The sequence below is a fragment of the Stutzerimonas stutzeri genome, assembly GCF_024448715.1.
GTDB lineage: Bacteria > Pseudomonadota > Gammaproteobacteria > Pseudomonadales > Pseudomonadaceae > Stutzerimonas > Stutzerimonas stutzeri_AR.
On record NZ_JAMOHZ010000005.1, the window covers coordinates 1 to 56372 of the forward strand.

Sequence of the window (56372 nt, forward strand, 5' to 3'; positions counted from 1 at the left end):
ACTTTTACGAGCCACTTCTATTCCTCACTTGCATGTTAGCTTCGACCATCCCCTTCACAACGTCAGGCATAGTATATCTAGCCTTCCAACCCAGCTGCCGTTCTGCTTTTGACGGATTAGCATTGCTTACAACTAAATCGGTAGGTCTGAAAATACTCTCATCTATACGAACATGCTCCTTCCAGTCTAGACCGAGATACCTAAAGGCCTCGGCGACAAATTGCTCCAAAGTCGCCGACGTCCCGGTTGCAACAACAAAATCTTCTGGACTATCTTGCTGAAGCATCAACCACATAGCCTCAACATATTCAGGCGCCCACCCCCAATCACGGCGAATGTCGACTCGCCCTAAGTGCAGTAAGTCCTCAGCCCCAGAAACTATCCCACAAGCGGCAGCAACAATCTTCTGGGTTACAAACCTAGCCGGTCTGAGTGGCGATTCATGGTTAAATAAAATTCCGGTACAGGCGAAAACACCGTAAGTCTCTCGATAGCTTTTAACCAACCAATAAGCTGAGGCTTTTGCTACCGCATAAGGGCTTGAAGGACGCAAGGCCGTAGTCTCAACAGCAGGCGCCCCACAAGTACTACCGAAAGTTTCACTTGAACCAGCAGCATACAACCGCACCGGCCGATCAAACATACGACAGGCCTCAAGAACATTGAGGACTCCTATCGTGACCCCCTTAACAGTCTCTGCAGGTAATTCAAAAGACAAACCTACCGAGGACTGTCCAGCTAAGTAATATATTTCATCCGGGCAACTCGATCTTAGCGCCATAAATACGCTTCTAAAGTCCTCTGGATCCATAGAAATCTTATTTACGATTGATGAATCAATTCCAATTTTATTCCAATTAGAGAACGACGCAGCTTGAGCATCCCGCGAGGTAGCCCAAACCGTATAATTTTTACGGAGCAACAAATCTACCAAATATGTTCCATCTTGGCCCGCGGCTCCGCAGACTAAAGCAACCTTGCTCATCTTAACCTCGGACCTTCTCGTAAACTGAAAGCGTATCAGCTGCGCAGCCCTGCCACGTGAAACGCTTCAATCGCTCTTTACCACAAGCGATCAGCGACGACCTTCGCTCATCGTCAAATAGAACCCCTTCGAGGCTAGCCAATAGGTGTTCTGGGCAATCAGGCGTAAAGTACTCGCCTGCATCCCCAACAACCTCCGGCATGGAACTGGAGTGACTTACAACCACAGGACATCCGTAAGCCATAGCCTCTAACGGGGGCAAACCGAACCCCTCATATTTGGACGGATATACAAACGCACTAGCATTTGCGTAAACCGATGCCAAATCCGAATCACTCCCACCAACATGAACCACACCCGCCGAAATACCGAGATCGTAAAGAGTCCCTTGTTCGGCAGAAGTAAACACTCCGCCACCAAAGCAAACTAAATTGTAATCCGCCTTCAACCGTTCGGACATTGAAAACGCTCTAACCAAACAATGAAAATTTTTATATCCAGCTCTCTGCCCTACAAAAAGAATATAAGGTTTTTGGCCGGTCGATACCTGCCCAGAACCATAGGCCTTAGCCGGATCCACCCCCAAATAAACCACAGAAACCTTTTGGGGATCCACGTCAAAAAAATAAATTAAATCCTGGCGGGTGTTTTCGGATATACAAATTATATGATCCGCCCGTTGAATGGCCCTTCTTTTGTGTCTTGCAGCACCAAAGCGAGAAAATTCGGAAGGGAATAGCTCATGAACCATATCATAAACTGTCAGCACGACAGGCAGGTTATGCCCCCCCATACCGTCTGAGGAAAAATACGTTTCATGCAATAGGTCGGGCTTATATTTCCGTAAAGATAGCGAGGCGGCCAAGCGGTTGATCGGATGGGAGAATCTCAAAAGCTTCGAAAGACCACCATCAACCTTCCTTCCATTAACCACACCTGCAGGCAACTGTGACATGTATTCGTTGCAATGTAGAGGGGCAAATATCCCAACGTCATTTCCAGCTATAGCCAGAGCATCAGCAAGTCGAACATAGTATCTTGATATCCCCCCGTACGCTTGTAAACTAAATATTTGGTAGTCAAATGCGATACGCAACGGAGCCTCCAAAAGGCTTAAACCTTCTAAAACTTAAAAGAGACACAATAAAAATGTATAGCGATGGAGAAAAATAGCCATAACCTCGAAAGAAAAATTCGACAAAATAACCCAACACCAACCCACCCAAAAGCACTGCCTTTTTTGAAAAAATACTCAAACTAAGCTCGGAGCTAAGCTCGGAGCTAATCGCGCCACACATAAATACAAACCTAACTACCCAGATAACATAACCGATAGAAAAAATTAAACCCAGCACACCTAGCTCGCCGATCATCTTAGCCGCGAGAAACCCGCCACTAGATATATTCATGTATTTTCCAGCTAGCACGAGGATTCGGTTAGAAAATTCGCCCAACTCAGCATGCGAACCGAGCATTTGAATGCCAACCCCGACTCCCGAGCTGCCAATAAAATTGTTGTAAGCCAACTCCCAGCCCTGCAGCCATACTAAAGTCGTAATATTTCTTGCCTCTGAAAAATCTAAGCGGCTAGAAAAATAATCGGAAACCCCCATCAAGTAGATAACGAGCGCACTAACGAATATGGATAAAAAAACCAAAGCCGCTAGCAATCGAGCGGGAGGTAAAATCAACACCCGACAAAACAGGGCCAACACAGTAAACAAAACACAAGTCAGGCTCGGAAAGAAAAGACTAAATACCAACAAATTAAATAGCATATAAGCAAAAAAATAGCGGGAGCAGACTAGCGAAGCAGCAACCACAAACTGTCCGTAAGTTAAAGCAAAAATGCTAGGCTCAGAAAACGGAAGCGGGAAAAGTATTTTTCTTGAGTCCATCCCAAGAATAGATACAGCAATTATGTTGCAGTAAGCAAGAAGCCCCATACAGTGAATTACTTTCCGAAGTGCCGCCTCTAGCACCTCATATCGCACGTCAGCAACAAAACGAACAGTCACAGGGAGAGTTAAAGAAATCATAGACAAAACGAGGCCACTAAGTGCCATTCCGTCTTCTCTATCAAAAAAACTAAAAACCGAAAGGCAAACTAGAGCGAACCCAAACAGCAAAGCAAGGACAACATCAGATACAAAAACCACTCTTAAGCGTATTAGGCATACCGCACTAACCAATGGCACTGCTACTACCAGCCCGGCCGCAAGAGAACTAGTCCCTATAAAAACGTATACCAGCGAGGGGATAACACAGAGCGCGAGAACACAGCATCCCAAGAACAGTTCGTCGTTTACCCGTGCACCACTCATCACTAGCGCATTCTTAAAATGCTGAGAAATGCGTCGGAAACGATTTGGATGTTTCCACTCTCCATACACTTTAAATTTGAGGCCGGATCACTAATAATACCAGGAAAAATTTTGTTAGAAAGCCAAGCACTGAAATCTCCTTCACCCTCACAATCCATTGCCTCGATGAGTTCACTGACGTTATATCTTTGCATATCAGCAAGCGTAATTTGTCGACAAAGATTTAGACGGTTAAAAAAACATGGAGCAAAAGTAAATGAAGGCCGACCAAGCAAAGCGGCCTCATATGCGGCAGTGCCAGAGACAGTAAAGACGGCCCGGCAACCATTTATTATAGCGTAAGAATCCTCCTGCTCATGAACCAAGTACACTCCTTCAAGGCGTGAGATTTTCCTATAAAAGCTATATCCCCTATCGCCGACTGCATTACTATGCTCTTTTACCAATAGGCTCCATCCATCAGGTAGTCCTCTCCAAATATTTAGTACATTCAGATACTGATCATCGTAATATCTACCAATAACATCTATCGAAGCCTCTGGCTGTTTATGCAAAGGATAAATTACGTAATTCGCTTTCACTTCTTCAGGCAAGTCTCCATAACGAAACCTTCTCTGAAATAAATATGACACTCGATTTATCTCAATTATCAAATTATTTTTCAACTTCAATAGTTTTGATTGAAATTTAGTTCCATTCTCCTTTTCATCATTCAAACCAAATATAAAGCTGCCGACTTTTTTCAGCCTAGCCGATAACGTAAATGATTTTTTTAGTACTTCATTATTTAATACCAAATACTCAGGTTTTTTTGCTTCCACGACAAAATGTCTAGCCTCACTGCCGAGCACTTCAAATAGCACTGACTGGGTTTCATTATTAAAGAAACCGAAATAGTTATCAGGGATCCGGACAGTATGAGGGTTCAAATAAGTGCATTTCAGTCTAGGCACTTGCAATGTAAGCCTTAGGGCTATTAATTCATGAGCCCAAGTCACCTCACCAAAAACAAACCTAATATTATGGTTGCTGATGAACTTGTAGAGCAGGGCTTGGACCCCCCGCAAATACTGCTTAGCCCATCCCTGCTGTACGCGAAGCGACCTATCGCTTTGGATTATCTCATTTAGCTTAAGATCTGGCATATTGATTTCATCAGCCTCTAACAAAGAGACTGTTCGATCTAGAAATAAAACCCGATTTTCTCCAAACCTCTGCGACAAGTGATCACTTATTGCTGGGCTAACCGTAACCCAATAAACGGAATAACCTTGTGCAATTAGCGTTTCCGCAATCAGCTCAAAAAAACTGGTCTTAACTTGGTTTGCCACAAAAGCTATATTTTTCATCCCACACCGCTAGGTTTCTAGGTTAAGCTAACCCAAGTACATTATCGCACTATCCTTACAACTTTAAACGCCTCAGCAAAAAGGACGCCGACACACATGCCGCGAAAGCCAGCGAGCGCCCTTACATTTTCTCGGCTTCGAGAATGCGGCGCCGCTCTCATCTCCATATGATAACAATCTATAGATTTCATTTTCTCACTAAAATAATCACTGATATCCATATAGCAGTCCGGCTGAAACGTTGTATGGCTTGGCATCCATTCCGTGCTTGATAAAACCTCGAAGGCGTAAATTTCCTTCACAGATGAGCCGGGGACCGGTCGGCATGCTGTCAATGTAGCTTCATGTGCAATTCGGTGATCTACGTTGAGATCGTTATGATTATGCGTATAGATAATCTCTGGACAAGTTTTCTCAACTATTACTTCTAATGCTTTCACCACATCAAGTAGCGGCACACTATCCATGCGGTTATCGGGGAAGCCTAAAAAAAACACAGTCGATATACCGAGAACCTTGTGAGAAGCACTTGCAGCGGCCTCCCGCGCAGCATGTTCTTCTGGGCTGGCCCCTATCCGCGAGGTAACACCGTCGGCTAGGAATACGGCGTGAACCACATCCCCTTCAGCTACATGCCGGGCGATAGTTCCACCACAACCAAGCGCTTCATCGTCGGAATGGGCTGCAACAACCAGAACAGTTTTATTCATCGATCAAGTCCCAGCTGGTCGCGGTTCCGCGAGCGATATCCTTGCTAACACGACTGCCGATTAGCTGATCGTAGTGCTTGGGCGGCAGCCCGAAGCCAGGCCTGATACGGCGGATATGCGAGGAAGTGATGATTTCACCCGCTCTAATGTCTTGAACAAAGTACACAGAGCGACGGAAATGCTTGTTACCCTCTTCCGCCTTCTGCCGTTCGAACCCTGGTTCTCCCAAAGCGGACCATGCATCGAATGCATCTTGGCATAACCGTTTGAGTTCATTCGCTTCAATAGAGAATTCGCTATCCGGCCCCTTGTCGTTACGGCTGAGCGTGAAGTGTTTTTCTATCACGCAAGCACCGAGGGCAACTGCGGCAACGGAAGCTGTCGTGCCCAAGGTATGGTCGGAAAGCCCTGGAATCGTTTCAAAGCGCTCAGCCAAACGGGGCATCTGTAGCAGGTTCGCCTGGTCCATTGGGGCGGGATAGCTGCTGATGCAATGGAGGAGAATCAGATTCTTGCATCCCGCTTGCCGAGCAGTGGCAACCGCTTCCGAAATTTCCGCTTCGGTACACATGCCGGTAGACATGATCATAGGTTTGCCTTTACTAGCCACGTAACGGATGAGAGGCAAGTCGGTTGCCTCGAAGGAAGCTATTTTGTAGGCTGGCGCCTTCAACGATTCGAGCAGATCCACCGCCGATTCATCGAAGGGGGTAGAGAAAAGCGTGATCCCAAGGCGCTCTGCATAGTCGAAAATAGCCTTGTGCCACTCGAATGGTGTTTCGGCCCACTTATACAAGTCATACAGCTTGTAGCCGTCCCATAGTCCACCGTGAATCTGAAAATCCTCGCGGTCACAGTCGATGGTCATGGTGTCGGCGGTGTAGGTTTGGATCTTGATCGCATCAGCGCCACTTTCATGAGCGGCCTTGATAGTCTTAAACGCACGTTCGATAGATCCATTATGGTTGGCCGAGAGTTCCGCGATTATGTAAGGCGCGTAGCCCTTCCCAATTCTGCGACCATTAATTTCAGCAATCATTGTTTCTGCCTCGATTCGTTCTCTGGATTGTCACCTGAGCTGTGATTCGTCCGTCTTCGCGGTTCGCCGCGCGAAACTGCAGCCGAAAATCGCCATATTCGATAAAAGCATGGGGATAGCCATCAGCATCCAGCATACGGATCAGGTCATAGAGCTGATCCAGATCCGCATTCTGGGGTAATCGGCTCTGCTCTGGCACACGGCGGCGAAACAGCACGACCTCGCCGTCCTGCGGCATCGGCTCTGGCTCCACCGCAACCATCCAACGGATGATATCGGCGCTGAGCGCGCCGGCTCGGAGATAAATCTCTTGGGCCGAGCCGCTCAGCGGCATGTCGTGCTTGGCGTAGATAGGGCCAGCGTCCATGACTTCAACCATGCGTAGCGCAGTGAGTTTGGTAACGCTGTGGCCTGCGGCAATCAAGTTCTGCAACGGACTGCCGCCGCGGCCGTACGGCACGTCGGTCATGTGGAAGCAAACGCATTCGTATCGCTGCCATATGGTTTGCGGCACCAGCCAATTCCAATGCAAAAAAAATATGTAGCGGGGGTTTGCTTGCCTTACCGCAGCTAGCAGTTCATCGGGATGAGACACCCAAATCCACCGCGCGGGTATATCGTGCTCAAGCTGCTCAAAACAAGGACGGTGCCATTGCTTGCAACTGGCAAAAATATATTCGGGGCTGTTCATTTCACTACTCATTGCCGGTAGGGCCGGCTTTGTGAATGTGCACGGCGTAGCGCTGCTCGTCGATTTCAAAATACGCTGGGTAGCGCTCGTTGTCCGCCACCCTCAATTGGGCAAATTGCTCACGCAGGCTCTTGTCTGGGTCAAGACGGCTGTCGGCAGGCCGCCGCCGCGGATAGTAACTTGGCGCGCCCTCTTGTCTGACCGGGGATAGAGCTTCGTACTCGCGAACGAAACGCAGGCACATCTCCAAGGTTTTCTCGCCTTGTAGCGCTCGCCACTCGTTACACAGCTCGCTGCCGTCAAGCTCAACGCTATCACGAAGCCAGATGTCGCCTGCGTCTGCCTCGGTAGCGGCTTCTAACAGACAGATCGGAATGCTCCGCTTGCCTTCTAAGATTTGCCACGTCATCGGAGCAAAGCCCCGTCCTTGAGGCAAGTCGCTTTCGTGCACGACCAGGTTATGTCTATTACGGCGTAACACATGTTCACCGACGATACGGGTACAGCCAAGCATAAAAACGATCCAACCAGAACCGACTGCTTCGGCACAGCGAATCAATTCCGTGTCATGCCCTTGTTCTGTTAGCACGTGAACCAAACGTTGTGCATAAGGGACAATCCATGAATCATTATCCACGAGGACCGTAATACATTTATCAACCATATAAGTGGTTACCTACGCGTTGAACACCCAAACCGTCACAAACAGCCGCGGCTGTCGCTGACTTCTGCGCAATCTCTCCAGGCACGCAGTAGCGAGCAATTAGTTTCCGCATCTGGCACTTAAAGTTACCTGCCGATAGATTCACCGCATCCGCTGCACCAGCACGGTCAAGCTGGGATGAGATAAAACGTTGATTCTCAGCCAATATTAAAACAATGGTAGGAAGGCCCAGGCAGCAACGTTCCCATGAGGTACTACCCGCAGCACCGATCGCCAAGTCGCAATCAGCCATCAGTCCGGCCATATCAGACACACCTACAAAAACTTGGGCTCGCTTGTGCATCGTGGAGGCAACTGCCCGAACTTGACTCAGCCAAGGTGAGGTCGGCCCCATTACGACCGTAATTTCGCAGTCTTTAGGCAATAGCGCGGTTTGCAGCGCCTGCAGTACTTCGCAGGTCGCGTTGGGTATATCCACTCCTCCCATAGTGATCAAAATTCTGCGTAGCCGGGCTGAGGGGCGGCGCTTTAGGCTGATTTCCCGCGTCGCCGCAAATTCCGGGCGTAGCAGCGCGTAGTCTGGCCCTGTTATGACATTACAATGGCTAGGTACTAAGTTCTGATAATCGGCTGAGGACCTTCCTAAGTTCTGATCGAGCAGAAGGTCACATTGGTGCGCACGATCAGCCAGATCATCAATCACCATCAGCCTGCCGAAGCTGCCTTTGAGCCGTCTATGCCATTCATGATCTAGCGCGTAATGATCAACCACGAGCCAATTTGGTTGAAGACTATGCAGAATGGGCTGGCAGCACTTCACATCCTCAATCTGGGCAACGCCCAGCCAGCTCCCGTGGGCGGTCGCCATACTATCGACAACGTCGTCCGAACCGCGCGGTAGAAGGTTCAGCATGTGACCTCTGGCGGCGATGAGCTCAGCCAGATGCCCATGGTGCTCACGACATATGAAGTGGCACTCAGCTCCCCGATTCGCAAGCTCGTCCGCCAGAGTGAGGCAGCGCATGACGTGGCCGGTACCCATTTGTAACGAAGCATCTGCGCGAAAGGCGATTTTCACCGCGCTAGTACTCAACCTGAGCACGCATAGCTTTGAAAAGCCACTCGGCGCGTTCCCAATCCTCAGTGGTATCGATATCCTGCACACGGTGTCGTGGCAGAAACACCGGAACGGCATGGGGGCCAAACAGCATCTTGCCAGCTAGCCAGGCATCAGCGCGGCCCCAGTAGAATTGGCCGGCATCGTGATACGCCTCTTCAAGATCTTGTGAACGGGTATTGAATTGCTCCGGCTGGTACATTTCTACGCGGCCTCCTGCGGTAATCCGGATCGCGCGCTGGATGGGGAATGCATAGCTGGCGACCGAGAAGGCGTAATCGCAGTTGTTCTCGATAAGCGAGCCCAGTCCTCTGCAGATGTCATCTCTTGTTACGAACGGTGCGGTGGCATAAATGCAGCACACCTGGTCGGGACATTCGCCACGGGCGATGCACCATTCAATAGCATGGCGGATGACCGGTACAGTACCTGTGTAGTCATCCGATAGTTCCGCTGGCCGCATGAAAGGAACGTCTGCACCGTATTGAAGGGCAGCCCCGGCAATTTCCGCATCGTCTGTGGAGACTATCACCCGATCGAAGCAGCCGCTTTGCATCGCCGCCTCGATAGACCAGGCAATCATTGGCTTGCCGCAGAACAGCTTGATGTTTTTGCGCGGAATGCGCTTGCTACCGCCGCGCGCGGGGATAATCGCCAGCCTCATGTCTGTAGCGCCTCATGCAATGCCTCGACTACCGAATCCTGCTGCTGCTCGTTCATAGCTTGGAACATCGGAAGGCTGATAGCGTCAGCGTAGTACTGCTCCGCCCTGGGGAAATCTCCGACCTGGAAGCCCATGCGCTGGTAGTAAGGCTGTGTATGCACCGGGATATAATGGAGGTTAACGCCGATACTGCGCTCACGCAGCGATTCGAAGACCTCCCGGTGGGTTTTGGCTAGCTTGCTACGCTCCAGGCGAATGACATAAAGGTGCAGCCCGGAGTAGCTGTCTGGATGCTGCCAAGGCGTAGTGACCGGCAGGCAGGCCAGCAAATCATCGTAGCGCTGCGCCAACTGATGGCGGCGAGCCACATAACGATCCAGGCGCTCCATCTGAGTGACACCCAACGCAGCCTGTAACTCTGTCATGCGATAGTTGAAGCCGAGGTCAATCTGCTGGTAGTACCAAGGGCCATCGGCCTCGCAGGTCATCTGCGCAGGGTCTCGCGTGATGCCATGGCTACGCAGCAAGGCCATCTTGCTGGCCAGCTCCGGATCATTGGTCACCGCCATGCCGCCTTCAGCAGTGGTGATGATTTTCACCGGATGGAAGCTGAACACCGTGATTTCGCTGTAACGGCAACCGCCGATGAACTCGTCCTGATATTTGCCACCAATGGCGTGCGAGGCGTCCTCGATGATTTTGAAACCGTAGCGTTGAGCCAACGCATAGATGGCCCGCATATCGCATGGCTGACCACAAAGATGGACCGGCACCACGACCTTGGGCAGCTTGCCCTCGCGCTCGGCCTGCACTAGCTTACGTTCCAACGCCTGCGGACACAGGTTGTAGGTACGCGGGTCGATGTCGACGAAATCGATCTGGGCTCCACAGTACAGGCCGCAGTTGGCCGACGCGACGAATGTGATTGGTGTTGTCCATAGCCAATCCCCTTGGCCGAGGCCCAGCGCCAGGCACGCGATGTGCAACGCTGAAGTCGCGCTGTTTACTGCCAGCGCATGGGCAGCGCCGACATGCTGCGCCACGGATTGCTCGAAGCGGGGCACCATCGGTCCTTGAGTGAGGAAATCCGAATGCAGCACCCCTACGATCGCATCGATATCGGCTTGGGTGATGTCCTGACGGCCGTACGGGATCATCGCTTAGATACTTCCGATCTTTTCGCGGTTAGCGGCGATCCACGCCTGCAGCTCGGCGTCGCTCATCCACTCACTGTTGTTGTCGCTTGCGTAGACGAATCCCTCAGGAACCTTACTGCCGTCCTTGATGCGTTTCTCGCAAGTCGCCCAGTTGTTGATGGTTGGCAGGATCTTAAAGTGCTCGGGATATTCGTAGGTATAGTAGGCGTCTTCCGCGCTAATCATCTGTTCATGCAGCTTCTCGCCGGGCCGAATACCAATCACCTCCTGACGGGCTTCCGGGGCGACGACCCGAGCCAGGTCGGTTACCTTCATCGAGGGGATCTTTTTGACGTATATCTCACCGCCTTCCATGTCTTCAAAGGCGTGCCAGACCAACTCTACGCCCTCCTCCAAAGAAATCATGAAGCGGGTCATTCGCTCGTCGGTGATTGGCAGCATACCCTTATCCTTGATTGACATGAAGAATGGAATGACCGAACCGCGTGAGCCCATGACGTTGCCATAGCGCACCACCGAGAACCGGGTGCCATGCTCACCGGAGTATGAATTGCTGGCGACAAACAACTTGTCGGAGGCCAACTTGGTGGCGCCGTAGAGATTGATAGGGCTGCTGGCCTTGTCGGTGGATAGGGCAACCACTCCTTGGACGCCCTTATCGATGCAGGCGTCGATAAGATTCATCGCACCGTCAACATTGGTCTTGACGCATTCGAACGGGTTGTATTCGGCGGTCGGCACGATTTTGGTGGCGGCGGCATGCACCACATAGTCGACGCCATCCAGGGCACGGTACAGACGGTCCTTGTCTCGCACATCGCCGATGAAGAAGCGCACGCGCTTGTCACCCTCAAATTTCTTAGCCATGTCCCACTGCTTCATCTCATCGCGGGAAAAAATGATGATCTTCTTCGGGTTGTACTTAGCCAGAGTCATCGGCACGAAGGTGTTTCCAAAAGACCCGGTACCGCCGGTAACGAGGATGGTTTTGTTATTGAGCATCAATGTATTCCTTGTTTCAGACCTTGGGCCTGATTGACACGAGTGGATCGATAGTACGAAGGCGTAAGCTGGAAAAAGAACCAGGATTTCCAAAGCAGTATCAGAGCGAAGGCTGCGGATAAGCCAAGCGGCACTGCCAGCAATGGTGAATATAGGGATAACAGCCAGGTAGCGGCGATGAAGACTAAGAAGCTGGCAATGTGGCTCTGAATGATCGGGCGATCATGACCCTGAGCATACAAAGCGTAATGTGGAACCATGCCGACGGCGTAAAGCACGGTAGCCAGGAGAAGCCAGGGGAACAGGCCTTGCTGATCGATATAGAGGGGCCGGTCGAGCCATTGGAGCAAGGGGCCGATTAGCAACAGCGCTATCACAGCAAAAATGGTCGATAGCAGCAACGTTTGCACAAGTAATTTGCGCAGGCCGTGGCGGAACGCCGCGGCATCCTGTCGGCTATGCGCGGTGATAAGCCCCGGATAGCTAAAGGCGAACACGCCGGCATCCAGGAAAGACATCAGCGCGCTGCTTACGCCTATGAACAATACATAAGCGCCCAGTACTTCTACGCCGGCCAGCGCTTCAAACCAGTAACGGTCGAAAGTGAAAACGCCGCGAATTGCCAAGGTGGCAATGAGCAGGGGAAAAGCGATCTTCATGCCTTTGATTATCCATTGCCAATCGACTGCCTTGTGCCAGCCACCAACTTTCAGCCGACCAACTCTCCGAGCGCCGAGTAGCAGGGCCAAAACACCGCCAAGCGTCCAAGCCGCAAGAACGTAATTCAGAGTGCGGGCATCTGCCTCGAAATACATCAGCCCAGTTACCGCGACGGCCCAGATCCCGGTTCGCAGGAATAGCACAAGGCTAGCCAGGAGTTGTTCGGAAATAGCAATCAGTAGCCGCCCTAGTTCTTGCGTCAGGTGTTCAAGCACCAGCAGTGTGTAAAACCAGCCAGCCAGCTTCCAGGGCAGTAGTCCCTTAAGAAAGACCAAGCACAACAGCGGCAAGAAGACTGCATATAGCATCGCGGCAAGCGCACCCTGACTCTTCAATAGCCCACCCCACTCGCTACGCTCACGCTGGAGTAATTCGCGGGTGGTAAAGGCGTAGAAGTCGAAGCCCAGTAGGTAAAGCGCATAGCCAATGGTTGCAGTGAGCAGGCCATAGAGCCCCAGCTCCGCCGGCTCAAGAAAACGTGCAAGGAAAAAGATCAACAGAAACTTGCTAGCCAGGGACATACCACGCAGCGCCACATTGATCAGGCGCTGAGAGCTAACTAACAACATCAGCGTGCGCACCTTGAATCCACAACGAAGTAGAAACAATACGTGTGGCTACTGAAGCCGCTGAGTGCAAGCATTAAATACGGTCTCCGTACTAGAGTAAGCATGCTGTTCAGGAACGCACGGTCAATTGCCTGCCGGTAACGGCATATTCCTGCCGTAGAGCAGAAGCCAAAACCCTCTTCGCTCCCGCCTCCCCATGCACTACCCGTATCTCTGTCGGCCACTCCTGCATTCCAGTCACAAACTCTACCAACCCTTTCTGATCCGCATGCGCCGAATAGCCGCCGATACTGGTGATGCCGGCGCGGATGTCGATGCGTTCGCCATCCAAATCTACATAGCCGCCCTTCGGGCCATAGGTTTGGATGGCATGCCCTGGAGTGCCCTTGGCCTGGTAACCGACAAACAAGACGTTGTGCCTTTTATCGCCCAGCATAGCTTTGAGGTAATTGACGATGCGACCACCACTACACATGCCGCCACCGGCTATAACGATAGTTGGGCGTGCGGTCTGGGCCAGATGGTTGACGATGCGTTGATGGTCGCTGTGGCTGTCTATCGTGATCAGTTGTTTGAAGGCCAGCGGGCGGCGCCCGGATTGGATGCGGTCGCGGGCCTCTTGGTTCCAGAACGGCTTGAGGCTTCGGTAGGCCTCGGTGAAGCGGCTGGCCAAAGGTGAGTCGAGAATGATGGGGAGTTCGGGCCAGTTTGTTTCGGGGTCTGGTTCCGCATTGATGTTGTCTGCCTTGCCCCTCACCCCGGCCTTCTTCCCAGAGGGGAGAGGGAGATGATCGGAGGTAGCCCTCTCCCCGAAAAAGAGAGGGGGTTGTACGGTGTTGGGGCGGGCCGATTGGATGATCTCTTCAAGTTCGTAGAGCAGCTCTTGGGTGCGGCCGATGCTGAATACGGGGATAAGGACCGTGCCTTGGTCTTCGAGTGCTTGCTCAATGACGGCTTCGAGTCGCTTTCGGCGGTTTTGCCGATCTTCATGGAGGCGATCGCCGTAGGTGCTTTCCAGCACCAGAATGTCGGCGCGCTCCGGTGATTCGGGCGGCATCAGGAACGGCGCGTGCGGCGCACCGAGGTCCCCGGAGAAGACTACACGCTTGCTCTCGATCTTTGTCTCGTCACGGCTGAAACCAAGTTTGAAGGCATCTTCCAGCACGATCGGCAGAAGTTTCGCGGATGGCTCGCTGCACAGGATGGGGCCATCGAAGCCTGCCGCAAGCAGGTAGGAAATGCGCCCAACGTGATCGATATGCACATGGGTGGCGACCAGCGCTTTTATCGTATCCAGCGGGAATTCAATGGCGAGGCGATCCGCGCCCAGCTCACCTGGGATCGATGCGTCGTTGCCCTGGAACAGGCCGCAGTCGATCAGCAGACTATTAGCCGCGTTCATGCGCAGTTGGTGGCAGGAGCCGGTTACGCCGTCCTTGGCGCCGTGATGTTCTATTTGCGGATAGTTCATGGTTATTCCTTTAACTAATAGCACTTAGTAAACGCTCCACCCTGGAGCACTCGACGCCCCCCGCTCAGCAACACCGCAACGGAATGCGACGAGCTTGCTTACGCCTGACTTGCGTTTCGGCCAACCATGAGTCGTATCAACGCGACAAATACGCCAAGCATCCCGCCTAGTACCAATCCAAGCGCAACAATCATCATCTTCTTGGGCTTGATCGGGGTTTGTGGTTGCTGGGCAGCACTGTCTAGCGTGAACACGGCGACGGCGCTGGGGTCGATCTCGATGGTATTCAGGAAGGACAACTCTTCCTGCAGGCTGCGTAGCTCTGGAATGAACGGATCATCAGATTTGCGCGCTTCCAAAACTTCAAGTTCAGCTTCGATGGCCTTGGCACCGCGCATATAGGTCAAGCTCCCATCGATAAACGCTGCCAGCTCATCGCTCGAAGACGTATGGCCCGCAGTCACTTGAGGCGTGATCATTCCGACTGCCTTGGCAACCACTAGCGCCTCTTGAAGCACAGCTATACGATCTTGGCGGCGTTGGGATGCGGTGCTGCGCAAGGACGCAATGCGGCGTTCGGTTGAGCGGATCCGGGTGTCTATCTCGCTCATGACGTTGCGTTGCATATCGCTCTTCGCCGCAGCCGAAGCGCGGCTGACAAGGTCGTTGACCCACGCAGCCGCTTGTTCTGGATCGTGATGCTCGACTTTCACTTCAAACATATTCGGCTGCTGCTTATCTGGCGCTTTGATAGAAAGCAGATCGTTGAACTTCGCCCAAAGGCGATCATCTGCCGCAGATTGGTCATCCGGCGGCAGGGATGGGAGATATACATCTCTGAAAAAAGCGCGACGCAACGACACTGAAGTCAAATTGCGTTTAAAAACGGCGTAGACATCGTCAGTCGAGAAGGTCTTCAGCAACCCCTCAGTTGAGTCATCTCGATCTGTTCTGTAGGCCGGCACGTTTCGCCCAGCGTTATAGGCGGTAATATTCGAAAGAAGTGGCGGCAAAACAGTCGCATGGGCTTCATATACGGGTCTCGCTAAATATGCATACGCAGCCGCGCATGCAGTTACGGCGATGGTTACCCCTATTATGATTAGCTTCTGTTTCCAGAGTCCCTTGAACAGTTCCACCAGATCGATTTCATCGTCCCGGCATGAATTTGGATGGGTGTCCTTGTCCTGCATGAATCTCTCCAGGGGATGCGCCTAAAAAAGGCGGAATCCTGCCATGGACGGGACTCAAAGCCAAATACAAATCTCATGCCTATCCGACAAAAGGAGAATTCAGGCTCAAGCTGCCTGAACGTCGAACTGTGAACCGTAGAGTGTCTTATTCGTCCTCGTTCACCCGATCACGCAGCTCTTTTCCCGGCTTGAAATGCGGAACGAATTTGCCATCGAGCGGGACGGATTGGCCGGTCTTGGGATTACGGCCGACGCGGGGCGCGCGGTAGTGAAGGGAGAAGCTGCCGAAGCCGCGGATCTCTATGCGGTCTCCGGTCGCTAATGCCTGGGCCATTTGCTCGAGCATGGTTTTGATTGCCAGCTCCACATCCTTGGACGAAAGCAGCCCCTGTTGGGTGACGATACGCTCGATCAACTCCGACTTGGTCATTGTTTTCCCTTCGTTTTCAAGCGGCTAGATCATTTGGGTTGCGGTCGTTTGTAGCATGTTGTTCAGAGTTTGAACAGCCTGAACGTTTGGGTCAGGTTTTTGGATTAGTGCAGGTCCGGACCTTTTGCTTTGGGCTGGTGGATCGGTGAAGAGCGATTCCCCTACCGTTCCGTCAGCGGTGCGTACGGCTCCGAGGACGATGGGTTTCATTTGCGTGGCCCAACCAACCGCATAAGCAGGCAACTACCGTAGGGTGGATGACGCTTTTTTCATCCACCATAAGCCGCAGCGGCGGCGTCGACTTGCTTGGTGGATCGGTGAAGCGTGATCCACCCTACCGTTCTGGCAGATAGCAGATACAAAAAGGGTGGACCGAAGTCCACCCGTTCTATAGCTGACGAGGCTTTGCCTCATCGCACCACTGCGGTTAAAGCATCAATCCTCGCGATAACGACGCAGCTTGAGCTGCTTGCCGCCGACGCGGGTGTCCTTGAGCTTGCCGAGCAGATGATCGAGGCCATCTTCCGGCAATTCGACCAGGCTGAAGCTATCGCGTACCTGGATGCGACCGATGGCTTCGCGGACCAGGCCGCCTTCGTTGAGGATGGCACCGAGCAGGTTACGCGCGGCGATGCCATCGCGAGCGCCCAACGGAGTGCGGCAGCGGGCGCGGCCTTCTGCCAACGGGATTGGAGCACGACGCTCGCGGTCACCGCTGCGCTCGGGACGATCGGAGCGCTCACGCGGACCACTGCTCGGGACCAATGGCTGCTCTTTTTCCACTTCTGCCAGAGTCAACGACTGGCCATTGGTAGCTTTGCGTAGCAGCGCAGCGGCCAAAGCACGCGGGCTGCAGCCGATATCGGCAATCAACTTGTCGAGCAGCTCGCCATGGCTGGCTTCGGCGTCAGCCACCAGCGGCGACAGGCTGTTGGTAAGCTTCTTGATGCGTGCGTCCAGTACCTGTTGGGCGTTGGGCAGACGAGCTTCGGCAACCTTTTGGTTAGTGACGCGCTCGATGACCTGCAGCATACGGCGCTCACGCGGAGTAACCAGCAGCAGTGCGCGACCTTCCCGGCCAGCACGACCGGTACGACCGATGCGGTGCACGTAGGATTCCGGATCGTAGGGCATGTCCACGTTGAACACGTGGGTGATGCGCGCTACGTCGAGACCGCGGGCGGCGACGTCGGTGGCGACGACGATGTCCAGACGACCATCCTTGAGCGACTCGATGACGCGCTCGCGCTGGTTCTGGGCGATATCGCCGTTCAGCGCAGCGGCTTTGTAGCCCTTGGCTTCCAGCGCAGCAGCCAGATCCAGTGTGGCCTGCTTGGTACGCACGAAGGCGATCAGTGCGTCGAAGTCTTCGACTTCCAGCAGGCGTAACACGGCACCGATCTTCTGGTCGGCATGGACCATCAGGTGCGCCTGCTCGATGCGGGCAACCGTCTGGGTCTTGGTGGCGACCTTGATGTGTTGCGGCTCGCGCAGGTGTTTCTCGGCGATGGCACGGATGGAATGCGGCAAGGTCGCGGAGAACAGCACGCTCTGGCGGCTTTCCGGCATGGCTTCGAAGATGACTTCGAGGTCGTCCATAAAGCCCAGTTTGAGCATTTCGTCGGCTTCGTCGAGCACAAGGAACTGAATGGTCGACAGCAGCGTGCCGTTGCGGCTCAGGTGGTCGACCAGACGGCCGGGGGTCGCGACGATGATCTGAGCGCCCTGGCGGATGGCCTTGAGCTGCGGACCCATCGGGGCACCACCGTAGACGGCGACAACGCCGACGCCGGGCATCTGCTTGGAATAGGTTTCGAATGCGGTGGCGACCTGGAGAGCCAGCTCGCGAGTCGGCGCAAGGATCAGTGCCTGCGGCTCACGCTTGGCTGGGTCGATCTTGGACAGAATGGGCAGCGCGAAAGCTGCGGTCTTGCCGGTGCCGGTCTGGGCCTGGCCGATCATGTCGTGGCCGCCGAGAATTACCGGGATAGCCTGGCTCTGGATCGCCGACGGCTCTTCGTAGCCCACTGCGATGACAGCAGCGAGTACGGATGGATGAATACCGAGTGCGGCAAAGCCGCCGATTTCCTGGGTCATGGGTCTTTTCCTGATGCTCCGCAAAGACCCATGTTCCGAAGCTGCGCATGCCATGCAAAACCCGAAGGTCACCCTGGCAGCCTGGTCGGCGGGGTTTGCGAAAACGTAATGAATGATGAATCGTCAAGGACAGCCGCGAAAGCGGACAGCAGCCGAAGCAGCGCTTCGTGTATTGCAGTACCTGAACGCAAGCTGAGTTTCAGCCGGCGCGTACTATACCGGAATTCTGTGAAGCTGTGCGCGCATTTTGTCTTGCGGGTTAAGTTTGTGGCGACTCGGCGGGAGACTGCGTTTTGCTTTGCTATGGCTGCGTTAAGTGTTGGGGTTGGTGCAAAGGCCGTAGGGTGAGCCGGGCGGCGTGAGGCTGCAATACCCTATCTTTAACTGGCTGGTCGTAGCGCATCGATTAGTGAATCCAGTGAATAACCAAGACGCGGTGCCAGGGTCGCGGCGCGCTCGCGCAAGGCGGCTATATCGAGCATCTGTTCCAGATCGGCGGGAACGAACAGGACGACATTGCCCTCCTTCACCGGGCACTCCCAATAATGACGGTGGAACAAGCCGCGCAGCAGGGCGGCACCGAGCGGTTTGTCTTCGTCAGTGCCCCACTGATTGATGATCAGCCAACCGTCTGGGTTCAGCTTCTGCTGACAGCGCTCGAGAAAGCGCCATGCCAGATGCGCCGCGGCCGGGCCCACATCGGTGTAGAGATCGACGAATATCAGATCGGCGGTTTCGGCCGAGTCGAGCAGTTCCACCGCGTCGCCAACACGAATGTAGAGCCGCGGATCGTTCTGCAGGCCCAAATAACGCATCGCCAACTCCGGCACATCTGGGCGCAACTCAATGGCCTCGACGTCTTCCAGCGGCAGAAATTCGAGGCACGCCTGGGTCAGCGTGCCGGCGCCCAGGCCGAGAAAGAGCGCGGTCTCCGGCGCCGGATTAAGCAGCCCGCCCATCAGCATGGCGCGGGTGTAGTCATACTCCAGCCAGCTTGGATCGCGCGTGAATACGCAGCTTTGCTCGACCGCCGCGCCGAATTCGAGAAACCGGTAATCACCCACTTCCAGCACACGGATCAGGCCAAAGGCATCGTTTACTTCGGCCAGCAACACTTCCTGCTTGTCCATTGCGCGCACTCCAAACCGGTCGGCGCATCTTAACAGCCCGATTAATGACGACTATCAGCGGCGACGCAGTGCATCAGGTAAAATCTGCGCACTTTTTCGTAGACGGAAGCAACTTCGATGAGCCAGGCCTGGAGTCCTACTAGCTGGAGAAACAAATCCATTCAGCAGCAGCCCGAGTACCCTGACGTCGAGCATCTCAAGCGCGTCGAAAGCACTCTCGCGAGCTTGCCTCCGCTGGTGTTTGCCGGCGAGGCACGGGAGTTGCGCCGACAGTTCGCAGAAGTGACCCAGGGGCGCGCCTTCCTTTTGCAGGGCGGGGACTGCGCGGAAAGCTTCGCCGAGTTTTCCGCACCGAAGATCCGCGACACCTTCAAGGTGTTGCTACAGATGGCTGTAGTCATGACCTTCGCCGCGGGCTGCCCGGTGATCAAGGTCGGGCGCATGGCCGGGCAATTCGCCAAGCCGCGCTCATCCGGCAACGAGACCATCGATGGCGTCACCCTGCCCGCCTACCGCGGTGATATCGTCAACGGCATCGATTTCGACGAGAAAAGCCGCGTACCGGACCCGGACCGTCTGCTCCAGGCTTATCACCAATCCACGTCCAGCCTGAACCTGTTGCGCGCCTTCGCCCAGGGCGGTTTCGCCGATCTGCATCAGGTGCACCAGTGGAACCTGGATTTCATCGCCAATTCGCAGATGGCCGAGAAGTATCACCAACTGAGTGAACGGATTGACCAAGCGCTGAGGTTTATGCGCGCCTGCGGGATGGACAACGCGCCGCAATTGCGCGAGACCAACTTCTTTACCGCTCACGAAGCCCTGTTGCTCAATTACGAGCAGGCGTTCGTGCGTCAGGACAGCCTCAGCGGCGGCTGGTACGACTGCTCCGCGCACATGCTGTGGATCGGTGACCGCACGCGGCAGTTGGACGGCGCGCATGTTGAATTCCTGCGAGGCGTGGGCAATCCGATTGGCGTCAAGGTCGGACCGAGCATGGACAGCGACGAGTTGATCCGCCTGATCGACATCCTCAACCCGGACAATGACCCGGGCCGTTTGAACCTGATCGTGCGCATGGGTGCGGACAAGGTCGAAGCAGGCTTGCCGCGACTGATCCAGACCGTGCAGGCCGAAGGCCGTCAGGTGCTGTGGAGCTCCGACCCGATGCACGGCAACACCATGAAGGCCTTTAGCGGATACAAAACACGCGATTTCGCAAGGGTATTGGCGGAGGTGCGCCAGTTCTTCGATGTGCATCGTGCCGAAGGCAGCTATCCAGGTGGCATTCATATCGAAATGACTGGGCAGAACGTCACCGAATGCATCGGCGGTTCGCGCCCGATCACTGAGGACGGGCTCTCCGACCGCTACCACACGCATTGCGACCCGCGGCTAAACGCCGATCAGTCACTGGAAATGGCGTTCATGATCGCCGAGACCCTGAAGCAGGTGCGGCCGAGCTAACAAGACAGCTCTAACCGGCATCGCTAGCCTCCCCTGCGCCCGGCCGCAGAGCTGCGACTTCGTAGGGTAGGCTTCAGCCCACCGGGGTTTAGAAAAGGTGGGCTGAAGCGGAACGCCGCCCGGCCCACCGGCCGGGATTAGAAAAAGGTGGGCTGAAGCCCACCCTACGCATCTGAAGCGGCGCCCGGCCCTCCCTACTCGTCGGTCGATAGGATCCGACACAGACGCAGAACCGCAACAAACCTCACTCTGCAAATAGGTATAGCCAGCGTGGTCTGTACGCCCCGCGCCCGGCCAGACAGCTTCGATTTTGTAGGGTGGGCTTCAGCCCACCGGGGTCCGCCCCGCGCGCCTGCCTGCGCGGCACGACGAGAGGCCGGCACTGCAACACGCAGTTCTGTCTAACACCTTATGCCGCATCGATATCGCTGCGATCGTCGCCAAGCGGCCAACCGAACATGCATAGCCAGCTATTAATTTGCCAGCTAATTAATCTGTTAGAATTCGCGCCGCATTTGACCCGGATCTCCTACGCCCTCTCGCAGCCGGGTCATCGAACAGAGGAAATCTTTCATGACCGATTCATCAGAGAATAAAGGAGCGGCCCTGGCGGCCTCCGTCGGCCTTTTTCTCGGCCCACTGCTCTTGTTGCTGTGCATCCTCACCGACCCGCCGGCTGAGCTCTCGGAGACCGCTTGGCTGACCGTCGGCATGGCGGCGCTGATGGCTGTCTGGTGGTCCACCGAAGCCATCCCGATTCCGGCAACCTCACTACTGCCGATCCTGCTGGTTCCCGTACTGGGTATCGATACTCTGGAAGCAGCTACAGCGCCTTATGCCAACGCGACGATCTTCCTATTCCTTGGCGGTTTTCTGCTCGGGCTGGCCATGCAGCGCTGGAACCTGCACAAGCGCATCGCCCTGGCTACGTTGCTGGCAGTCGGCAATGCGCCGAGCCGTCAGATCGCTGGGTTCATGATCGCCACCGCGTTCATCAGCATGTGGGTAAGCAACACCGCCACCAGCATTATGATGTTGCCCATCGGACTCTCGGTGATCGGTCTGCTGGTCGAAGGCAGCAGCGCACATGAACGTGAACGCTTCGCCACTGCCCTGCTGCTCGGTATTGCTTATGCCGCCAGCATCGGCGGTATCGCCACACTAATCGGCACGCCACCCAACGCATTGCTGGCCGCTTTCTTGCGCGAGAGCTACGACGTGCACATCGGCTTCGGCCAATGGATGTTGCTGGGCGTTCCGGTGAGTCTCGGCATGCTCATCTTTACCTGGTGGTGGCTAACGCGCGGCGGCTTCAATCTGTCAGGCCGTGACAGTCGGACAATGCTGGAGAAGGAGTTGGCCGATCTCGGCCCCATGTCGCATCCGGAAAAACTGGTCGCCACGGTGTTCCTGCTTGCTGCGCTGGCATGGATTTTCCAGCCACTGCTAGCCAACTACGTCGATGGCGTGAACGACACCAGCATCGCCATCGCCGCCGCGCTGGCCCTGTTTCTGATTCCTGCCAATCTGCGCGAGCGGACCTTCCTCATGGACTGGGAAACAGCCAACAAGCTGCCCTGGGGCGTGCTCTTGCTGTTTGGCGGTGGTCTGTCGCTGGCTGGCGTTATTGGCGCCTCCGGACTTGCGCAATGGATTGCACAGAGCCTCGGTGTTTTCGGCATGTTGCCGCTGATTCTGATGATTGGCCTGGTGGCGCTGGTGATCACCTTCTTGACCGAAATCACATCCAATACCGCGACCGCAGCCGCTTTCTTGCCATTGCTGGGCGCGCTTGCCGTGGCACAGGGCCTACCGCCGGAAATGCTGGCGATTCCCGCCGCCCTTGCCGCGAGCTGCGCATTCATGATGCCAGTGGCCACGCCGCCGAATGCCATCGTTTTCGGTACCGGCGAGATGCGAATCCAATCGATGATCAAGGCAGGGTTTGCCCTGAATATCTTCGGTGTCGTGCTGATTACGCTGCTCTGCTACGTAATGATCGGCTGGCTCTGGGCAAGCTGATCCAATTCATTTGGCATTCTTCGGGTGGCTTATCGTGAGGCGATATCCTTTCGATGCTGAAACGAAGAAGCCCGGCGCAAGGCCGGGCTTCTCATGCATCCGCGAGGACTGCGATCAGAAGTGAGAAACAGCCAATGCGCTCCGAGCCTGCCAGTAAGCGGAATTCAGAAAAAAACCCGGCATTTAGCCGGGTTTTTCGATCTCTGCGAGCGGCAATCAACCCTTGACGCGGGACTTGTACTCGCCGGTGCGGGTGTCGATCTCGATCGAGTCACCGATTTCGCAAAAGGCAGAAACCTGCAGTTCTGCACCGTTCTTCAGGCGAGCGGTCTTCATGACCTTGCCGGAGGTGTCGCCACGTACGGACGGCTCGGTGTAAACGATTTCGCGAACGATGGAAGTCGGCAATTCAACCGAGATGACCTTGTCGTTGTAGAACACGGCTTCGCAAACGTCGGTCATGCCGTCTTCGATGAAGGTCATCACACCTTCGAGGTCGTCTTTCTCGATTTCGTATTGATTGAACTCTTCGTCCATGAAGACGTACAGCGGGTCAGCGAAGTAGGAATAGGTCACTTCCTTGCGCTCGAGAATGACCGGCTCCAGCTTGTCGTCAGCCTTGTAGACAGTCTCGGTAGCCGAACCATTGAGCAGGTTCTTCAGTTTCATCTTGACTACGGCACTGTTGCGGCCGGACTTGTTGAATTCGGCTTTCTGGATAATCCAGGGTGCGCCGTTGATAACGGCCACTTGGCCAGCACGGAACTCTTGTGCGGTTTTCATACGAATATCCGAATGGAATTAGAGACAAAAAACAGGCCGCGTATCATAGCCAATCTGTGTAAAAAAACACCAGCTTTCCGGCCAGATCGCCGTTAGCGACCTGCCTGTGTGTCCAGCGCTCAGCATGGGCGTTCAGCTCGGCCTCGTATTGGAGCATCGCGGACCAGGCATCACCGCTGCCCTCGCCATCGTTCCAGGAGCGCCAGAAGTCACGCAGCGCGGCAGTGGGTGCTGGCGCCAGGTCGCGTACATAAAGTTCGAGGAAGGCGTTGAGCTTGTCCCAATGCGCGTCTTCTTCCTGCGGGTAGATGTGCCAGACCAGCGGACGCCCGGCCCATTGCGCGCGAATGAAGGATTCCTCTCCTCGCACCGCATTAAAATCGCAGCACCACAGGAGCATGTCGTACTGGTTTTGCGTCATGAACGGCAACACCGCGATTTGCAGCGCGCCACGGGCATGACGGTCGCCGGCGCGCAATTGGTCCAGCCCCAGCCAGTGAGCCACGTCACCCAGCACTCGCCCCTCCGGCACCAGCAACTGCGACGGGCGCGCATCGGCGGCCAATGCACCGAGCCATTCTGCGACGGCGGGATTTTCGTAGGCGAACAGCGAGATCAATCGAGCGCCGGACTGCACTGTCAGGTCGAAACTTTGCAGAAATGCTGCGCGAAGCACTGGATCGCTCTGGAATGCCTCCCGGCGAGCCAGCAAATCGCCCTCACGAATCAGCCCTCCGGTACCTTGTTCAAATCCTGGAAAGAAAAAGTACTTTTGCAAGCCATGCGGCTGCATCGAAGGCAGCGCATGGCAGCCCACGACCCAATCTTCGGCGCTCAGATACTCCAGGTTCAGCCAGAGGATACGACGCTCGCTTTCGGCCATCGCTTCTATATAGGCAGCGGGCAGTTGGCAGGCGAAAGCCTCGATCACCACGTCAGCTGGCTCGGCACCCGGCCACTCGGATGCCCAGTGCCGCACGTCGACGCCTTCATGCCATTGTTGACTGGCCGTGGCGCTGGTACCTGGGCAGAGCCGCGCAAAGGTATTCAGATCATCGACCCAAAGACGCACACGCTGACCATGCTCGGCGACCAGTTGCCGCGCCAGGCGCCAAGTCACACCGATGTCGCCATAATTGTCGACAACGACGCAGAAAATGTCCCAGCTCGCTTTGACAGACAAACCAACACTCCTTGAATGAAGACTTCAGGCTGTTGCGTGCCTGCAGGAAATCCTCGCAAAGAATACAGATTACGCATGTCTCTGGCCTGCAATCGCCGCGGGGGACGCCTCCTACAGTTTTTCGGCCACGTGCGCGCTGCTCTTGTAGGAGGCCCGACCTCGGGGCAAGCTTTATGCTTTTCGTGCACTGCAGATTTGCGATCGCCGTCGGCTATGCGGATCAAAAAGGCGTGCGGATTCGCTCGAGCTCGCAGAGGAGTCGCTGCACATCGAAGGATGAAGAAAGAGGAAGGAGATCGTCGTTATGGAGGTGAACCCTACCAGCCACACCCCGGCACACAATGTCACCGCTTCGGCTGCTCCCTTCCGGGCCTGACCGGGTTCACGGCTGATCGTTGCGGGGGGACCGGCAGGGCCCACCATAACAAAACCCGCCTGGCGGCGAGCGGCGCCATTGTACCGGCTTATTCCCAACTTACAACCAATCCATGCAAGCGCTAACGCATTGACTCGTCAGGCATAAGGACTGCACCGAAACACGTCCGCCAGATCGAATCAGTCGCATCCCACCGCCTGTCAGCCCGCACGTAAAAAAACACTATATGTGCCTTCCATCGGCCCGAACCCCTAGGCAAAAGTAACAGTCTGCTTGAGGATAGGAGCGCGTCAGCTGATGCCGTTTGCTCTCGAAACGGCAACAGGACCGAACGAACCAGCGCAGTTGTCACACAGCAGAAACTGGTGGCGCTATCGAAAGAGGTAAGCATGAGCAACGCTTCCATTGCCATTGTCGGCACCGGCATTGCAGGGCTCTCAGCCGCGCAGGCACTGCATGCGGCCGGACAGCCTGTCCAACTTTTCGACAAGAGTCGCGGCCTTGGCGGACGCCTGGCCAGCAAGCGTAGCGACGCGGGACATCTCGATCTCGGGACCCAGTATTTCACCGCTCGAGACCGGCGCTTCACCGAGACCGTGCACCAATGGCAGACTCAAGGCTGGGTTGCAGAATGGTCACCCAATCTTTACCAGTCCCGCAGCGGGCAGTTGTCACCCTCCACAGACGAGCAGCTTCGTTGGGTCGGCGTGCCGCGCATGAGCTCGATCGCCGTCGGCCTGCTTGGCGAGTTGCCGGCCACATTCGCCTGCCGCATCACTGACGTGTTCCGCGGCGAGGAGTACTGGACGCTGGTTGACGCCGAAGGCACCAACCACGGCCCGTTCAGCCAGGTCATCATCGCCATTCCCGCGCCACAGGCCAGCACGCTGCTCGCCTCTGCACCGAAGCTGGCCGCTGTCGCCGCCAGCGTCGCGATGGAGCCGACCTGGTCCGTCGCCCTAGGCTTCGCCAAACCGCTGGACACCAAGCTCGATGCCTGTTTCGTTCAGGACGACGCCCTGGATTGGCTAGCCCGCCACCACAGCAAACCCGGACGCGACGACCATCTCGATACCTGGGTATTGCATGCGACCAGCGCTTGGAGCCGTCAGCATCTCGATATGTCCAAGGAATCAGTGATCGAACAGTTGCACGGCGCATTTGCCGAACTGATCGACTGCGTTGTACCTGCCCCTGAATTTACCCTCGCCCATCGCTGGCTCTATGCGCGCCCGAGCCAGTCCCACGAATGGGGCGCCTTGGCCGATGCTCATCTCGGCTTGTACGCCTGCGGCGACTGGTGCTTGTCCGGCCGTGTCGAAGGTGCCTGGCTCAGCGGCCAGGAGGCGGCACGGCGATTACTGGAGCAGTTCTAGCCAGTCGCCCAAAACCACCTGCATTGGCAACACTGCGTTGCCGCGACTCGGTTAGCCCAGCGCCGTATCAAGGAACATCATCACCGCAAAACCGCCCATCAAACCGACCGTAGCGGGCGTCTGATGGCCATTACGGTGGGTTTCGGGGATCACCTCATGCGAGACCACGAAGATCATGGCGCCAGCGGCCAATCCGAGGCTGACCGGATAGGCGATGGCCAAACCGCTGGATATGCCCAAACCTACCAGAGCCCCGAGTGGCTCCATTAAGCCCGATGCGGCGGCGACCAGAATCGCACGCCAGGCGGAGAGACCGGTGGTCCGCAACGCCAACGCAACGGCCAACCCCTCGGGAATATCCTGAATGGCAATTGCCGTTGTAAGCGGCAGGCCAACTTCCATATCGCCCTTGGAGAAGCTCACGCCGATCGCCATGCCCTCCGGAACGTTATGCAGGATGATCGCAAAGACGAACAACCAGACCCGACTCATGCGCTGATGATCCGGGCCAAAGGCACCCGCGCTTTCATGCTCATGCGGCGTGAAATAGTCCAGCCCGAGCATCAGCAGTACGCCAAACCCGAGCCCTACCACTACAGTCAATGCTGCAGCAGGGCCGCTGCCAAAAAGATCCCTGGCAGCGGCAAGACCTGGAAGGATCAGCGAAAACGAACTGGCCGCGAGCATCATCCCGGCCGCGAAGCCAAGCATGCTGTCCTGGGTGCGAGTAGAAATATTACCCAGCGCAATCGCCATCAGCGCTCCCAGCGCTGTCGCAGCAAAGCCTGCCGTACCGCCGAGTAACCCGTAGCGAATGTTGCTTTCGTCGCCATTCTGGAGCGCGTTGTAGCCACTCGCCCCAAGCAGCAGCAACACAACCAGGACAGTGCCGACGAGCCCCACCGCAATAATGGGATTTGCCTGTGCGTGGGCGATCCATGCCGAGCGCAACGTCGCTGCAGCGCTTTGAGTACTTGCCATGATGACGGCCCCGATGTGTAAGTTTGTCGCCGTCCGTAGCGGACCCAGGACCTGCCGAGCGGTAGATCAACCTGCCTGCAGTACACCTAGCCCATACGACGCGAACATCTAATCCATATGACCGTAACCGGCTCGCTGAGTTTTGAAGAATGAGACAACGCAGACCCTGGCAAGGCGCCAGCAGCTTCGCGAATATTGAAATGGGAAATGAAGTTCCGCGCGGTGTCGTGTCGCGACAGCGATTCCGGAATTACAGGCACAAAAAAAGCGACTCTAGGTCGCTTTCTTTATGCTTTCGATTGGCTTAACGGCCTTTCGCAAGCGAATTTGGAGCGGGAAACGAGACTCGAACTCGCGACCCCGACCTTGGCAAGGTCGTGCTCTACCAACTGAGCTATTCCCGCGCTATCTACAACAAAAAGTGGCGTCCCCTAGGGGACTCGAACCCCTGTTACCGCCGTGAAAGGGCGGTGTCCTAGGCCACTAGACGAAGGGGACGCAGCCCGGAAACTACAGCTTTCTTCCGGCTTCCAGCGCCTGCGATGTGCTTCACGCTGCAAGTGGCGCGCATTCTATGGAGGACATGAATAACCGTCAAGCGCCATCTGAAATTTTTTTAAACGAAGAATTCCGAAGCCGCGTCGAGCTATCAGCTTGCTATCTAACGCTCTACACTCGACAAAAAACCGCCCGATAGAGAGGTGCGTCCCGTGTCCCCGGTTCTGATTGCAGGATTGGTCATTGCTGGCCTGTTCATATTGATAGCGATTGGCTTCATCAACCAGATCGTCGAAAAGAACAATCTGGAAAAGGCTCGCATGCGAGCCGAGCTCAACGACCGAATACGTCGCTGCGCCAATCTTTCCGACAGCATTCCAGGGCAGATGATGAGCCCTGCACTCAAGCTGATGCTGGCGAGGCTCGAGCTGCACCTGGGCGAACGGCTATTGCCATTGGACAAGAAGAACTCCGCCATTACGGCCCGCGTCGAACTGCTGCGCAACGCCGTTGCCAAGGGCGATGAGATTCCGGTGCAGAACAGCCCGGTGAAAATTCTCACCGAGGCCCAGGCCAAAGAGGTTCGCCTGCTGCTGGAAGACCTACACGCACAAGTCATCTGGGCCAACAAGCAGGGTCAGCTCGATACGAACGCGGCCAAACGCTGGTTGCACCAGATCCAGCGGATGATGGTGATGTTACACATAGAGTATTTCACCAACATCGGACAGCAGGCCCTGCGGCAGGGAAGCGCGCACAAGGCACGCCTCGCCTTCGAGCGCGGCATTCAATACATCCGCAAGCAATCCAACCAGACGGATTACCAGACCCAGCTGCAACAGCTAGAAGCGAGCTACACCCACGCGAATCAACTCGAGCAGACGCAACACCAACCGAAGCTTGACGAACCCAATGAGCTGGCAGAAGGTCTGAAGAACTTCGAAAATGAAGACGACTGGAAGAAGAACAATATCTACTAGCAGGTCGTTGAAAATGTAGGCGAGGCAACCCAAACAACGCGCCAACTCGGGATGCGGATGCATTCTCCCTTGCGGCTGCCACCCTATACCCAGCAATGCCTTGGAGAATCTCTATGTCCTTGACTGTATTTGGCGCCCCGCTGTCGCCATTCGTTCGCAAAGTCCGCCTGTGCCTACTAGAGAGGGGCCTGGACTATCAGCTCGAAATGGTTATGCCGTTCACGCCACCAGAATGGTATCTACAGCTCAATCCCCTCGGACGTATCCCAGCCTTCAAGGACGGTGAGCTCTGTCTCGCTGATTCCAGCGTGATCTGCCAATACCTCGAAGAAGCCTACGAAAACACCGCGCGGCTCTACGGAAACAACGCAGCACAACGCGCACAGGTACGCTGGCTGGAAAAATACGCCGACTATGAACTTGCTCCGCTGACGACTTTCGGCGTATTTCGCAATCGGATACTGAAGCCGAGCTCGGGCCACCCGTGCAACGAAGAAAGCGTCCAGGCAGCACTGAACGAAAAGCTGCCGCCGCACTTTGATTACCTTGAGCGGCAACTGGGCGAAAACGATTATTTCATCGGCAGTCAACTCTCGATGGCCGATATCGCTTTCGCCTGCCAGTTGATCAACATGGAACACGGCGGCGAAGTGGTCGATGCGGGGCGCTGGCCAGCGCTTGCAGCTCACTTTGCGCGAATGAAGGCGCTCGTTTCAGTGCAAAACCTACTGCCAGGCGAACAGCGCATGACCGCCAAGCTCATCGAAATGGGTAAGAGCGCGAAGCAGCCCAGCTAACTCACTGCAACGGCGTTCACGAGTTACCTGGCGCCTGTCCAGCGCCTCAGAGCAAACGAATTCCCACCCACTGCCGCGCGAACTGGTAGGCGCAACGGCCGTTGCGATTGCCCCGTGCGGTAGCCCAGCGAATCGCGTCCTTCTCCAGCGCTTCATCCCAGCTCCAGCTGAGCCCGGCCTGCTCGGCCAGCGACCCGATCCAGTGCCGCACTACATTCAGGTAATGTTCCTGACTGAAGGGATAGAACGAAAGCCAGAGGCCGAAGCGGTCAGACAGCGCAATCTTGTCTTCAACCGCTTCATTGGGATGCAGCTCACCGTCGATCATCTGCCAGTTCTCGTTATCGCTCTGGCGTTCCGGCACCAGATGCCGACGATTGGACGTGGCGTACAGCAGTACATTTTCCGGCGCTCGCTCCAGGGAGCCGTCCAACACGCTTTTCAACACACGGTAATCGCCTTCACCCGCCTCGAATGACAGGTCGTCGCAGAACACCACGAAATGTTGCGACTGCCCGGCAAGCTGCTCGACTACTTTCGGCAGATCAGCCAGATGATCGCGCTCGATCTCGATCAGGCGCAGACCCGCTGGCGCATGCTCGGCCAGTAGCGCTCGAATCAGCGAAGACTTGCCAGTTCCCCGCGAGCCCCAGAGCAGCACGTGGTTGGCTGGTAGGCCAGCCACGAACTGGCGGGTATTGTTCGACAGCAACTCGCGCTGCCGGTCAATGCCGATCAGGTCAGCCAGATTCAGATCGAGCGATACGCTCAACGGCTGTAGATAGCCGCCCTGCCCCTCGCGGTGCCAACGTGCGGCCAGGCTGCTGGCCCAGTCTATCGATGCGCGCGGCGACGGCAACAAGGGCTCCAGGCGCGTGATCAGCGCATCGGCGCGCTGCAAGAAGGCTTTCAGCTCGGCATCCATTCAACGACTCCAAAATACATATACGGATAAATGTGGCCCGCGCCGCCAGGTTTTCACCGCGAGCTTAAAGGCGAGATTCGATATGCGTTACCAACGCCTCCGGCGGCGTCCGCGACGAGAAGCGCTCAATGGAGCGCCCCTCATCGGCAATCAGGAACTTGGTGAAATTCCACTTGATCGCCTTGCTGCCAAGCAGACCCGGCGCACGCTTTTTCAGTTGGACGAATAATGGATGTGCATCGCCGCCATTGACCTGGACCTTGGCGAACAACGGGAAGCTGACACCGAAGTTGCGCTCGCAGAATGTGGCGATCTGTTCCTCGTCGCCCGGCTCCTGCCGGCCGAACTGATCGCAGGGAAACCCGAGCACCACCAACCCCTGTTCCGCATAGCGCCTCCATAGCGCTTCCAACCCCTTGTATTGCGGCGTGAAACCACACTGGCTGGCTGTATTGACCACCAGCAGCACCTTACCGCCAAAATCGGCCAGAGTTTTCGCCTGACCATCAATGGAAATGCAGGGAATTTCTAACAGCGGATCGCGCATGATTGGTGTCCCGATGGCTGCATTGCGGATGCCGATCAGGCTTCACGCGGCTTGTGGTTGAGAGACGCTGAATTGATGCAATAGCGCAGGCCGGTCGGAGCCGGGCCGTCTGGGAAAACATGGCCGAGATGCGCATCGCAGCGCGAGCATTTGACCTCAATACGATGCATACCGTGGCTGAAGTCGTCGACGCTTGAGATAGCCGTATCGCTGACGGGCTGGAAGTAGCTGGGCCAGCCACAGCCGGAGTCGAACTTAGCATCCGAGTCGAACAACGGTGCGTCGCAGCAGGCGCAATGATAGATACCGGGCGTCTTGGTCTCGTTGTATTTGCCGGTGAACGGGCGTTCGGTCGCACCCAGTCGGCAGACCTGAAACTGCTCGTCGGAGAGTTCTTCACGCCAGGTTTCGAGCGGTTTTTCAAGCTTGTCCATCGGTACACCTCGTGATCTTAAAAAAGGCGGATCTGTACCTTTTCCGGTGGTCGGGCCGCACGTATGATGCGTTGCTCTTAGACGCCTAGTCTGGCAGCGGGGTTTCAGACTGCCAAGGCTCTCGGGCTCATGCCAAACGTCGCCAACCATAACGAGTCTGGCGCGTCTTCACTTCGGGACACTCAGGATCATGCAGGTCAGCAAATCGAACAAGCTCGCCAATGTCTGCTACGACATCCGCGGGCCGGTGCTCAAGCACGCCAAACGCCTGGAAGAGGAAGGTCATCGCATCCTCAAGCTGAATATCGGCAATCCGGCGCCGTTCGGTTTCGAAGCCCCCGAAGAAATCCTTCAGGACGTCATCCGCAACCTGCCCACCGCGCAAGGCTATAGCGATTCCAAAGGCCTCTTCAGCGCGCGCAAGGCCATCATGCAGTACTACCAGCAGAAGCAGGTAGAAGGCGTGACCATCGAAGACATCTACCTCGGCAACGGTGTGTCCGAGCTGATCGTGATGTCCATGCAGGCGCTTCTGAACAATGGCGACGAAGTGCTGATTCCAGCGCCAGATTACCCGTTGTGGACGGCTGCCGTGAGCCTGGCAGGCGGCAAGCCGGTGCATTACCTCTGCGACGAGCAAGCCAACTGGTGGCCGGATCTGGCGGATATCAAGGCCAAGATCACGCCGAACACCAAGGCACTGGTACTGATCAACCCGAACAACCCGACCGGTGCAGTCTACCCGCGCGAAGTGCTGGAAGGCATGGTCGAACTGGCGCGTCAGCACAAGCTGGTACTGTTCTCCGACGAAATCTACGACAAGATTCTCTATGACGACGCGGTGCATATCTGCACCGCATCGCTGGCGCCGGACGTCCTTTGCCTGACCTTCAACGGCCTGTCCAAATCCTATCGGGTCGCCGGCTTTCGCTCCGGCTGGGTGGTGATTTCGGGACCCAAGCACAAGGCGCAGAGCTATATCGAGGGCATCGACATACTGGCTAATATGCGCCTGTGTGCCAACGTGCCGTCACAACACGCCATTCAGACCGCACTTGGCGGGTATCAGAGCATCAACGATCTGGTCCTGCCGCCAGGCCGTCTGCTGGAGCAGCGCAACCGCACCTGGGAACTGCTCAATGACATTCCCGGCATCAGTTGCGTCAAGCCGATGGGCGCGCTCTACGCCTTCCCCCGAATCGATCCGAAGATATGCCCGATCCATAACGACGAGAAGTTCGTACTCGATCTGTTGCTGTCCGAAAAGCTGCTGATCGTTCAGGGCACCGCGTTCAATTGGCCATGGCCGGATCACTTCCGTGTGGTCACGCTGCCGCGGGTGGACGATCTCGAACAGGCAATCGGCCGCATCGGTAACTTCCTCAAGACCTACAGCCAGTAGCGACTCCATGGATTTGCAGATCGACGATTTCTACCGGGACGCCGCCGCCGGCCTGCTGTTGCTCTATCAGGCGTTCCCTCGGAAAGTCACGCTATACGTCGAAGACCTGATCGGTCTGGAAGAACCAGACGAGTTCGGCCTGCCCAGCAAGCGGCATCAGAGCTGTCTGGGAGCGCTCCTGTGGCTGGCCGATGAAGGTTATCTGCGATTCGAGAGCACTATCCAACATCAAGCAATCGACCAAACCGCTCTCACCGAGAAGGCATTTCTGCGCTTATCGAGCAGCGTGCCTGAAGCAATGACCAGTAACGAATCGCTACCTCCGAGCGTGCGTCGGGTTCATTCCAGCCTCGCCCATCAACTTCGTCAGGCGCTACGCGACGGCCACAGCGAACAGCTTGCGCAGCTGACCCGTCAACTGTTAGGCAGCACGCTAACAGCCAACACCGAGCGCGCCCGCGCCACAGGCGACATAGCTTGAAATAGTCGCCCGGTTGAATAGCGCCGAGCAGCACCTTATATAGCCTATCGTTCTTTACTGTTCCCCTTGGAGTCTGCCGCAACATGATGCGCATTTTCTTGTTCCTGGCCACCAACCTGGCTGTACTGGTCGTTGCCAGCATCACCCTGAAGCTGCTTGGGGTGGATCGCTACACGGGTCAGAACTACGGCAGTCTGCTGATTTTCTGCGCCGTCTTCGGCTTCGCCGGTGCACTGGTTTCGCTGTTCATCTCCAAGTGGATGGCGAAAATGAGCACCCGTACCGAAATCATCAGCCAGCCTCGTACTCGTCACGAACAATGGCTGCTGCAAACCGTCGAGCAGCTCTCTCGCGAAGCTGGTATCAAGATGCCGGAAGTGGGTATTTTCCCCGCCTACGAAGCCAACGCCTTCGCAACCGGCTGGAACAAGAACGACGCGCTGGTCGCTGTCAGCCAGGGCCTGCTCGAGCGCTTTTCGCCAGATGAAGTCAAAGCTGTATTGGCTCACGAGATCGGCCACGTCGCGAACGGCGATATGGTGACCCTTGCCCTGATTCAGGGGGTGGTGAATACCTTTGTCATGTTTTTCGCGCGGATCTTCGGCAGCTTCGTAGATCGGGTGATCCTGAAGAACGAAGACGGTCATGGCATTGGCTACTTCGTCGCGACAATCTTCGCTGAGCTGGTGCTGGGCATTCTCGCCAGCATAGTGGTCATGTGGTTCTCGCGTAAACGCGAGTTTCGCGCTGATGAAGCAGGGGCGCAATTGGCTGGCACCACCGCGATGATCGGCGCGCTACAGCGGCTACGTACCGAACAGGGCGTACCGGTGGATATGCCGGACAGCCTCAAAGCCTTCAGCATCAACGGCGCCTTGCGTAATGGCCTGGCTGGACTGTTGATGACTCACCCGTCTTTGGAAGATCGTATCGAAGCGCTGCGTCAGCGCGGCTGAGCCAACGGGCATCAACTCCTGCAATAAATGATGCAGATGGTTTCAAGGGACTGGTTGGCGGCGCGCAACGCGCTGCCTTCCATCGAACGTTCACGATTGCGGCTTGAGTGTCATCCTCCAATACCTAGCCGGCCCTTGCTGCATCATCGCTCCGCAACGGGAGCAAACGCCTACGCCATCTTTCTGAGCCGATAGCAGTTTTCTTCCAGACGCGTCAGCCCGCGTTGGAGGAACTTCCAGTTGCCTTCCAGCACATCCATCTGCTCCAGCAACTCGATGTCCCAATGGGCGCTCAGCGATTGCCGAACTTCGGCATCACTCACGGAAAATGGCGGTCCGGGCATCTGCTCTTGCTCGTAGTTCAGGGACACCAGCAGGCCCTCACAGCCCGGCGCGAGAATGCCCGTCAAATGTCCGACATAACGCTGACGCATCGCCGCAGGCAGTGCGATCAGCGCGGCTCGATCGTAGAGTCCGTGACAATCCGTGACGTCGCTGCGGCTCAAGGCGAAGAAATCGCCACATCGGATTTCCAGCGAACCTGCACGGTAGACCTTGAACGCGCCCTCTCGGCTCACATCCGCGACCAGCCCACGCTCAACAAAGAAGTCCTCGACTGCCTGCTCGCTAAACTCCACGCCCAGCACGGCAAAGCCCTGCTCGGCTAGCCATGCCATATCGAGGCTTTTTCCGCACAGCGGCACCAGGACCCTGGACCCTCTGGCTAATCGCAAACTCGGCCAGTGGCGGAGCAAATAAGGGTTGACCTCGCTCAGGTGAAAGCCGATTTCATTGCGCGCCCAGCGCCGTTGCCAGAATGCTTCGTCCACCTTCAGACCCTCGTAGTCACGATCGACGAAGCTTATCAGAGCCGCCCGCGCCGATCCTCGAGGGACCTTTCAGGTTCACGTTTAGCTGGCGTACAAGGCGGCTTCCGGATCCATACCGGCGTCACGCATCTGCGCAAGCTTGTAGCGCAGCGTGCGCGCACTGATGCCCAACCGGTCGGCGGTCTCCTTGCGTCGGCCACGCTCGGCTCGCAGGGTGTCGAGGATCAACTCGAATTCACGACGCCGCAGGTCTTCGCCCAACGCGTTGCCCGCTTCTGCCGAGGCGGGTGGAACGGCGCGTACTGGGTCCAATGGCGTAGTGTCAGCTGCTCCTCGCGCTAGCGAAGCGAAACCAGCCGTCACGGTCAGGCAGAGATCCTCCGGGCGGATCAAACCGCCTTGTTGCAGTATCAGAGCGCGCTGGATGGCGTTATCCAGCTCGCGGACATTGCCGGGCCAGGGATGGCCGAGCAGGCACTGGCGCGCCTCGGACGTGAGCTTGGCGGTAGGCTGGCGCATCTTCAGCGCATGACTTGTCAGCAGGCGCTCGGCAAGCGGAACGATATCCGCAGGTCGGTCACGCAAGGCGGGCCAGGCGAGCGGGAATACCGAAAGCCGATAAAACAGATCTTCACGGAAGCGCCCGCTTCGGACTTCCTCCGCCAAATCACGGTTGGTCGTGGCGACGACTCGGATATCCAGCGCTATCGGTTTGCGGGCGCCGACGCGCTCGACCTCGCGCTCCTGCAATACGCGTAGCAACTTGGCTTGCAGCGCCAACGGCATCTCAGAGATTTCGTCGAGCAGTAGCGTGCCGCCTTCGGCCAGCTCGAATTTGCCCGGCTGAGTCGCGATTGCGCCAGTGAAGGCGCCCTTCTCGTGACCGAACAGCGTCGCCTCGAGCATGTTGTCCGGTATCGCAGCGCAGTTGATCGCGATGAAAGGTTTGCCTGCGCGCTGTGACTGCTGATGGATGTAGCGGGCCAACACTTCTTTGCCGGTACCGGACTCGCCGGAGACAAGCACGGTCGAATCGCTCTGCGCGACGCGGGCCGCCAATGCCAGCAGTTGCTGACTCGCAGGCTCGACCGCGACTGGCCCTTGTGGATCGGCCTCGCCAATTTGGCCGCAGGCATGTCGAGCGACAAGACCGAGTAAGACCTTCGGTTCAAACGGCTTGACTAGGTAGTCCACGGCACCCTGACGCATCGCCTCGACGGCTCGCTCGACGGCGCCGTAAGCGGTCATTAGCAATACCGGCACCTGCGGATACCGCTGGCGCACGAGCACCTGCAACGCATGACCATCCATGCCGGGCATGTTCACATCGCTGACCACCAGGCCGAAGCCTTCCTCTTGCAGAGCAAGCAACGCGGCCTCGGCGCAATCAACCGCCCGGTGCGAATAACCACCGAGGACCAGGGTATCGCTCAGCGCCTCTCGCAGTGCGCGGTCGTCCTCGACCAAGAGAATTTTGGCAGCCATCGTCTTCACTCCGAAATTGCCGGCGCGCACACCGGAAGCAGCGGCAGCTGCAAAATGGCGCAGGTCCCTCGACCCGGCCGAGAGCGCAACTCAAGCGCACCTGAATGGGCACGCGCAACCGACTTGACCACGGCCAGACCCAGCCCGGTTCCTGTCGCCTTGGTGGTGAAAAACGGCTCGCCGAGCCGCGCCAGAGTCGCGGCATCGATTCCCGCACCGTTGTCGCTGATGCTGATCCGCAATACCGAACCTCGAGTGTAGAGATGCACCTTAAGCCGCGGATGGTTGCTGACGGCCTGAAGCGCGTTCTCGATCAGATTGAGCAACGCACCCACCAGCGTGTCACGGTTGCATCGCAAGCCACCGTTCCGCACGTCGCATTGCCAACGAATGGCGATGCCCTGCACGCGCGCTTCGGCCGCAGAGCGCAACGCCGTCAGCAGCTCGGCGGGCGCCAGCTGATCCTCCAGCGGCAGATCGCCGCGAGCGAAGAGCAGCATGTCGCGGACTTGGTGTTCCAGCTCATTCAAACGGTCCTTCAGGCGACCGGCAAAACGTTGCTGATGCTCATCGGACAGCCCACCTTGCTCCAAGTGACTGGCGTACAACAACGCTGTCGATAGCGGTGTGCGAATCTGATGGGCCAGCGAAGCAACCATCCGACCCAGCGACGACAAACGCTCATGACGCGCCAATTGCTCCTGCAATCTTCGCGTCTCGGTCAGATCGGTGAGCAATACGAGCTGCCCGGGTTCGCCATTCAGCGAGCGCGTGGCAATCGAGACACGGCGTCCGTCCCTCAAAGAAACCTCATGACCATCGTCCTTGCGGGGGGCAAAGCTGCGCGCGATCACCTCACGCCAGAGCTGGCCTTCGAGCGGCTCGCCCAGAAGCTCCAGAGCAACCGGATTGGCTTCGCGGACTACACCTTGGCCGTCTATGACGATGACACCGCCAGGCAAGAGGTCCAACAGACTCTGCAGGCGATTGGCCAGGCGCTCCTTCTCGTCGAATTCACGCAGACGCAGTGCGCTGGTTTCGGCGAGTTGATCTTTCAGCTCGGCTACGTGGACCTGTAACAGCTGCTGGGATTCGCCTAACCGACCGGACATGCGAGTGAACAACTCGAGTGATTGTTCAAGCTCGGCGTTTGCTGCTGCCTTGGCAGAATGCTGGGTAACAGCTAATGAAGAGAACGCTGAAGTCACTGGCACTCGTATCCGTCAAAAAGGTGGTCGGTCGAATGTCAGGCAGCAAGGATCATGCCTAGCGCATGGGCGTGCGTATAGAGATGAGATAAAGGAAGCCACGCCGCCGGGCCAGCGGCGTGGCGGGTACTCACTCGTCGAGATCGTCGTCGCGACGATTCATGCCGTATTTGCGCATCTTCTCGACGAGGGTCGTTCGGCGAATACGAAGACGTTCAGCAGCGCGGGCAACGACGCCGCCGGCATCTTCGAGGGCCTGCTGAATAAGCCCCTGCTCCAGATTGCCCAGGTAGTCTTTCAGATCGAGGCCTTCAAGGGGAAGCATTGCGTGCGCGTCGGATACGACGATGGGCGCGTTGATCGCGGCCCTCTCCTCCATCTCGTCATGCATATTGGCTGCATATTGCTCGTCGTCATCATCGACATGGCGGAACTTCTTCGGCAGCTCCATCACTCCGATTACGCCGTACGGATGCATGATTGCCATTCGCTCGACGAGGTTCGCCAGTTCGCGCACGTTGCCCGGCCAATCGTGACGGCACAACGACATGATCGCAGCGGAGTTGAAGCGAATCGAGCCGCGCTTCTCATGTTCCATGCGCGAGATGAGCTCGTTCATCAACAGCGGAATGTCCTCGATACGCTCGCGTAGCGGAGCCATTTCGATGGGGAAAACATTGAGACGGTAATACAGATCCTCACGGAAGCTGCCGTCTACGATCATCTTCTCCAGATCTTTGTGGGTCGCCGCGATTATTCGTACATCGGCGTTCTGCGTACGGTTGCTACCCACGCGTTCGAAGGTGCGTTCCTGTAGGACTCGCAGCAATTTGACCTGCATCGGCAACGGCATATCACCGATTTCGTCAAGAAACAGCGTCCCGCCTTCGGCCAGTTCGAAACGGCCGGCACGCGAGCTGATCGCGCCGGTAAAGGCGCCCTTCTCGTGACCGAACAGCTCGCTTTCCAGCAGCTCGGCTGGAATCGCGCCGCAGTTGACTGGAACGAAAGGCCCGCCGCGGCGCTTGGAATGGTAGTGCAAGTTACGCGCGACGACTTCCTTGCCAGTTCCGGACTCGCCGAGGATAAGCACGCTCGCCTCGGTGTCGGCAACTTGCTGCATCATCTGCCGCACATGCTGTACGGCACGGCTGGTGCCAACCAGGCTGCGAAACAGGTTAGGTTCGCGCTGGCGCCCGCGCGCCTTGGCTTGGTCGTACATCTCACGGTAGACCTGAGCGCGGTGAAGCGAATCGAGCAGTTTGTTGTAGCTCGGGGGCATTTCGAGGCTGGCCAGCACACGGCGGCGGATCTCATCCGGCCAGTCCGCCGGAACGGGCTCGCCAATCAGCATCAAAGGCAGATTCTCGTCCCATTTACTGAGTTGCTTGAGCAGTTCTACCGCACCGCCTTTAGCTGAAACGTCGCCGAGCAAAACGCCGAGCACACTGCGGCTAGATTCGAGCGAGTCGACCTCATTGCGCCAGTCGCTACTGGAACAGGCCAGATGATCTTCACTCAGAAAGTTGAGGATGACCGCCAAATCGCGGCGACGATCCTTGTCGTCGTCTATCAACAAAATCTTGGTTTCACGCCACATCTTGTTTATAGGCTCTAGAGGCTGGAAAAGAAGGCCTGCGCTCGTATCTGGAACAATACGATTGCGCCCACCGGCAGATAGCCACCAGTTAATTAAAAAAAACGATTCGAGTCAAATTTATGACGTGAATTAGCCACGGAAGATACTAAGAAAGCATCCGGTTTGTTGACGCTAGGAGAAAGACGATAACCACAACAATCGCGTTCAAATGCCTTCGTCAGGTAGGTGACGCCTATCTAGCGGGACTATCTGAAATTTACGATGCGCAGCATTTTTCGACGACGTTAGCTGGTGATTCAGCTGAACATGCAGGCGGAACGCGGATACAAGCCAGCCACGAAATCACACCGACCATGTCGCTGCGGTCTCGCAATATAGAGAGCCTGGCCAGCAATCCCGACCGTACTTAACGTCAGAAATTAAGGTGACGAATGGTAGGTGGCGGAGCACGAAAACGCTTCGAAGAATCAGCCGAACAGCTTGTAAAGTTTCGCGCCCTGCTGGGACTGGTTGAGCTGAATCAGCTCATCAGCTACGCGCCGTTGCTCCGCTTGGCACGTAGTCACCAGTTCACGATAAAGATTGACCAGCTCCTGCAGGCGCTGGCGAATCGCAGGCTCATCCTGACGAGGCTCATTCATTGCAGCTTCGACGACCTGACGGCACTGCAGATCAAGGACGCTAATCGCTGTCCAGTCCTGTTGCACCATCGCATCGCGTAGCGCGCTGCCGGTTTCTTCAAGACGTTTGACTGATGCACTCATGATCTGCTCCGGATGAACTGGGTTACAAGGCTGAGCCTGCTGCCCGGCAATATATTGCTGGACCTGACTCCTTATCGGCACTTTTCGATTCGGCTTTAGCGCGCCACGGGAAAAGGACCGAATGCCGTTGGTGATCAGTGCAAACTGCGAAGACCCGTTGGGACGCTCGGGAGCGCGACCGGTTCCCATGGGCCATCTGGACGGCCGGCGCAATACCAGTCGCCATCCCAGCGGTAGTAAAGCCGTTCACGATAGAACATGTTCCGGCCTTCCACGACATACACGCCCAGACGATTGTCCCAATGCGCAGCGGCATGAGGCGGCGGCGCGTAACGCGGATGGCTCTTTTGCGTAGCCGGTGGACGTGGCGCTGGCGGTGTGCGCACTGGCGGTGGGCTTGCGACCGGCTCCTGGGGCTCTGACACAGGCGGAGTAGGCGTGGGAGTCGGCTTTGATGCCTGATACGGGTTACCCGCGCATGCGCCGAGCAACAGCGCCAGTGTCATCACGCCAGAAGCCCTGAGCAAACGCCGTGCATGCCGTGTGGAAACCATTGTCATCATCAGTCGCCTCGTAGCCGCCCTGCCTGCGGTCAGGGCATTTCAGGTTGGTCGATTGTCAGCTTGACCGTGCCGTTGTTGCCCAACGCCAGCGGCGTACTGCTGCCTTTCCACTCGCCTCGAGTGGCATCACCGCTGCGGGAAATGCGGGCAAACAGCCTGACCTGTTCGAAGTTGGACAACCGGAGCTGCGGAGTCATTGCATCGGCATCGCTCAAACTGACCGTAGCAGGCAGATCAGCGACAGTGAGACGTTTCACCGCCAACGGCATCGGCGGCCCGGAAACCGCACGAGCGAACACGAACACCGTATCGGTGGGCTGCACGTCATCCGCCAGAGTAGCGTCCAGGCGAACATCGACTGTCAGGCTGGAGCTGGCCACCGCGGCTGTCTCACCAGCAGGTTCCGCACCGTCGGAAGCAGGTTCGCCGAGTTGCTTGCGAGCCCGCGCGATACCGGACTCAATAGCCTGACGCGAAGGGTCTTGTGCCGGCAATATGGCAACCAAACGCTCCCAAAAACCTATGGCTTCCTCGAATCGTTCATTTTCAAACGCAGCGATGCCCAGCAAGCCCAGGCTGGTAACCTCATGGGGATCGTCCCTCAGCGCCTCGTTGGTGAGTTGCTGTATTTGCTCCGACCACTGACGATCCTCAGCAAAATACAACGCCTGAGCCCACTGCCCCAGCAGTTCCGGCTGACGACCCGCCAGCTCGATGAGTTGCGCATAGGCTGCAGCGGCATCGGCGGCACGCCCCTGACTCATATACGTCCGGGCAAGGAAATACCACGCTTCGGTGGAATCGGGTTGCGCCTTCACCGCGCGTTCCAGCCTTGCAGTCGCTTCTTCCATGGTTTTAGGTTGCACAGCAAACTCGCGTGCCAGCTCCAGCTTGTCGCTCGCACCCCAGTGCATGTACAGACCATAGCCAAGCAGCGGCACCAGAATCGCGGCGATCAGTGGAATGGCACGACCCAGACTGCTACTGCGCCGCGTATCGCCGCCCTCGGTGTCGTCGAGCAGTTCGCGCGCCGCATCGGCGCGGCCCGCCTCGAACTGCTCCGGCGTAAGGATTCCGGCTGACTGCTGTACGGCCAGTTCATCAAGCCGCTCTCCATACAGCGCGACGTTCAGGGCAGTCCTGTCCTCCTCCGCCTGCATTCGACGCCCCCGCAGCAAGGGAAGCAGCAGGAACGCCAGGGCAGCCAACAACAGCAGGCCGGCACCTATCCAGAAATCGATCATGGTTGTTTTTTATCCAGCAACGTGGCGAGGCGCGCTCGATCGGCCTCGGAAAGTGTGTTCGACGCGTTGATGCCTGCCCCACGACGGCGGCGTATCAGGATGAACGCCAGTACGCCAAAGCCAAGCACCAGCAAGGCTATCGGGCCGTACCAAAGCAGGAGTGTCTTGGCGTTGACAGGTGGCTTGTAGCGCACGAAGTCGCCATAGCGCGCGACGAGATAATCGACTATTTGCTCGTTGCTCTGCCCTTCTTCCAACATGCGGTAGATTTCACGCCGCAAGTCCATGGCAATGGGCGCGTTGGAATCGGCAATGTTCTGGTTCTGGCATTTAGGGCAACGCAGTTCTTCGACCAATGTGCGGTAGCGCTCTCGTTCAGCGCCGCTCTTGAACTCGTACGTATCGATCGCCGCGTGCGCGCTGCCGAACAGACACAGCGCCAGCAGTACGCCCCGGATCAACTGTCTCATTCGTCCACCAGTTCCTGATAAAGCGCGGCAAGCTTCTCGCGCCAGACGCGCTCGTCGATCACGCCGACATACTTGTGACGAATGATGCCCTGCTTGTCGACGATGAAGGTTTCCGGGGCGCCGTACACGCCTAGATCCAGGCCAAGGCTGCCTTGCTCGTCGCGAATGTTCAGCTGATAGGGATCATGGAAATCCCGGAGCCATTTCTGGGCAGCGGCGTTGTCGTCCTTGTAGTTGACTCCATAAATATTCACGCCCTGCGCCGCAAGCTTGTTGAGCACCGGGTGTTCGACCTTGCAGGCCACGCACCAAGTCGCCCAGACGTTGACAAGCGCCGGTTTGCCTTTGATGTCCTGAGCGCTTATCAGCCGTTGCGGATCCTCGACCGAGGGCAGAGAGAACGAAGGAAGCGGCTTGCCGATCAGCGCCGACGGAAGCTCCGTTGGGTCCAGGAACAAGCCGCGATAAAGAAACACGGCGACGACTAGAAAGAGTGCCAGCGGCAGCAACATCAACAATCTTTTCATCTCAGGCTCCTTGCTGGGCCAGACCCAGTGTCTCGCGGACGCGGGTCCTGACTTTGACCCGGTAGCGTTTGTCGCTCACCGAGAGAACACCGCCCAGCGACATCAGCAACGCGCCCAGCCAGATCCAGCGCACAAACGGCTTGATATGCACCCGCACCGCCCAGGCGCCGTCTTCCAGAGGCTCGCCCAACGCCACATAGAGGTCACGGGTGAAACCGGCATCAATGCCTGCTTCGGTCAGCGGCATCTGCTGCACGGTGTAGAGGCGTTTTTCCGGATGCAGTGTCGCGACCTGCTCATCGCCATCGAAGACGCGAATCGTGCCTTTGTCGGAGGTAAAGTTGGGCCCCTCGAAATGCTTGGCGCCATCAAAGACGAAGCTGTAGCCGCCCAACTGCAACGACTCCCCCGGTGCCAGGCGCAGATCACGCTCGTCGCTCTGCTGACTTGTCAGCACCACGCCCAGCGCGCACACCACCAGCCCGAAATGCGCCAGCTGCATGCCCCAGTAGCTCGGCGCCAGGCTACGAATGCCTTTCACCAGACCTTTGTGGCGCGTCTTGTCGAGTATGTCGCGAATCCCCGCTGTTACCACCCAGGCCGCAAGCAGGCAGGCAGCCAGCACAGCCCAATGGAAGTCGCCGAAGACCATCGAACCCAGCCCGCCAAGGACAGCGCTGGTAATCAGTACCGGGGTCAGCATGCCAATCAGCCACTTCACCGGCGTGTCTTTCCAGCGCACCAGAATCCCCACGCCAAGCGCGAGCATCAGCGCACCAACGAGCGGCAGGAACATGGCATTGAAATATGGCGGCCCGACCGAGAGTTTCGTGTCGGACAAAGCATCGAGCAACAGCGGATACAACGTGCCCAGCAGAATCATTGCGGTTGCAACCACCAGCAGCAGGTTGTTGACCAGCAGCAGCGTTTCCCGCGACCACAGGCCAAAGCCGATCTGGCTCTTGACTACCGGTGCGCGCAAGGCGAACAGGGTCAGCGAACCGCCTACCACCAACAGCAGAAACGCCAGGATGAAGACACCGCGCTCCGGATCGGTGGCAAACGCGTGAACCGAGGTCAGCACGCCGGAGCGAACCAGGAAAGTACCCAGCAGGCTGAGCGAGAATGCCGCAATCGCCAGCAGCACCGTCCAGCTCTTGAAGACGCCACGTTTTTCCGTCACTGCCAACGAATGAATCAGTGCCGTGCCCACCAGCCAAGGCATGAAGGACGCATTCTCCACCGGATCCCAGAACCACCAGCCGCCCCAGCCCAACTCGTAATAGGCCCACCAGGAGCCCAGCGCAATACCAGTGCCGAGGAATGCCCAGGCGATCAGCGTCCAGGGACGCGACCAACGTGCCCAGGCGGCATCCAGACGGCCGCCAAGCAACGCGGCGATGGCGAACGCGAAGGCCACCGAGAAACCGACATAGCCCATGTAGAGCATCGGCGGGTGTACGACCAAGCCGAAGTCCTGAAGTAGCGGATTGAGGTCACGTCCATCCATCGGCGCTTGCGGCAGCAGTCGCTCGAAGGGATTGGAGGTGAGAATCAGAAACAGCAGGAACCCGATGCTGATCAGGCCCATGACACCCAATACCCGAGCCAGCATGTCTTCTGGCAACTGACGGGAAAAGATCGATACCGCAAAGGTCCAGGCCGAAAGAATGAAGGCCCAGAGCAACAGCGACCCTTCATGCGCGCCCCATACGGCGCTGAATTTGTAATACCAGGGCAAAGCGCTGTTGGAGTTCTGCGCGACATAAGCGACAGAGAAATCATCCACCATGAACGCGTACGTGAGGCACGCGAAGGAAAACGCCAGGAAGGAAAACTGCCCCCACGCCGCGGGCTGAGCCAAGCCCATCCATTGGCGATCACCGCGCCAGGCACCGATCAGCGGAAGCGTGCCCTGCACGGTTGCCAGGCACAGCGCCAGGATCATCGCTAGATGGCCGAGTTCCGGAATCATTTCGCGTACTCCTGCTCGCTGCCGCCGTAGGGTTTGCTCTTACCGCTTTTCTCCAGCGCTGCGGTGACTTCAGGCGGCATATAATTTTCGTCATGCTTAGCCAGCACTTCATCAGCGACCAGCACGCCGTCCGAATTCACTCGCCCCAGCGCGACAATCCCCTGCCCTTCACGGAATAGGTCAGGAAGAATCCCCTGGTATCGGATGGTGACTGCTTCGGCGTAGTCGGTGACACGAAAGGACACCGTCAACGAATCGTTGCTGCGTTGTACCGAGCCCTCTTCGACCATGCCGCCGGCACGGATGCGTGTGCCTTCCGGTGCTTCGCCCGCAGCAATCTGAGTTGGGGTATAGAAGAGGTTGATGTTCTCTTGCAAAGCAGACAATGCCAGCGTCACGGCAATACCCACGCCGGCCAGGATGGCCAGCACGATAAACAGACGCTTCTTGCGCACAGGATTCACTTCATTTCCTCCCGGCGCAAACGACGCGCCTCGTCTTGCAGGTAACGCCGACGCGCCATCATCGGCAGCGCAACGTTCAGAATCAGGACGGCCAGACTGATGCCGTAGGCCGTCCAGACATACAGGCCATGGTTGCCCATGGCGATGAACTCGGAAAACGATGAGAAATTCATGCGGCTTTGCCCACCAACGCTTTCACTTCAGCCTTCACCCAGTTGCTCCGGGATTCACGGCGCAGCACTTCGAGACGCATGCGCATCAGCAGCACCAACGTGAAGAAGCAGTAGAAGCCCAACACCATCACTAACAGCGGCAACCACATCTCCGCAGGCATGGCGGGTTTTTCCGTGACGGTGAACGTGGCGGGCTGATGAAGGGTGTTCCACCACTCCACCGAGTATTTGATGATCGGGATATTCACCACCCCGACGATGGACAGCACCGCGCAGGCCTTCGCCGCGCTGTCGCGATTGCTGATAGCCTGACCGAGCGCAATGATGCCGAAGTACAAGAACAGGAGAATCAGCATCGATGTCAGGCGTGCATCCCACACCCACCAGGCGCCCCAGGTCGGCTTGCCCCATACCGCACCGGTGAGCAAAGCGATAAAGGTCATCCACGCGCCGATGGGTGCGGCTTGCTGCAACGCGACGTCAGCCAGCTTCATTTTCCATACCAGGCCGACCACACCCGCAACTGCCAGCATTACGTAGATCGACTGAGCGAGAAATGCAGCAGGCACGTGGATATAGATGATGCGGAAGCTATTGCCCTGCTGGTAATCCTGCGGCGCAAACGCCAGCCCCCAGACCACCCCCACACTGATTAGTACGAGCGACGCCCAGGCCAGCCAAGGCATCCAGCGGCTGCTGATTTCGTAGAACCATTTGGGCGAACCCAGCTTGTGGAACCATGTCCAGTTCATAGAGCTTGCCTCGCAGTGGCAACGCGCGTTCCGCTATCGGGTAGAGCCATCGTGCATTCCATCATTCGCCGACACTAATCTTCAGGCCGGCCGCTATCGCAAAGGGTGTCAGGGTAACCGCCAGAGCAGTCAGGCTGGAAAGCCATAATAGGTGACCGGCAGCAGGCAGGCCCTGCAACGCTGCCTGCAACGCCCCGCTGCCCAGAATCAGCACGGGGATGTAAAGAGGAAGGATGAGCAGCGCCAGCAATAAGCCGCCACGCTTGAGACCAACGGTCAATGCCGCACCAACCGCGCCCAGCAGACTGAGCACCGGAGTGCCCAGCAGCAGCGACATCAGCAGCACCGGCAGCGCACTCAACGGCATTCCCAGCATGAGTCCCAGCAGTGGCGCCAGCAGCACCAGCGCCAAGCCTGAAAAAGCCCAGTGTGCCAGTACCTTGGCAAGCACCAGAAGTGCCAAGGGGTGCGGCGAAACGACCCACTGCTCGAGCGAGCCGTCTTCGAAATCGCTACGGAACAGCCCATCCAGCGAAAGCAACACGGCCAACAGGGCGGCCACCCAGACCAGCCCTGGCGAAATCGTCTGTAGTAACCGCGACTCCGGGCCGACCGCCAAAGGAAACAAGGCGATGACAATGGCGAAGAACACCAGCGGGTTTGCCAGTTCGGCCGGGCGGCGAAATAGAAGACGACCTTCGCGGACCAACAACAGGGTGAAGACATTACTCATGCGGCCCGCTGCCCCAGTTCGATCTCGCGGAAGCCCACCGGTTTACAGGTAAGCGAGTGATGTGTAGTCAGCACAACCATACCGCCCTGATCGCAGTGGGCCGCCAGATGGCGTTCGAGTTGAACCACGCCATGCTTGTCCAGCGCAGTGAAAGGCTCATCGAGAATCCACAAGGGCGGCGGCGACAGATACAGACGGGCCAGACCGACACGGCGTTGCTGGCCAGCGGAAAGCGTATGACAGGGAACATCTTCGAAGCCACGTAGCCCCACCGCGTCGAGCGCTTGCCAGATGGCGTCACGGGCCGCAGGCTGATGCAGCGCGCATAACCATGTGAGGTTTTCCTCGGCAGTCAGCAGCCCTTTGATACCCGCTGCATGGCCAATCCACAATAGATTGCGGGCCAATTCCCCGCGCTGGGTTTCGAGGCTATGGCCGTTAAGCAGCACCTTACCCGCGGTCGGTTGCATCAGACCTGAGAGCAACCGCAGCAGGCTGGTTTTCCCGCTACCGTTGGGCCCGGCGATCTGCAACATTTCCCCTTTGGTAATCCGCAGGTCTAACCTCTCGAACAAGAGGCGCCAATCCCGTTCGCAGGAAAGCGCCACAGCTTCTAGAAAGGGACTGGACACGCTATGGATACCTCAAGATGAAAGGAGCGCGGCCGCTACACTGGACGGCAAGCCGGGCGGCCGGAATTATACATGGCGAGCCTCGGCACCAAAGGCCACAAAGGCGAAAGGTTGTAAGAGCATTTAAGTAAAATGACCGAGATCAAAAGCACCCAGGCGATCCCCGCTTCCGGCCCGTCCCGGCCGATTACCACGGCGGCCGACGTGGCGTTGAAACTGCTGCAGCCAATGCAGGGGTTGCTAGCCGCAGGGGAAAGCGCCGAGGCCGAGGTCATTAGCATCAAGGAAGCGTTGCAGACCTTTCAAATGACGCTGCGCCTGACTCTGAACAACGGGCGGCAAGCCACGGTTGAGGCCGGCAGCCCCAAAGCAGCCGCGCCTGGAGCGGCCATGCTCGTCACCGCGGTTTCCGACACTCGTCTTTTAGCCACGCTACAGCCAGGCAACCGACAGCCCCAAAGCAGCATCGATCTCGACCAGCTACCGGTCGGCACGGTGATACAGGGCAAGGTGACGGCCAGCCAACACATCCAGCAGGCTGGACAAACCGTATTCAAAGCAGTGATCAGTCTGCTCAACTCGCCGCTTGTCGGCCAGAAGCTGAACATCGAATCAGCCGTGCCGCTCGCGCCGGGCAGCCTGATCACGGCCCGCGTCCAAGGCGATCAATCGCTGGCGTTCATGCCGCTGAGTGGTCGTCTCGATCAGTTGGTGCTGGGCCAGCAACTGACTGCACAAAGTAATCGTCAAGGCTCGATCGAAGGGTTGCTTGGCGCACTTACATCCAGCTCCACATTACCCGAGCAGTTGCGCGGCGCGGCCGAGCGGTTGCTTGCACTGATCCCGGACATGCAACAGCTGGGCGATGCCAAGACATTGGCGCAGGCATTGGCCCGGAGCGGTGTGTTTCTAGAAGGAAACCTGCTTAGCGCGGGCGATCCGACGACAGACATGAAAGCAGCGCTGCTCCGCCTGGTCGCGCAGTTGCCGGGGCTGCCGGGTGGCGGGCCGCTGGCTGCGGCCCAGGCGGGTGCGAGCCTTGGTCAAGCGCTGCCGGCCTTTGCCCGCAACGCATTGGGCGCGCTGGGGCAACCGAACGCTCGGCAATTGGCGCAAAGCTTTCCACTACCGAGCCGGTTGCCACTGGATGCCGACGACGAAGCCGACCTGGAAATGCTGCTGAAGCTCGCGGCTGCTGCCGTTTCACGACTGCAGACGCATCAGCTGTCGAGCCTCGCACAAACCCAAACCAGCCCGGAGGGGACTCAGGTCACGACCTGGCAGATCGAGGTGCCGATGCGTGATCAGCACGACATCGTCCCACTGCAGGTGAAACTGCAACGCGAAGAAGAATCTCAGCATAATCGCAAGGAAAAACCAGAAACCCTCTGGAAAGTCGAACTCGCATTTGACGTCGCACCCCTGGGCCCGCTGCAGGTACAGGCACAGCTGGCGCACGGCAGCCTATCGAGTCAGATATGGGCAGAGAACAGCGGCACCGCCAACCTGATCTCGGCGGAACTCGACCATTTGCGCCAGCGACTGGTCACGGCCGGATTGAACGTCGGAGAACTCGCCTGCCGCCAGGGAATGCCACCGCAGGGGCCTCGCACCGCTCTGGATCAACGTTTCGTGGATGAAACCGCATGACCGTCAACACACCACGTCAGGCCATCGCGCTCACTTACGATGGAGTGAGCACCCCTACCCTTTCAGCCAAGGGCGACGATGAGTTGGCCGAAGCGATATTGGCGATCGCCCGCGAACATGAAGTGCCGATCTATGAAAATGCCGAACTGGTAAAACTGCTGGCGCGACTGGAACTCGGCGACGCGATACCCGAGGCGCTTTATCGCACGATCGCCGAAATCATCGCCTTTGCGTGGTATCTGAAGGGGAAATGCCCGCAAGGATTCACCGAGCAACAGGCCTCGTCGCCGCTTCCCCGACTTAGTGGGCCTGAGCGTTCAGGGTCGTGACACCACTGAACCTGCCCTTTTCCTGTGGAAAGTCTTGCAACATCCAGGCGAAGTAGCCCTGTCGAAAATAGAAGACCTGCTCATAGCCCCAGGCGACGGCAAGGCGAACCGCCTCTGCGCTGGCAGGACAGACTTCGCTATCGCAATAGACCACCAACGGCACCGTTCTCGGCCAGTCGAGGTGCGACAACCCGAAAAACTCCCGCGCCAGATCCAGATGCACCGCACCGTCAACGTGGCCCCAGCCCCACTCTCGACGAGGGCGCACATCAACGAAAACCGCGCCGAGATCATGAAGCTGTTTAGCCTGGTAAACGTTAACAGTCATTGCACCTTCGACTTCAGTCGGCGCTTCGGCCGCATAAAGCCATGCTGGGCTCGCCAGCAGAAGCAACGTCAGAATGCGCAGCATTACACCCTCCTCACCCGAAGCCGGGCACAGGCCTGCACCGGACTCGGGCGAAGCCTTGTACGCATTGGAGGGAGCAATGATTACAACGTTCCATGGCGCAGCCAACCGGCCAGGCATGCGTCACAAATTCGACTAGAGGTGATGAAACAAACGCGCAACTAACCAGGGTTGCGCCGTGCCTGATGCAGTTTGCTCATCAATTCGGCTTCAGACTGGGAAAGACCGCAGGACTGCGTCAGATCATCGATACTGGCACCCATTCCGACCAGCTTGGCGGCTTGGGAGAAGGAGAAATTGTTCGGATCTCGCTGTTCAATCTGACTGAGCTTTTCTGGCAGCGGGGCAACGATGCGTGATAGCTCGTGCAAGTTCTTGCCCATCCGCACGCTGCCTTCAAGGTAGGTGTCCAGACGGGCACCTAGTTCCTTGATCCGCTTGTCACGGATTTCATCCTGGTGCGCTTGTAACTCGGCCTGGCGCCGCTGACGCCGGAATAGCCAGATGCAACAGCCCAGCAATGCCAGGCAGCACAAGGCAAGCGCGACGACCGCCGCAACCAGCGACGCGATCATGTATCAGATGCTCTCAAGTTCCGCCCATTCTTCTTCGCTCATCATCTTGTCCAGTTCGACCAGAATCAGCAGCTCATTGTTCTTGTTGCAAACGCCCTGGATAAACTTCGCCGACTCGTCGTTACCAACATTGGGCGCGGTTTCGATCTCCGACTGGCGCAGGTAGACCACCTCCGCGACGCTGTCGACCAGAATCCCGATCACCTGGCGATCCGCCTCGATAATCACGATCCGCGTGTTGTCCGACACCGGCGCCGCTTCAAGACCGAAGCGCTGGCGCGTATCGATCACGGTGACCACATTGCCGCGCAGGTTGATGATGCCGAGTACATAGCTCGGCGCGCCCGGCACCGGTGCAATTTCGGTATAGCGCAACACTTCCTGAACCTGCATCACATTGATGCCGTAGGTCTCATTATCCAGACGGAAGGTTACCCATTGCAGGACCGGATCTTCGGAGCCCTGTGCGGAAGTCATTTTCATAGCCCCACCTCTTCAAATACCGCTGTGGCGGTCGATTCTATCGATTACTCGGGCCGCTTGCGCGCACCCTGGGTTTGTAGTTCGTTTACGACGGGACGCCCTTGAGATGGCGGGTCGCCCCACTGGCGATCAGCTCGGCAAGTGCAGCCACGTCCACCAACGCACACATATGATCGATCACCGTCCCGGCCAGCCAAGGCCGCTGGGTGCGCTGCGAGCGCCATTTGACTTCCCGCGGATCCAGGCGAATCGAGCGGCTGACTTGATGCACCGCCAGCCCCCATTCGTAGCCCTGCACCGATATCACGTATTGCAGTCCCTCGCGGAAATCTTCGCGATAACGATCGGCCATTACCCAGCGTGCCGTATCCAGCACCTTCAGGTTCCCGGCCTGGCTCGGCAATATGCCGAGAAACCAATCGGGCTGACCGAACAAAGGCGTCAGATCCTGTCCGGTGAGCGGATAGATCGAGCCAAGGCTGACCAACGGCACCGCCAGGGTCAGGCCGGCGACATCGAATAGCAGGCATTCGAACGGTTCCTCGCCCCATTGAGGCAGGCCGTTCTGATGCTTCGACGGTCCGCCGGGCAACTGAGCCTGTTGCTCGAAATTCGCGACTGGCTCGACCAATACGGGGGCCACCGGTGCAGGAAGTTCGGGCTCCAATTCGAGCAACATTTCCGGCTCGGCAGCCAGCGGCACCACTACCCTCAAGGTTTCAGGCTCTGGCTTGACCTGCCGCAGCGGAACCACCCGCTGGACGTCCCGCTGTTGCTCTTCGAGCACCGCCGCCAGGAATTCGTCGTGACTTACCGATTCGGCCAACTCCATGACCGCATCCTGCAAGAGCGCGTCGAGATAGGACTGCAGCGTTTGTTGCGATCGGCTTTCTTTAAGAACGGTACGGCTCATGAAACCAACTCGTGCGAACCAACTGGATAGGCTATCGGCCGCAACCGCGGTGAACTTGAACCGCAATCGAGCCCGTATGTCGACATTCAGGCGACCTGTGGGGATGTTTGTGCAGCCAGTAGCGCCTTGAGCAGCGCGCGATAGGCAAGTACCGCGCGGCTGTTGGGGTCATGCTGCGAAGGCGTGACGCCGGCGAGACTGGCATCGCGCAAGCGCGTGTCGATGGGAATGAAGGCCTGCCAGAGATTCGCCTGATACCCGTTACGCAGAACCTTCAAGGTATTCATCGATGCCTGGGTGCGCCTGTCGAACATGGTCGGCACGATGGTGTAAGGCAATGCCTGCCTGCGCGACCGGTTGATCATGCCAAGCGTGCTGACCATTCGTTCCAGCCCTTTCAAAGCCAGAAATTCGGTTTGGACCGGAATGACCAACTGCTGACTGGCCGCCAGCGCGTTGACCATGAGCACACCCAGCAGCGGCGGGCTGTCGATAATGGCGTAATCGAAATCCTGCCACAGTTGCGACAGGCTCTTGGCGATTACCAGGCCGAGGCCATTCTGCCCAGGCGACTGGCGCTCCAGAGTTGCCAGCACGGTGCTCGACGGCAGCAGCGAAATACGCTCGTGGCTCGTTGGCAGCAACAATTGCCAGGGCAAGCCTTCAGGAACGGATCCCTGATGTTGGAATAGGTCGAAGACGCTGCGATCGAGGTTATCCGGATCATGACCGAAATAGCTTGTCATCGACCCATGGGGATCGAGATCCAGTGTCACGACCCGCTTGCCAGAATCGGCCAGCAGTCCGGCAAGCGCGATGGAGGTGGTGGTCTTACCCACTCCGCCTTTTTGATTGGCTACAGCCCAGACTCTCATAACTCTCATCCATCCGGATCGAACCAGACCGGGAACTGCCGCGTCAGCTCGGCCGACGACGGGGAATTGACGACACCGCTAGCGGCACCTAACGATCGGAAGCGATTGCACTTTATGTGCCAGACTGTGGCGCGACTTCAGCAGCGCGAGCATTGCCGCTTCCAGCACCGCTTACGCTACGGCGCACATCCAGATTACGCGAGATGACCAGAATAACCCGGCGGTTGCGCGCCCGGCCCTCTGCGGTCGAGTTGTCCGCGATAGGCTGAAACTCACCGTAACCGACCGCGGCCAATCGCGACGGATCCACCCCACCGGCAGCCAGCATCCGCACGACACTGCCGGCACGGGCAGCGGAGAGCTCCCAGTTGGTCGGGAATTTGTCCGTGCTGATCGGCAGGTTGTCAGTAAAGCCTTCCACATGAATCGGGTTACCGAACGGTGCCAGAATCCTGGCGACCTTTTCCAGCAAATCGAACGCGCGATCGTTGGGCAAAGCATCACCACTTGGAAACAGCAGGCTCGAGTTCAACTCGATCTCGATCCAGAGCTCGTTGCCCCGTACGGTGAGTTGATTCGAGTCGATCAAATCGGCAAAGGCCTCACGCATGCTTTGCATGATGCTTTCCAGCGGATCGACCGAGTTCTGCGACGACTGCAACGGCTCGTCGATCTGAGATACGTCCGGTTGCGTTGTATGCGGCCGCTCTTCACCGATGGGAATTGGCTTGACCGCGCGATCTGGTTGATTAAAGACGCCCACCAGCGAATCGGAAAGAATCTTGTACTTGCCCTCGTTGAGCGAGGAGATCGAATACATCACGACGAAGAAAGCGAACAGCAGCGTGATGAAATCTGCGTAGGAAACCAGCCAGCGTTCGTGGTTCTCGGGCTCTTCATGGGATCTGCGCCGAGGCATATTAGATAACTCCCGGCGCGAGCGAGCGATCAGTCACCACATGACACCCACGCGAGGCGGCGATGTTTTGGCGGATGATGATTATTTCAGTGGATGCCATGTTCGTTTCCGTGTCCGCAGCGCAAGGATTCGCTGTCGGCCTTCGGCCTCTCAATCCATGAAGCCTTGCAGCTTCATTTCGATCGAGCGGGGGTTTTCCCCTTCGGCTATCGACAGGACGCCTTCGAGCAGCATCTCGCGGTAGGCGGTCTGCTTCTGCACCACGCTCTTGAGTTTGTTGCCGATCGGCAATACCAGCAGGTTGGCGAAGGCCACGCCGTAAATGGTCGCGACGAACGCAACGGCGATGCCATTGCCCAGCTGGCTGGGATCGGCAAGGTTGCCCATCACGTGAATCAACCCCATCACAGCACCGATGATGCCCACCGTAGGCGAGTAGCCACCCATGCTTTCGAACACTTTTGCCGCACGGATATCGCGGGTTTCCTGGGTGTACAGATCCACCTCGAGAATACTGCGGATCACTTCTGGCTCAGCACCATCGACCAGCAGCTGCAAGCCTTTGCGAGCGTAGGGATCAGGCTCGGCTTCAGCGATCGGCTCGAGACCCAGCAGTCCCTCCTTGCGCGCCGTGGCGCTCCAGCCAGTGACCAGGCTGATGCCACGGGCCATATCCACGCGCGGCGGAAAAAAGATCCAGCCGATGATCGACATTGCACGCATGAACACCGGCATCGGCGTCTGCAACAACACGGCGCCGAGCGTACCGCCTAGCACGATCAAGGCGGCTGGCCCGTTAACCAACGCCGAGACGTGACCGCCCTCGAGAAAATTACCCCCGACGATAGCGACGAACGCGAGAACCAGCCCGATGAGGCTGAGCACATCCATCAGATGCACGCCTCGCTCAGGTGATGACCGATCTCGTCGAGGCCATAGATCGCGTCGCTGAGGTTGGCCTTCACCACCGCCATCGGCATGCCGTAGATGACACAGCTGGCCTCATCCTGCGCCCATACCTGACTGCCGCATTGCTTGAGCATGCGCGCGCCTTCGCGGCCATCGGCACCCATGCCGGTCAGCACGACCGCCAGTACCTTGTCATTGAATGCCTTTGCGGCGGAGCCGAACGTGACGTCCACACAAGGCCGGTAATTGAGTCGCTCGTCACCTGGCAGAATGCGCACCGCGCCGCGCCCGTCGATCATCATCTGCTTACCGCCGGGCGCCAACAACGCAAGACCAGGGCGCAGCAGGTCGCCATCTTCGGCTTCCTTGACGCGGATATTGCAGAGCTTGTCCAGCCGCTCGGCGAACGCCTTGGTGAATGCTGCAGGCATGTGCTGAATCAGAACGATAGGTGTCGAAAAGCTGGCGGGAAGCTGGGTCAGCACGCGCTGAAGCGCCACCGGACCTCCCGTGGATGTGCCGATAGCAACCAGCCGATACGATTTGCGGCGCGGCGGTGATGCGTGTGTTGGCGTCGGTACCGCAGCGCGTGGCGCCGTTGATGCCAACCCCGCCGGAGCGGCTGCTTGACGGGCTGCTGGAGCTACGGCAGCCGGAACGCTGGAATAAGCACTGAAACGACGATTGCTACGCGAAATCGTGTTGATCTTCTCGCATAGCAGTTGTTTGACCTTGTTCGGATTGCGAGAAATATCCTCGAAGTTCTTCGGCAGAAAGTCCACAGCCCCGGCATCCAACGCATCGAGCGTCACTCGCGCGCCTTCGTGGGTAAGCGAAGAAAACATCAGAACGGGAGTTGGGCAACGCTGCATGATCTGCCGTACGGCGGTGATGCCGTCCATCATCGGCATCTCGTAATCCATGGTAATGACGTCGGGCTTCAACGCCAGCGCCTGATCGATCGCCTCACGCCCATTGGTGGCAGTGCCGATCACCTGGATGTTCGGATCTGAAGAGAGGATTTCCGATACTCGGCGGCGGAAAAAGCCGGAATCGTCCACCACCAAGACCTTGACTGCCATAAAACAACTCCTAGCAGCAGCAGTCCGATCAGGACCACTGCCAGCGGATCAGATCCGGCGCGCGTAACGCTTGAGCATGCTCGGAACATCGAGGATCAGGGCGATACGACCATCGCCAGTGATTGTCGCGCCAGACATGCCGGGAGTGCCCTGCAGCATCTTGCCCAGCGGCTTGATCACCACCTCCTCCTGTCCCACCAGTTGATCGACGACGAAGCCGATGCTCTGGTTGCCAACGCTCAGAATCACCACGTGCCCCTCACGCTGCTCTTCGTGTTCCGCGCCTCG

58 protein-coding genes, 2 tRNA genes and 1 other RNA gene (1 of these 61 running past the window's edge) are annotated in these 56372 nt (G+C 57.3%); 10 read left to right on the forward strand and 51 right to left on the reverse strand.

Annotated elements, in window-relative coordinates; all coding sequences use genetic code 11:
- Positions 1-4: 4 nt before the first annotated feature.
- From NAV33_RS11920 to NAV33_RS12005, 18 genes are all read right to left on the reverse strand, one after another.
- A complete protein-coding gene (locus tag NAV33_RS11920; protein ID WP_255980262.1) occupies positions 5-985 on the reverse strand; it encodes a GDP-mannose 4,6-dehydratase in 981 nt (326 codons plus the stop codon).
- A gap of 1 nt (position 986) precedes the next feature.
- Entirely contained in the window at positions 987-2081 is a 1095-nt protein-coding gene (locus NAV33_RS11925; RefSeq protein WP_255980264.1) for a glycosyltransferase family 4 protein, read from the reverse strand.
- On the reverse strand, positions 2065-3051 hold the full coding sequence (locus tag NAV33_RS11930) for a hypothetical protein (RefSeq protein ID WP_255980266.1): 987 nt from the start codon (positions 3049-3051) through the stop codon (positions 2065-2067). The genes NAV33_RS11925 and NAV33_RS11930 overlap by 17 nt, the downstream gene beginning before the upstream one ends.
- 260 nt (positions 3052-3311) lie before the next feature.
- Positions 3312-4658: a hypothetical protein gene (locus NAV33_RS11935; RefSeq protein ID WP_255980268.1), complete on the reverse strand. Its 1347-nt coding sequence runs from the start codon at positions 4656-4658 to the stop codon at positions 3312-3314.
- Between the two features lie 41 nt (positions 4659-4699).
- Positions 4700-5368 carry a PIG-L deacetylase family protein gene (locus tag NAV33_RS11940; protein ID WP_255980270.1) on the reverse strand — a complete coding sequence of 223 codons (669 nt, stop codon included), beginning with the start codon at positions 5366-5368 and terminating at the stop codon, positions 4700-4702.
- Entirely contained in the window at positions 5361-6407 is a 1047-nt protein-coding gene (pseI, locus tag NAV33_RS11945) for a pseudaminic acid synthase (RefSeq protein ID WP_255980272.1), read from the reverse strand. The genes NAV33_RS11940 and pseI overlap by 8 nt, the downstream gene beginning before the upstream one ends.
- Positions 6397-7098, reverse strand: a complete 702-nt coding sequence (locus NAV33_RS11950) for a hypothetical protein (RefSeq protein WP_255980274.1) — start codon at positions 7096-7098, stop codon at positions 6397-6399. The genes pseI and NAV33_RS11950 overlap by 11 nt, the downstream gene beginning before the upstream one ends.
- A 4-nt stretch (positions 7099-7102) precedes the next feature.
- Positions 7103-7762: a formyltransferase family protein gene (locus NAV33_RS11955; RefSeq protein ID WP_255980276.1), complete on the reverse strand. Its 660-nt coding sequence runs from the start codon at positions 7760-7762 to the stop codon at positions 7103-7105.
- A complete protein-coding gene (gene pseG / locus NAV33_RS11960) occupies positions 7755-8864 on the reverse strand; it encodes a UDP-2,4-diacetamido-2,4,6-trideoxy-beta-L-altropyranose hydrolase (RefSeq protein WP_255980278.1) in 1110 nt (369 codons plus the stop codon). The genes NAV33_RS11955 and pseG overlap by 8 nt, the downstream gene beginning before the upstream one ends.
- Entirely contained in the window at positions 8845-9543 is a 699-nt protein-coding gene (pseF, locus tag NAV33_RS11965) for a pseudaminic acid cytidylyltransferase (RefSeq protein ID WP_255980280.1), read from the reverse strand. The genes pseG and pseF overlap by 20 nt, the downstream gene beginning before the upstream one ends.
- Positions 9540-10700 carry a UDP-4-amino-4,6-dideoxy-N-acetyl-beta-L-altrosamine transaminase gene (gene pseC / locus NAV33_RS11970; RefSeq protein WP_255980282.1) on the reverse strand — a complete coding sequence of 387 codons (1161 nt, stop codon included), beginning with the start codon at positions 10698-10700 and terminating at the stop codon, positions 9540-9542. Before pseC ends, pseF begins: the two co-directional genes overlap by 4 nt.
- Positions 10701-10703: 3 nt before the next feature.
- Complete coding sequence (gene pseB, locus NAV33_RS11975) at positions 10704-11702, reverse strand: UDP-N-acetylglucosamine 4,6-dehydratase (inverting) (RefSeq protein ID WP_255980284.1); 999 nt, start codon at positions 11700-11702, stop codon at positions 10704-10706.
- On the reverse strand, positions 11702-12991 hold the full coding sequence (locus tag NAV33_RS11980) for a lipopolysaccharide biosynthesis protein (protein ID WP_255980286.1): 1290 nt from the start codon (positions 12989-12991) through the stop codon (positions 11702-11704). The genes pseB and NAV33_RS11980 overlap by 1 nt, the downstream gene beginning before the upstream one ends.
- 109 nt (positions 12992-13100) lie before the next feature.
- Positions 13101-14462, reverse strand: a complete 1362-nt coding sequence (locus tag NAV33_RS11985; protein ID WP_255980288.1) for an MBL fold metallo-hydrolase — start codon at positions 14460-14462, stop codon at positions 13101-13103.
- Between the two features lie 98 nt (positions 14463-14560).
- Entirely contained in the window at positions 14561-15655 is a 1095-nt protein-coding gene (locus tag NAV33_RS11990) for an LPS O-antigen chain length determinant protein WzzB (protein WP_255980290.1), read from the reverse strand.
- Between the two features lie 145 nt (positions 15656-15800).
- Positions 15801-16085, reverse strand: a complete 285-nt coding sequence (gene ihfB, locus NAV33_RS11995) for an integration host factor subunit beta (RefSeq protein WP_019340642.1) — start codon at positions 16083-16085, stop codon at positions 15801-15803.
- A 435-nt stretch (positions 16086-16520) separates the two neighbouring features.
- Complete coding sequence (locus NAV33_RS12000) at positions 16521-18182, reverse strand: DEAD/DEAH box helicase (RefSeq protein ID WP_272887340.1); 1662 nt, start codon at positions 18180-18182, stop codon at positions 16521-16523.
- A 380-nt stretch (positions 18183-18562) separates the two neighbouring features.
- The gene (locus NAV33_RS12005; RefSeq protein WP_255980292.1) at positions 18563-19312 is read right to left on the reverse strand and encodes a spermidine synthase; all 750 of its coding nucleotides are present in this window, start codon (positions 19310-19312) and stop codon (positions 18563-18565) included.
- A 117-nt stretch (positions 19313-19429) separates the two neighbouring features.
- Here NAV33_RS12005 and NAV33_RS12010 point away from each other — a divergent pair, with 117 nt between their 5' ends.
- Complete coding sequence (locus NAV33_RS12010) at positions 19430-20779, forward strand: class II 3-deoxy-7-phosphoheptulonate synthase (RefSeq protein WP_255980294.1); 1350 nt, start codon at positions 19430-19432, stop codon at positions 20777-20779.
- 573 nt (positions 20780-21352) lie between these two features.
- Positions 21353-22801 (forward strand): SLC13 family permease, encoded by a 1449-nt coding sequence (locus NAV33_RS12015; RefSeq protein ID WP_255980296.1) that lies wholly within the window; start codon positions 21353-21355, stop codon positions 22799-22801.
- A 216-nt stretch (positions 22802-23017) separates the two neighbouring features.
- Here the strand turns inward: NAV33_RS12015 and efp are convergent, their stop codons facing one another.
- The 3 genes from efp to ffs form a co-directional block, all read right to left on the reverse strand.
- Complete coding sequence (efp, locus tag NAV33_RS12020) at positions 23018-23584, reverse strand: elongation factor P (protein ID WP_255980298.1); 567 nt, start codon at positions 23582-23584, stop codon at positions 23018-23020.
- A 43-nt stretch (positions 23585-23627) separates the two neighbouring features.
- A complete protein-coding gene (gene earP / locus NAV33_RS12025) occupies positions 23628-24767 on the reverse strand; it encodes an elongation factor P maturation arginine rhamnosyltransferase EarP (RefSeq protein ID WP_255980300.1) in 1140 nt (379 codons plus the stop codon).
- Between the two features lie 315 nt (positions 24768-25082).
- An RNA gene (gene ffs / locus NAV33_RS12030) (signal recognition particle sRNA small type) lies at positions 25083-25179 on the reverse strand.
- Between the two features lie 353 nt (positions 25180-25532).
- Between ffs and NAV33_RS12035 the strand changes: the two genes are divergently transcribed.
- Positions 25533-26519 (forward strand): NAD(P)/FAD-dependent oxidoreductase, encoded by a 987-nt coding sequence (locus tag NAV33_RS12035; protein WP_255980302.1) that lies wholly within the window; start codon positions 25533-25535, stop codon positions 26517-26519.
- Between the two features lie 51 nt (positions 26520-26570).
- On the opposite strand, the gene NAV33_RS12040 is transcribed toward NAV33_RS12035, so the two are convergent.
- The 3 genes from NAV33_RS12040 to NAV33_RS12050 form a co-directional block, all read right to left on the reverse strand.
- A complete protein-coding gene (locus NAV33_RS12040) occupies positions 26571-27500 on the reverse strand; it encodes a ZIP family metal transporter (RefSeq protein ID WP_255980304.1) in 930 nt (309 codons plus the stop codon).
- A 328-nt stretch (positions 27501-27828) separates the two neighbouring features.
- A tRNA-Gly gene (locus NAV33_RS12045) sits at positions 27829-27904 on the reverse strand.
- An 18-nt stretch (positions 27905-27922) separates the two neighbouring features.
- Positions 27923-27998: transfer RNA gene (locus tag NAV33_RS12050), tRNA-Glu, on the reverse strand.
- A gap of 212 nt (positions 27999-28210) precedes the next feature.
- On the opposite strand from NAV33_RS12050, the gene NAV33_RS12055 reads away from it, so the two are divergent.
- Both NAV33_RS12055 and NAV33_RS12060 read left to right on the forward strand, forming a co-directional pair.
- Entirely contained in the window at positions 28211-28978 is a 768-nt protein-coding gene (locus NAV33_RS12055) for a hypothetical protein (protein ID WP_255980306.1), read from the forward strand.
- A 113-nt stretch (positions 28979-29091) separates the two neighbouring features.
- On the forward strand, positions 29092-29775 hold the full coding sequence (locus NAV33_RS12060) for a glutathione S-transferase family protein (RefSeq protein WP_255980308.1): 684 nt from the start codon (positions 29092-29094) through the stop codon (positions 29773-29775).
- Between the two features lie 46 nt (positions 29776-29821).
- On the opposite strand, the gene NAV33_RS12065 is transcribed toward NAV33_RS12060, so the two are convergent.
- From NAV33_RS12065 to msrB, 3 genes are all read right to left on the reverse strand, one after another.
- A complete protein-coding gene (locus NAV33_RS12065) occupies positions 29822-30700 on the reverse strand; it encodes an ATP-binding protein (protein WP_255980310.1) in 879 nt (292 codons plus the stop codon).
- A gap of 64 nt (positions 30701-30764) precedes the next feature.
- Complete coding sequence (locus NAV33_RS12070) at positions 30765-31247, reverse strand: glutathione peroxidase (RefSeq protein ID WP_255980312.1); 483 nt, start codon at positions 31245-31247, stop codon at positions 30765-30767.
- 35 nt (positions 31248-31282) lie between these two features.
- Positions 31283-31681: a peptide-methionine (R)-S-oxide reductase MsrB gene (gene msrB / locus NAV33_RS12075; RefSeq protein WP_255980314.1), complete on the reverse strand. Its 399-nt coding sequence runs from the start codon at positions 31679-31681 to the stop codon at positions 31283-31285.
- 190 nt (positions 31682-31871) lie between these two features.
- Between msrB and NAV33_RS12080 the strand changes: the two genes are divergently transcribed.
- The 3 genes from NAV33_RS12080 (at position 31872) to htpX (ending at position 34520) form a co-directional block, all read left to right on the forward strand.
- Positions 31872-33083, forward strand: coding sequence for a pyridoxal phosphate-dependent aminotransferase (locus NAV33_RS12080; RefSeq protein ID WP_255980316.1), 1212 nt, complete (start codon positions 31872-31874; stop codon positions 33081-33083).
- A 7-nt stretch (positions 33084-33090) separates the two neighbouring features.
- The gene (locus NAV33_RS12085; RefSeq protein ID WP_255980318.1) at positions 33091-33564 is read left to right on the forward strand and encodes a hypothetical protein; all 474 of its coding nucleotides are present in this window, start codon (positions 33091-33093) and stop codon (positions 33562-33564) included.
- An 83-nt stretch (positions 33565-33647) separates the two neighbouring features.
- A complete protein-coding gene (gene htpX / locus NAV33_RS12090) occupies positions 33648-34520 on the forward strand; it encodes a protease HtpX (RefSeq protein WP_255980320.1) in 873 nt (290 codons plus the stop codon).
- A 170-nt stretch (positions 34521-34690) separates the two neighbouring features.
- Here htpX and NAV33_RS12095 read toward each other — a convergent pair whose 3' ends face one another.
- The 15 genes from NAV33_RS12095 to ccmA form a co-directional block, all read right to left on the reverse strand.
- Entirely contained in the window at positions 34691-35350 is a 660-nt protein-coding gene (locus tag NAV33_RS12095) for a thiopurine S-methyltransferase (protein ID WP_255980322.1), read from the reverse strand.
- An 81-nt stretch (positions 35351-35431) separates the two neighbouring features.
- A complete protein-coding gene (locus tag NAV33_RS12100; RefSeq protein WP_255980324.1) occupies positions 35432-36835 on the reverse strand; it encodes a sigma-54-dependent transcriptional regulator in 1404 nt (467 codons plus the stop codon).
- A 5-nt stretch (positions 36836-36840) separates the two neighbouring features.
- Positions 36841-37947 (reverse strand): sensor histidine kinase, encoded by a 1107-nt coding sequence (locus NAV33_RS12105; RefSeq protein WP_255980326.1) that lies wholly within the window; start codon positions 37945-37947, stop codon positions 36841-36843.
- A gap of 226 nt (positions 37948-38173) precedes the next feature.
- Positions 38174-39643, reverse strand: a complete 1470-nt coding sequence (locus NAV33_RS12110; protein WP_255980328.1) for a sigma-54 dependent transcriptional regulator — start codon at positions 39641-39643, stop codon at positions 38174-38176.
- Between the two features lie 467 nt (positions 39644-40110).
- The gene (gene fliT / locus NAV33_RS12115) at positions 40111-40407 is read right to left on the reverse strand and encodes a flagellar protein FliT (RefSeq protein WP_255980330.1); all 297 of its coding nucleotides are present in this window, start codon (positions 40405-40407) and stop codon (positions 40111-40113) included.
- Between the two features lie 134 nt (positions 40408-40541).
- Positions 40542-40961 (reverse strand): hypothetical protein, encoded by a 420-nt coding sequence (locus NAV33_RS12120; protein WP_423836669.1) that lies wholly within the window; start codon positions 40959-40961, stop codon positions 40542-40544.
- Between the two features lie 38 nt (positions 40962-40999).
- On the reverse strand, positions 41000-42214 hold the full coding sequence (gene ccmI / locus NAV33_RS12125; protein WP_255980332.1) for a c-type cytochrome biogenesis protein CcmI: 1215 nt from the start codon (positions 42212-42214) through the stop codon (positions 41000-41002).
- A complete protein-coding gene (locus NAV33_RS12130; protein ID WP_255980334.1) occupies positions 42211-42684 on the reverse strand; it encodes a cytochrome c-type biogenesis protein in 474 nt (157 codons plus the stop codon). The genes ccmI and NAV33_RS12130 overlap by 4 nt, the downstream gene beginning before the upstream one ends.
- Positions 42681-43211, reverse strand: coding sequence for a DsbE family thiol:disulfide interchange protein (locus NAV33_RS12135; RefSeq protein ID WP_255980336.1), 531 nt, complete (start codon positions 43209-43211; stop codon positions 42681-42683). Before NAV33_RS12135 ends, NAV33_RS12130 begins: the two co-directional genes overlap by 4 nt.
- Before the next feature lies 1 nt (position 43212).
- A complete protein-coding gene (locus tag NAV33_RS12140) occupies positions 43213-45186 on the reverse strand; it encodes a heme lyase CcmF/NrfE family subunit (protein ID WP_255980338.1) in 1974 nt (657 codons plus the stop codon).
- On the reverse strand, positions 45183-45650 hold the full coding sequence (gene ccmE, locus NAV33_RS12145) for a cytochrome c maturation protein CcmE (RefSeq protein WP_255980340.1): 468 nt from the start codon (positions 45648-45650) through the stop codon (positions 45183-45185). Before ccmE ends, NAV33_RS12140 begins: the two co-directional genes overlap by 4 nt.
- Entirely contained in the window at positions 45647-45823 is a 177-nt protein-coding gene (ccmD, locus tag NAV33_RS12150) for a heme exporter protein CcmD (protein WP_255980342.1), read from the reverse strand. The genes ccmE and ccmD overlap by 4 nt, the downstream gene beginning before the upstream one ends.
- The gene (locus NAV33_RS12155) at positions 45820-46575 is read right to left on the reverse strand and encodes a heme ABC transporter permease (protein WP_255980344.1); all 756 of its coding nucleotides are present in this window, start codon (positions 46573-46575) and stop codon (positions 45820-45822) included. The genes ccmD and NAV33_RS12155 overlap by 4 nt, the downstream gene beginning before the upstream one ends.
- Before the next feature lie 61 nt (positions 46576-46636).
- The gene (ccmB, locus tag NAV33_RS12160) at positions 46637-47308 is read right to left on the reverse strand and encodes a heme exporter protein CcmB (RefSeq protein WP_255980346.1); all 672 of its coding nucleotides are present in this window, start codon (positions 47306-47308) and stop codon (positions 46637-46639) included.
- Positions 47305-47940: a cytochrome c biogenesis heme-transporting ATPase CcmA gene (gene ccmA / locus NAV33_RS12165; protein ID WP_255980348.1), complete on the reverse strand. Its 636-nt coding sequence runs from the start codon at positions 47938-47940 to the stop codon at positions 47305-47307. The genes ccmB and ccmA overlap by 4 nt, the downstream gene beginning before the upstream one ends.
- Before the next feature lie 132 nt (positions 47941-48072).
- On the opposite strand from ccmA, the gene NAV33_RS12170 reads away from it, so the two are divergent.
- Both NAV33_RS12170 and NAV33_RS12175 read left to right on the forward strand, forming a co-directional pair.
- Positions 48073-49590, forward strand: a complete 1518-nt coding sequence (locus tag NAV33_RS12170) for a flagellar hook-length control protein FliK (RefSeq protein ID WP_255980349.1) — start codon at positions 48073-48075, stop codon at positions 49588-49590.
- Complete coding sequence (locus tag NAV33_RS12175) at positions 49587-49919, forward strand: EscU/YscU/HrcU family type III secretion system export apparatus switch protein (RefSeq protein WP_255980350.1); 333 nt, start codon at positions 49587-49589, stop codon at positions 49917-49919. Before NAV33_RS12170 ends, NAV33_RS12175 begins: the two co-directional genes overlap by 4 nt.
- Here NAV33_RS12175 and NAV33_RS12180 read toward each other — a convergent pair.
- The 9 genes from NAV33_RS12180 to NAV33_RS12220 all read right to left on the reverse strand — a co-directional run.
- Entirely contained in the window at positions 49891-50331 is a 441-nt protein-coding gene (locus tag NAV33_RS12180; protein WP_255980352.1) for a rhodanese-like domain-containing protein, read from the reverse strand. The two genes, NAV33_RS12175 and NAV33_RS12180, sit on opposite strands and share 29 nt — an antisense overlap.
- Before the next feature lie 158 nt (positions 50332-50489).
- Positions 50490-50903 (reverse strand): DUF2802 domain-containing protein, encoded by a 414-nt coding sequence (locus tag NAV33_RS12185; RefSeq protein WP_255980354.1) that lies wholly within the window; start codon positions 50901-50903, stop codon positions 50490-50492.
- A gap of 3 nt (positions 50904-50906) precedes the next feature.
- Positions 50907-51386, reverse strand: coding sequence for a chemotaxis protein CheW (locus NAV33_RS12190; protein ID WP_255980356.1), 480 nt, complete (start codon positions 51384-51386; stop codon positions 50907-50909).
- 85 nt (positions 51387-51471) lie between these two features.
- Complete coding sequence (locus NAV33_RS12195; RefSeq protein ID WP_255980358.1) at positions 51472-52299, reverse strand: CheW domain-containing protein; 828 nt, start codon at positions 52297-52299, stop codon at positions 51472-51474.
- Positions 52300-52385: 86 nt separating this feature from the next.
- A complete protein-coding gene (locus NAV33_RS12200) occupies positions 52386-53174 on the reverse strand; it encodes a ParA family protein (protein WP_255980360.1) in 789 nt (262 codons plus the stop codon).
- 112 nt (positions 53175-53286) lie between these two features.
- Positions 53287-54093 (reverse strand): flagellar motor protein MotD, encoded by an 807-nt coding sequence (motD, locus tag NAV33_RS12205; protein WP_255980362.1) that lies wholly within the window; start codon positions 54091-54093, stop codon positions 53287-53289.
- A 150-nt stretch (positions 54094-54243) separates the two neighbouring features.
- The gene (locus tag NAV33_RS12210; protein ID WP_255981045.1) at positions 54244-54984 is read right to left on the reverse strand and encodes a flagellar motor protein; all 741 of its coding nucleotides are present in this window, start codon (positions 54982-54984) and stop codon (positions 54244-54246) included.
- Complete coding sequence (locus NAV33_RS12215; RefSeq protein ID WP_255980364.1) at positions 54984-56084, reverse strand: protein-glutamate methylesterase/protein-glutamine glutaminase; 1101 nt, start codon at positions 56082-56084, stop codon at positions 54984-54986. Before NAV33_RS12215 ends, NAV33_RS12210 begins: the two co-directional genes overlap by 1 nt.
- 48 nt (positions 56085-56132) lie before the next feature.
- Positions 56133-56372: the end of a chemotaxis protein CheA gene (locus NAV33_RS12220; protein WP_255980366.1), read on the reverse strand. The gene runs 1923 nt beyond the window's last position; the window shows 240 of its 2163 coding nt (coding positions 1924-2163); its start codon lies off the right edge, out of view — the gene reads right to left on this strand; its stop codon occupies positions 56133-56135.

Excerpts from the sequence above, each read along its gene's own strand:
- NAV33_RS12170 (WP_255980349.1), top strand. The coding sequence starts at position 48,073 with ATGACCGAGATCAAAAGCACCCAGGCGATCCCCGCTTCCGGCCCGTCC.
- pseC (WP_255980282.1), bottom strand. The coding sequence starts at position 10,700 with ATGATCCCGTACGGCCGTCAGGACATCACCCAAGCCGATATCGATGCG.
- NAV33_RS12010 (WP_255980294.1), top strand. The coding sequence starts at position 19,430 with ATGAGCCAGGCCTGGAGTCCTACTAGCTGGAGAAACAAATCCATTCAG.
- NAV33_RS11955 (WP_255980276.1), bottom strand. The coding sequence starts at position 7,762 with ATGGTTGATAAATGTATTACGGTCCTCGTGGATAATGATTCATGGATT.
- NAV33_RS12005 (WP_255980292.1), bottom strand. The coding sequence starts at position 19,312 with ATGGACAAGCAGGAAGTGTTGCTGGCCGAAGTAAACGATGCCTTTGGC.
- pseI (WP_255980272.1), bottom strand. The coding sequence starts at position 6,407 with ATGATTGCTGAAATTAATGGTCGCAGAATTGGGAAGGGCTACGCGCCT.
- NAV33_RS12140 (WP_255980338.1), bottom strand. The coding sequence starts at position 45,186 with ATGATTCCGGAACTCGGCCATCTAGCGATGATCCTGGCGCTGTGCCTG.
- NAV33_RS12015 (WP_255980296.1), top strand. The coding sequence starts at position 21,353 with ATGACCGATTCATCAGAGAATAAAGGAGCGGCCCTGGCGGCCTCCGTC.
- NAV33_RS12185 (WP_255980354.1), bottom strand. The coding sequence starts at position 50,903 with ATGATCGCGTCGCTGGTTGCGGCGGTCGTCGCGCTTGCCTTGTGCTGC.
- NAV33_RS12180 (WP_255980352.1), bottom strand. The coding sequence starts at position 50,331 with ATGCTGCGCATTCTGACGTTGCTTCTGCTGGCGAGCCCAGCATGGCTT.
- NAV33_RS12215 (WP_255980364.1), bottom strand. The coding sequence starts at position 56,084 with ATGGCAGTCAAGGTCTTGGTGGTGGACGATTCCGGCTTTTTCCGCCGC.
- NAV33_RS12105 (WP_255980326.1), bottom strand. The coding sequence starts at position 37,947 with ATGTCCGGTCGGTTAGGCGAATCCCAGCAGCTGTTACAGGTCCACGTA.
- fliT (WP_255980330.1), bottom strand. The coding sequence starts at position 40,407 with ATGAGTGCATCAGTCAAACGTCTTGAAGAAACCGGCAGCGCGCTACGC.
- efp (WP_255980298.1), bottom strand. The coding sequence starts at position 23,584 with ATGAAAACCGCACAAGAGTTCCGTGCTGGCCAAGTGGCCGTTATCAAC.
- NAV33_RS12100 (WP_255980324.1), bottom strand. The coding sequence starts at position 36,835 with ATGGCTGCCAAAATTCTCTTGGTCGAGGACGACCGCGCACTGCGAGAG.
- htpX (WP_255980320.1), top strand. The coding sequence starts at position 33,648 with ATGATGCGCATTTTCTTGTTCCTGGCCACCAACCTGGCTGTACTGGTC.
- NAV33_RS11940 (WP_255980270.1), bottom strand. The coding sequence starts at position 5,368 with ATGAATAAAACTGTTCTGGTTGTTGCAGCCCATTCCGACGATGAAGCG.
- pseF (WP_255980280.1), bottom strand. The coding sequence starts at position 9,543 with ATGAGGCTGGCGATTATCCCCGCGCGCGGCGGTAGCAAGCGCATTCCG.
- NAV33_RS11935 (WP_255980268.1), bottom strand. The coding sequence starts at position 4,658 with ATGAAAAATATAGCTTTTGTGGCAAACCAAGTTAAGACCAGTTTTTTT.
- NAV33_RS12130 (WP_255980334.1), bottom strand. The coding sequence starts at position 42,684 with ATGAGACAGTTGATCCGGGGCGTACTGCTGGCGCTGTGTCTGTTCGGC.
- NAV33_RS11990 (WP_255980290.1), bottom strand. The coding sequence starts at position 15,655 with ATGCAGGACAAGGACACCCATCCAAATTCATGCCGGGACGATGAAATC.
- NAV33_RS12070 (WP_255980312.1), bottom strand. The coding sequence starts at position 31,247 with ATGCGCGATCCGCTGTTAGAAATTCCCTGCATTTCCATTGATGGTCAG.
- NAV33_RS12200 (WP_255980360.1), bottom strand. The coding sequence starts at position 53,174 with ATGAGAGTCTGGGCTGTAGCCAATCAAAAAGGCGGAGTGGGTAAGACC.
- NAV33_RS12110 (WP_255980328.1), bottom strand. The coding sequence starts at position 39,643 with ATGTGGCGTGAAACCAAGATTTTGTTGATAGACGACGACAAGGATCGT.
- NAV33_RS12065 (WP_255980310.1), bottom strand. The coding sequence starts at position 30,700 with ATGGATGCCGAGCTGAAAGCCTTCTTGCAGCGCGCCGATGCGCTGATC.
- pseB (WP_255980284.1), bottom strand. The coding sequence starts at position 11,702 with ATGCTCAATAACAAAACCATCCTCGTTACCGGCGGTACCGGGTCTTTT.
- ccmB (WP_255980346.1), bottom strand. The coding sequence starts at position 47,308 with ATGAGTAATGTCTTCACCCTGTTGTTGGTCCGCGAAGGTCGTCTTCTA.
- msrB (WP_255980314.1), bottom strand. The coding sequence starts at position 31,681 with ATGGACAAGCTTGAAAAACCGCTCGAAACCTGGCGTGAAGAACTCTCC.
- NAV33_RS12120 (WP_423836669.1), bottom strand. The coding sequence starts at position 40,961 with ATGGTTTCCACACGGCATGCACGGCGTTTGCTCAGGGCTTCTGGCGTG.
- NAV33_RS12175 (WP_255980350.1), top strand. The coding sequence starts at position 49,587 with ATGACCGTCAACACACCACGTCAGGCCATCGCGCTCACTTACGATGGA.
- NAV33_RS12195 (WP_255980358.1), bottom strand. The coding sequence starts at position 52,299 with ATGAGCCGTACCGTTCTTAAAGAAAGCCGATCGCAACAAACGCTGCAG.
- NAV33_RS12060 (WP_255980308.1), top strand. The coding sequence starts at position 29,092 with ATGTCCTTGACTGTATTTGGCGCCCCGCTGTCGCCATTCGTTCGCAAA.
- ccmI (WP_255980332.1), bottom strand. The coding sequence starts at position 42,214 with ATGATCGATTTCTGGATAGGTGCCGGCCTGCTGTTGTTGGCTGCCCTG.
- NAV33_RS11920 (WP_255980262.1), bottom strand. The coding sequence starts at position 985 with ATGAGCAAGGTTGCTTTAGTCTGCGGAGCCGCGGGCCAAGATGGAACA.
- NAV33_RS12210 (WP_255981045.1), bottom strand. The coding sequence starts at position 54,984 with ATGGATGTGCTCAGCCTCATCGGGCTGGTTCTCGCGTTCGTCGCTATC.
- motD (WP_255980362.1), bottom strand. The coding sequence starts at position 54,093 with ATGCCTCGGCGCAGATCCCATGAAGAGCCCGAGAACCACGAACGCTGG.
- NAV33_RS12190 (WP_255980356.1), bottom strand. The coding sequence starts at position 51,386 with ATGAAAATGACTTCCGCACAGGGCTCCGAAGATCCGGTCCTGCAATGG.
- ccmD (WP_255980342.1), bottom strand. The coding sequence starts at position 45,823 with ATGAATTTCTCATCGTTTTCCGAGTTCATCGCCATGGGCAACCATGGC.
- NAV33_RS12155 (WP_255980344.1), bottom strand. The coding sequence starts at position 46,575 with ATGAACTGGACATGGTTCCACAAGCTGGGTTCGCCCAAATGGTTCTAC.
- NAV33_RS12080 (WP_255980316.1), top strand. The coding sequence starts at position 31,872 with ATGCAGGTCAGCAAATCGAACAAGCTCGCCAATGTCTGCTACGACATC.
- ihfB (WP_019340642.1), bottom strand. The coding sequence starts at position 16,085 with ATGACCAAGTCGGAGTTGATCGAGCGTATCGTCACCCAACAGGGGCTG.
- NAV33_RS11950 (WP_255980274.1), bottom strand. The coding sequence starts at position 7,098 with ATGAACAGCCCCGAATATATTTTTGCCAGTTGCAAGCAATGGCACCGT.
- NAV33_RS11980 (WP_255980286.1), bottom strand. The coding sequence starts at position 12,991 with ATGTTGTTAGTTAGCTCTCAGCGCCTGATCAATGTGGCGCTGCGTGGT.
- NAV33_RS11985 (WP_255980288.1), bottom strand. The coding sequence starts at position 14,462 with ATGAACTATCCGCAAATAGAACATCACGGCGCCAAGGACGGCGTAACC.
- NAV33_RS12040 (WP_255980304.1), bottom strand. The coding sequence starts at position 27,500 with ATGGCAAGTACTCAAAGCGCTGCAGCGACGTTGCGCTCGGCATGGATC.
- NAV33_RS11930 (WP_255980266.1), bottom strand. The coding sequence starts at position 3,051 with ATGGCACTTAGTGGCCTCGTTTTGTCTATGATTTCTTTAACTCTCCCT.
- NAV33_RS12085 (WP_255980318.1), top strand. The coding sequence starts at position 33,091 with ATGGATTTGCAGATCGACGATTTCTACCGGGACGCCGCCGCCGGCCTG.
- NAV33_RS12135 (WP_255980336.1), bottom strand. The coding sequence starts at position 43,211 with ATGAAAAGATTGTTGATGTTGCTGCCGCTGGCACTCTTTCTAGTCGTC.
- NAV33_RS12035 (WP_255980302.1), top strand. The coding sequence starts at position 25,533 with ATGAGCAACGCTTCCATTGCCATTGTCGGCACCGGCATTGCAGGGCTC.
- NAV33_RS12000 (WP_272887340.1), bottom strand. The coding sequence starts at position 18,182 with ATGACCCAGGAAATCGGCGGCTTTGCCGCACTCGGTATTCATCCATCC.